The 55,724-nt window shown below is 67.2% G+C and carries 53 protein-coding genes and 1 pseudogene; 27 read left to right on the forward strand and 27 right to left on the reverse strand.

The genetic code is table 11. The features are described 5' to 3' along the window. Nucleotides 1–62 precede the first annotated feature (62 nt). Complete coding sequence (locus ACFPJ1_RS11700) at nt 63–788, reverse strand: SDR family NAD(P)-dependent oxidoreductase (protein WP_380103577.1); 726 nt, start codon at nt 786–788, stop codon at nt 63–65. Between the two features lie 152 nt (nt 789–940). On the opposite strand from ACFPJ1_RS11700, the gene ACFPJ1_RS11705 reads away from it, so the two are divergent. Further along, nucleotides 941–1,942, forward strand: a complete 1,002-nt coding sequence (locus tag ACFPJ1_RS11705) for a sigma-70 family RNA polymerase sigma factor (protein ID WP_380103578.1) — start codon at nt 941–943, stop codon at nt 1,940–1,942. Nucleotides 1,943–2,031: 89 nt separating this feature from the next. Here ACFPJ1_RS11705 and ACFPJ1_RS11710 read toward each other — a convergent pair whose 3' ends face one another. Then, nucleotides 2,032–2,604, reverse strand: a complete 573-nt coding sequence (locus tag ACFPJ1_RS11710; RefSeq protein WP_380103580.1) for a dihydrofolate reductase family protein — start codon at nt 2,602–2,604, stop codon at nt 2,032–2,034. Nucleotides 2,605–2,752: 148 nt separating this feature from the next. Here ACFPJ1_RS11710 and ACFPJ1_RS11715 point away from each other — a divergent pair, with 148 nt between their 5' ends. Beyond that, the gene (locus ACFPJ1_RS11715; protein ID WP_380103581.1) at nt 2,753–3,769 is read left to right on the forward strand and encodes a sigma-70 family RNA polymerase sigma factor; all 1,017 of its coding nucleotides are present in this window, start codon (nt 2,753–2,755) and stop codon (nt 3,767–3,769) included. Between the two features lie 21 nt (nt 3,770–3,790). On the opposite strand, the gene ACFPJ1_RS11720 is transcribed toward ACFPJ1_RS11715, so the two are convergent. Next, a complete protein-coding gene (locus ACFPJ1_RS11720) occupies nt 3,791–4,420 on the reverse strand; it encodes a CGNR zinc finger domain-containing protein (protein WP_380103583.1) in 630 nt (209 codons plus the stop codon). 115 nt (nt 4,421–4,535) lie between these two features. Here ACFPJ1_RS11720 and ACFPJ1_RS11725 point away from each other — a divergent pair, with 115 nt between their 5' ends. After that, nucleotides 4,536–5,240, forward strand: coding sequence for an SDR family oxidoreductase (locus ACFPJ1_RS11725; protein ID WP_380103585.1), 705 nt, complete (start codon nt 4,536–4,538; stop codon nt 5,238–5,240). Between the two features lie 33 nt (nt 5,241–5,273). Further along, a complete protein-coding gene (locus tag ACFPJ1_RS11730) occupies nt 5,274–5,861 on the forward strand; it encodes a TetR/AcrR family transcriptional regulator (RefSeq protein WP_380103586.1) in 588 nt (195 codons plus the stop codon). Between the two features lie 37 nt (nt 5,862–5,898). Here the strand turns inward: ACFPJ1_RS11730 and ACFPJ1_RS11735 are convergent, their stop codons facing one another. The 5 genes from ACFPJ1_RS11735 to ACFPJ1_RS11755 all read right to left on the reverse strand — a co-directional run bounded on the left by ACFPJ1_RS11735 (nt 5,899) and on the right by ACFPJ1_RS11755 (nt 10,415). Then, nucleotides 5,899–7,155, reverse strand: a complete 1,257-nt coding sequence (locus tag ACFPJ1_RS11735; protein WP_380103587.1) for an FAD-binding protein — start codon at nt 7,153–7,155, stop codon at nt 5,899–5,901. 212 nt (nt 7,156–7,367) lie between these two features. Next, nucleotides 7,368–7,988, reverse strand: a complete 621-nt coding sequence (locus tag ACFPJ1_RS11740; RefSeq protein ID WP_380103588.1) for a TetR/AcrR family transcriptional regulator — start codon at nt 7,986–7,988, stop codon at nt 7,368–7,370. 292 nt (nt 7,989–8,280) lie between these two features. Next, entirely contained in the window at nt 8,281–9,153 is an 873-nt protein-coding gene (locus ACFPJ1_RS11745) for a TolB family protein (protein WP_380103589.1), read from the reverse strand. Nucleotides 9,154–9,314: 161 nt separating this feature from the next. Next, nucleotides 9,315–9,584, reverse strand: coding sequence for a hypothetical protein (locus tag ACFPJ1_RS11750; RefSeq protein ID WP_380103590.1), 270 nt, complete (start codon nt 9,582–9,584; stop codon nt 9,315–9,317). Nucleotides 9,585–9,752: 168 nt separating this feature from the next. Then, a complete protein-coding gene (locus tag ACFPJ1_RS11755) occupies nt 9,753–10,415 on the reverse strand; it encodes a VOC family protein (RefSeq protein WP_380103591.1) in 663 nt (220 codons plus the stop codon). A gap of 625 nt (nt 10,416–11,040) precedes the next feature. On the opposite strand from ACFPJ1_RS11755, the gene ACFPJ1_RS11760 reads away from it, so the two are divergent. Further along, a complete protein-coding gene (locus ACFPJ1_RS11760) occupies nt 11,041–13,530 on the forward strand; it encodes a helix-turn-helix transcriptional regulator (RefSeq protein WP_380103592.1) in 2,490 nt (829 codons plus the stop codon). A gap of 89 nt (nt 13,531–13,619) precedes the next feature. Here the strand turns inward: ACFPJ1_RS11760 and ACFPJ1_RS11765 are convergent, their stop codons facing one another. After that, on the reverse strand, nt 13,620–14,486 hold the full coding sequence (locus ACFPJ1_RS11765) for an alpha/beta fold hydrolase (protein WP_380103593.1): 867 nt from the start codon (nt 14,484–14,486) through the stop codon (nt 13,620–13,622). 139 nt (nt 14,487–14,625) lie between these two features. Between ACFPJ1_RS11765 and ACFPJ1_RS11770 the strand changes: the two genes are divergently transcribed. Next, nucleotides 14,626–16,692: a hypothetical protein gene (locus ACFPJ1_RS11770; RefSeq protein ID WP_380103595.1), complete on the forward strand. Its 2,067-nt coding sequence runs from the start codon at nt 14,626–14,628 to the stop codon at nt 16,690–16,692. An 18-nt stretch (nt 16,693–16,710) separates the two neighbouring features. On the opposite strand, the gene ACFPJ1_RS11775 is transcribed toward ACFPJ1_RS11770, so the two are convergent. From ACFPJ1_RS11775 to ACFPJ1_RS11795, 5 genes are all read right to left on the reverse strand, one after another. Continuing rightward, the gene (locus ACFPJ1_RS11775; RefSeq protein ID WP_380103596.1) at nt 16,711–18,039 is read right to left on the reverse strand and encodes an alpha/beta fold hydrolase; all 1,329 of its coding nucleotides are present in this window, start codon (nt 18,037–18,039) and stop codon (nt 16,711–16,713) included. Between the two features lie 301 nt (nt 18,040–18,340). After that, nucleotides 18,341–18,835, reverse strand: coding sequence for a DUF7144 family membrane protein (locus ACFPJ1_RS11780; protein WP_380103597.1), 495 nt, complete (start codon nt 18,833–18,835; stop codon nt 18,341–18,343). A 135-nt stretch (nt 18,836–18,970) separates the two neighbouring features. Further along, nucleotides 18,971–19,303, reverse strand: coding sequence for a histone-like nucleoid-structuring protein Lsr2 (locus tag ACFPJ1_RS11785; RefSeq protein ID WP_380103598.1), 333 nt, complete (start codon nt 19,301–19,303; stop codon nt 18,971–18,973). A gap of 261 nt (nt 19,304–19,564) precedes the next feature. Continuing rightward, entirely contained in the window at nt 19,565–20,482 is a 918-nt protein-coding gene (locus ACFPJ1_RS11790) for an aminoglycoside phosphotransferase family protein (protein ID WP_380103599.1), read from the reverse strand. Between the two features lie 208 nt (nt 20,483–20,690). Further along, nucleotides 20,691–23,231 carry a hypothetical protein gene (locus tag ACFPJ1_RS11795; protein WP_380103600.1) on the reverse strand — a complete coding sequence of 847 codons (2,541 nt, stop codon included), beginning with the start codon at nt 23,229–23,231 and terminating at the stop codon, nt 20,691–20,693. A gap of 385 nt (nt 23,232–23,616) precedes the next feature. On the opposite strand from ACFPJ1_RS11795, the gene ACFPJ1_RS11800 reads away from it, so the two are divergent. The 4 genes from ACFPJ1_RS11800 (at nt 23,617) to ACFPJ1_RS11815 (ending at nt 27,411) form a co-directional block, all read left to right on the forward strand. Next, nucleotides 23,617–24,990 carry an alpha/beta hydrolase gene (locus ACFPJ1_RS11800; protein WP_380103601.1) on the forward strand — a complete coding sequence of 458 codons (1,374 nt, stop codon included), beginning with the start codon at nt 23,617–23,619 and terminating at the stop codon, nt 24,988–24,990. A gap of 244 nt (nt 24,991–25,234) precedes the next feature. Continuing rightward, the gene (locus tag ACFPJ1_RS11805) at nt 25,235–25,405 is read left to right on the forward strand and encodes a hypothetical protein (protein ID WP_380103602.1); all 171 of its coding nucleotides are present in this window, start codon (nt 25,235–25,237) and stop codon (nt 25,403–25,405) included. Between the two features lie 462 nt (nt 25,406–25,867). After that, complete coding sequence (locus ACFPJ1_RS11810) at nt 25,868–26,590, forward strand: hypothetical protein (protein WP_380103603.1); 723 nt, start codon at nt 25,868–25,870, stop codon at nt 26,588–26,590. A gap of 239 nt (nt 26,591–26,829) precedes the next feature. Next, the gene (locus tag ACFPJ1_RS11815) at nt 26,830–27,411 is read left to right on the forward strand and encodes a hypothetical protein (RefSeq protein ID WP_380103605.1); all 582 of its coding nucleotides are present in this window, start codon (nt 26,830–26,832) and stop codon (nt 27,409–27,411) included. Between the two features lie 306 nt (nt 27,412–27,717). On the opposite strand, the gene ACFPJ1_RS11820 is transcribed toward ACFPJ1_RS11815, so the two are convergent. Beyond that, complete coding sequence (locus ACFPJ1_RS11820; RefSeq protein ID WP_380103606.1) at nt 27,718–28,347, reverse strand: hypothetical protein; 630 nt, start codon at nt 28,345–28,347, stop codon at nt 27,718–27,720. 472 nt (nt 28,348–28,819) lie between these two features. Between ACFPJ1_RS11820 and ACFPJ1_RS11825 the strand changes: the two genes are divergently transcribed. Next, nucleotides 28,820–29,257, forward strand: coding sequence for a BON domain-containing protein (locus ACFPJ1_RS11825; RefSeq protein ID WP_380103607.1), 438 nt, complete (start codon nt 28,820–28,822; stop codon nt 29,255–29,257). A 159-nt stretch (nt 29,258–29,416) separates the two neighbouring features. Here ACFPJ1_RS11825 and ACFPJ1_RS11830 read toward each other — a convergent pair whose 3' ends face one another. The 3 genes from ACFPJ1_RS11830 to ACFPJ1_RS11840 all read right to left on the reverse strand — a co-directional run bounded on the left by ACFPJ1_RS11830 (nt 29,417) and on the right by ACFPJ1_RS11840 (nt 32,135). Further along, nucleotides 29,417–31,429 (reverse strand): DUF1906 domain-containing protein, encoded by a 2,013-nt coding sequence (locus ACFPJ1_RS11830; RefSeq protein WP_380103608.1) that lies wholly within the window; start codon nt 31,427–31,429, stop codon nt 29,417–29,419. Between the two features lie 228 nt (nt 31,430–31,657). Next, nucleotides 31,658–31,885, reverse strand: a complete 228-nt coding sequence (locus tag ACFPJ1_RS11835; protein ID WP_380103609.1) for a peptidoglycan-binding protein — start codon at nt 31,883–31,885, stop codon at nt 31,658–31,660. An 88-nt stretch (nt 31,886–31,973) separates the two neighbouring features. Further along, nucleotides 31,974–32,135 (reverse strand): hypothetical protein, encoded by a 162-nt coding sequence (locus ACFPJ1_RS11840; RefSeq protein WP_380103610.1) that lies wholly within the window; start codon nt 32,133–32,135, stop codon nt 31,974–31,976. Between the two features lie 181 nt (nt 32,136–32,316). On the opposite strand from ACFPJ1_RS11840, the gene ACFPJ1_RS11845 reads away from it, so the two are divergent. Then, nucleotides 32,317–32,988, forward strand: coding sequence for a Type 1 glutamine amidotransferase-like domain-containing protein (locus ACFPJ1_RS11845; protein WP_380103611.1), 672 nt, complete (start codon nt 32,317–32,319; stop codon nt 32,986–32,988). Between the two features lie 109 nt (nt 32,989–33,097). Here ACFPJ1_RS11845 and ACFPJ1_RS11850 read toward each other — a convergent pair whose 3' ends face one another. Then, on the reverse strand, nt 33,098–34,021 hold the full coding sequence (locus tag ACFPJ1_RS11850; RefSeq protein WP_380103612.1) for an alpha/beta fold hydrolase: 924 nt from the start codon (nt 34,019–34,021) through the stop codon (nt 33,098–33,100). A gap of 137 nt (nt 34,022–34,158) precedes the next feature. Continuing rightward, nucleotides 34,159–35,202 (reverse strand): uroporphyrinogen decarboxylase family protein, encoded by a 1,044-nt coding sequence (locus ACFPJ1_RS11855; protein ID WP_380103613.1) that lies wholly within the window; start codon nt 35,200–35,202, stop codon nt 34,159–34,161. 618 nt (nt 35,203–35,820) lie between these two features. Between ACFPJ1_RS11855 and ACFPJ1_RS11860 the strand changes: the two genes are divergently transcribed. The 3 genes from ACFPJ1_RS11860 to ACFPJ1_RS11870 are packed head-to-tail and all read left to right on the forward strand — an operon-like array spanning nt 35,821 to nt 38,586. Next, the gene (locus ACFPJ1_RS11860; RefSeq protein WP_380103614.1) at nt 35,821–36,495 is read left to right on the forward strand and encodes a hypothetical protein; all 675 of its coding nucleotides are present in this window, start codon (nt 35,821–35,823) and stop codon (nt 36,493–36,495) included. Nucleotides 36,496–36,553: 58 nt separating this feature from the next. After that, entirely contained in the window at nt 36,554–37,225 is a 672-nt protein-coding gene (locus tag ACFPJ1_RS11865) for a response regulator transcription factor (RefSeq protein ID WP_380103615.1), read from the forward strand. Then, nucleotides 37,222–38,586 (forward strand): sensor histidine kinase, encoded by a 1,365-nt coding sequence (locus ACFPJ1_RS11870; RefSeq protein WP_380103616.1) that lies wholly within the window; start codon nt 37,222–37,224, stop codon nt 38,584–38,586. Before ACFPJ1_RS11865 ends, ACFPJ1_RS11870 begins: the two co-directional genes overlap by 4 nt. Nucleotides 38,587–38,616: 30 nt before the next feature. On the opposite strand, the gene ACFPJ1_RS11875 is transcribed toward ACFPJ1_RS11870, so the two are convergent. After that, entirely contained in the window at nt 38,617–39,810 is a 1,194-nt protein-coding gene (locus ACFPJ1_RS11875) for a hypothetical protein (protein ID WP_380103617.1), read from the reverse strand. 270 nt (nt 39,811–40,080) lie between these two features. Between ACFPJ1_RS11875 and ACFPJ1_RS11880 the strand changes: the two genes are divergently transcribed. The 3 genes from ACFPJ1_RS11880 (at nt 40,081) to ACFPJ1_RS11890 (ending at nt 41,429) form a co-directional block, all read left to right on the forward strand. Continuing rightward, nucleotides 40,081–40,365: a hypothetical protein gene (locus ACFPJ1_RS11880; protein WP_380103618.1), complete on the forward strand. Its 285-nt coding sequence runs from the start codon at nt 40,081–40,083 to the stop codon at nt 40,363–40,365. A 242-nt stretch (nt 40,366–40,607) separates the two neighbouring features. Further along, nucleotides 40,608–40,826, forward strand: coding sequence for a hypothetical protein (locus ACFPJ1_RS11885; protein ID WP_380103619.1), 219 nt, complete (start codon nt 40,608–40,610; stop codon nt 40,824–40,826). A gap of 132 nt (nt 40,827–40,958) precedes the next feature. Then, nucleotides 40,959–41,429 (forward strand): hypothetical protein, encoded by a 471-nt coding sequence (locus tag ACFPJ1_RS11890; protein ID WP_380103620.1) that lies wholly within the window; start codon nt 40,959–40,961, stop codon nt 41,427–41,429. 208 nt (nt 41,430–41,637) lie between these two features. Here ACFPJ1_RS11890 and ACFPJ1_RS11895 read toward each other — a convergent pair whose 3' ends face one another. Together ACFPJ1_RS11895 and ACFPJ1_RS11900 are read right to left on the reverse strand one after the other, a co-directional pair. Continuing rightward, complete coding sequence (locus tag ACFPJ1_RS11895) at nt 41,638–42,036, reverse strand: family 1 encapsulin nanocompartment shell protein (RefSeq protein WP_380103621.1); 399 nt, start codon at nt 42,034–42,036, stop codon at nt 41,638–41,640. 7 nt (nt 42,037–42,043) lie between these two features. Continuing rightward, nucleotides 42,044–42,467 (reverse strand): annotated as a pseudogene (locus ACFPJ1_RS11900) (transposase); the annotation flags it as partial. Nucleotides 42,468–43,255: 788 nt separating this feature from the next. Here ACFPJ1_RS11900 and ACFPJ1_RS11905 point away from each other — a divergent pair. Together ACFPJ1_RS11905 and ACFPJ1_RS11910 are read left to right on the forward strand one after the other, a co-directional pair. Further along, a complete protein-coding gene (locus tag ACFPJ1_RS11905) occupies nt 43,256–43,570 on the forward strand; it encodes a TraR/DksA family transcriptional regulator (protein WP_380103622.1) in 315 nt (104 codons plus the stop codon). Between the two features lie 121 nt (nt 43,571–43,691). After that, a complete protein-coding gene (locus tag ACFPJ1_RS11910; protein WP_380103663.1) occupies nt 43,692–44,054 on the forward strand; it encodes a TraR/DksA family transcriptional regulator in 363 nt (120 codons plus the stop codon). 44 nt (nt 44,055–44,098) lie between these two features. On the opposite strand, the gene ACFPJ1_RS11915 is transcribed toward ACFPJ1_RS11910, so the two are convergent. Further along, a complete protein-coding gene (locus ACFPJ1_RS11915) occupies nt 44,099–44,365 on the reverse strand; it encodes a hypothetical protein (protein WP_380103623.1) in 267 nt (88 codons plus the stop codon). Nucleotides 44,366–44,627: 262 nt separating this feature from the next. Between ACFPJ1_RS11915 and ACFPJ1_RS11920 the strand changes: the two genes are divergently transcribed. The 3 genes from ACFPJ1_RS11920 (at nt 44,628) to ACFPJ1_RS11930 (ending at nt 46,646) form a co-directional block, all read left to right on the forward strand. Then, on the forward strand, nt 44,628–44,888 hold the full coding sequence (locus tag ACFPJ1_RS11920) for a hypothetical protein (RefSeq protein WP_380103624.1): 261 nt from the start codon (nt 44,628–44,630) through the stop codon (nt 44,886–44,888). A 104-nt stretch (nt 44,889–44,992) separates the two neighbouring features. Further along, nucleotides 44,993–45,994: a sensor histidine kinase gene (locus ACFPJ1_RS11925; RefSeq protein ID WP_380103625.1), complete on the forward strand. Its 1,002-nt coding sequence runs from the start codon at nt 44,993–44,995 to the stop codon at nt 45,992–45,994. After that, nucleotides 45,987–46,646, forward strand: a complete 660-nt coding sequence (locus tag ACFPJ1_RS11930) for a response regulator (protein ID WP_380103626.1) — start codon at nt 45,987–45,989, stop codon at nt 46,644–46,646. The genes ACFPJ1_RS11925 and ACFPJ1_RS11930 overlap by 8 nt, the downstream gene beginning before the upstream one ends. Before the next feature lie 36 nt (nt 46,647–46,682). On the opposite strand, the gene tal is transcribed toward ACFPJ1_RS11930, so the two are convergent. The 3 genes from tal to ACFPJ1_RS11945 form a co-directional block, all read right to left on the reverse strand. Then, nucleotides 46,683–47,780, reverse strand: coding sequence for a transaldolase (tal, locus tag ACFPJ1_RS11935; protein ID WP_380103627.1), 1,098 nt, complete (start codon nt 47,778–47,780; stop codon nt 46,683–46,685). Nucleotides 47,781–47,839: 59 nt separating this feature from the next. Beyond that, nucleotides 47,840–48,589 (reverse strand): hypothetical protein, encoded by a 750-nt coding sequence (locus ACFPJ1_RS11940; protein ID WP_380103628.1) that lies wholly within the window; start codon nt 48,587–48,589, stop codon nt 47,840–47,842. 309 nt (nt 48,590–48,898) lie between these two features. Next, on the reverse strand, nt 48,899–50,140 hold the full coding sequence (locus ACFPJ1_RS11945) for a PucR family transcriptional regulator (RefSeq protein ID WP_380103629.1): 1,242 nt from the start codon (nt 50,138–50,140) through the stop codon (nt 48,899–48,901). Nucleotides 50,141–50,320: 180 nt separating this feature from the next. Between ACFPJ1_RS11945 and ACFPJ1_RS11950 the strand changes: the two genes are divergently transcribed. The 4 genes from ACFPJ1_RS11950 to ACFPJ1_RS11965 all read left to right on the forward strand — a co-directional run bounded on the left by ACFPJ1_RS11950 (nt 50,321) and on the right by ACFPJ1_RS11965 (nt 55,717). Then, entirely contained in the window at nt 50,321–51,307 is a 987-nt protein-coding gene (locus tag ACFPJ1_RS11950; protein WP_380103630.1) for a universal stress protein, read from the forward strand. After that, nucleotides 51,304–54,054, forward strand: coding sequence for a pyruvate dehydrogenase (acetyl-transferring), homodimeric type (aceE, locus tag ACFPJ1_RS11955; protein WP_380103631.1), 2,751 nt, complete (start codon nt 51,304–51,306; stop codon nt 54,052–54,054). Before ACFPJ1_RS11950 ends, aceE begins: the two co-directional genes overlap by 4 nt. Before the next feature lie 48 nt (nt 54,055–54,102). Then, the gene (locus ACFPJ1_RS11960) at nt 54,103–55,047 is read left to right on the forward strand and encodes an NAD-dependent epimerase/dehydratase family protein (RefSeq protein ID WP_380103632.1); all 945 of its coding nucleotides are present in this window, start codon (nt 54,103–54,105) and stop codon (nt 55,045–55,047) included. 238 nt (nt 55,048–55,285) lie between these two features. Further along, a complete protein-coding gene (locus ACFPJ1_RS11965; protein ID WP_380103633.1) occupies nt 55,286–55,717 on the forward strand; it encodes a hypothetical protein in 432 nt (143 codons plus the stop codon). Nucleotides 55,718–55,724: the final 7 nt, after the last annotated feature.

Here is a 55,724-nt window from a genome sequence, read left to right on the forward strand (position 1 = left end):
CACAACGCCCTCCAACGCCACCTCAACCCCAACGAGCAACAGGCGGGTTGACACAGGGCTTCTCATGAGTTGACCGGCTGTGCTTGCACGAATGCCGCCATCTGGCGTTCGAGCGCCTTGGACGCGCTGTTGCGCCAGCCCTCCGCAACGGCCTCCGACAGGGGGTCGGGGAAGATCTCCTCGTCTCCGTTCTCCACGCCGTCGAGGATGGCTCGCGCGACGGACTCCACCGAGGCTTTCGGGATGTCGATCCTCGGACCCATGTCGGTGTCCACGGGGCCGGCCAGGACGGCATGGACCGCCATTCCTCGTCCGGCCAAGGCCGCGCGCAGCGACTGCGTGAGAGAGAAGGCGGCGGCCTTGGAGATCGCGTACGTCGGGTCGAGCGGCACGGCGGCCAGGGCCGCCAGCGACAGCACGTTGACGATGGTCCCCCGGGAACGAGTGAGCAGCGGCAGGAATGCCTGGGTTGTGTCATAGGTGCCGAAGAGGTTGACGGCGAGGTGCTGCTCGAGGGCGGCGCGATCGCTGAGGTCAGCGTAGAGGCCCACCCCGGCGTTGTTCACGAGGACATCGAGAGAGGCAACGCTCTCCACAGCTGCCTGGATCTGCGCGGCATCGGTCACGTCCAAGGTCAGCGGCGTCACCCGCTCATCCGGATGGGCCAATGGCCGGCGCGTGCCGGCATAGACCCGTTTCGCACCTCTCCTCAAGGCTTCCTCGACCAGCGCTTGTCCGATCCCGCGATTGGCTCCGGTCACCAGAACTGAGCTGTCTGCGATTGTCATACCTACCCCTAGCTAGTGATTCCGACCTGTCGAAGATGCAGACATCGCGGCCTCGGGAAACTGGGCGCGCAGCTTCCGCCCAGTTCTGGGCTCGGCCGGTGTCAATACTGGAAACCGGCCAGGGGCGAGAGACATGACGCGAGGGTGGAGTGGTGACAACAGACCTGATCACGAGGGCGCGGGCCGGAGACGGCAGCGCATTCCGAGAGTTGACCGAGCCGTATCACCGGGAGCTCCAGGTGCACTGCTACCGGATGCTCGGGTCCTTCCAGGACGCGGAGGACGCCCTCCAGGACACCCTGCTAGCTGCCTGGCAGGGTCTCGCAGGATTCGAGGGACGCGCCTCGATCCGCACCTGGCTGTACCGGATCGCCACCAACCGCTGCATCAACGCGCTTCGCTCCGCCAAGCGACGCCAGGCCAAGGAGTGGGACGCGCCCGAAATTGAGCCACCTGAGCCGACCGGACTCTCGGAGGTCGTCTGGCTCGAGCCCTATCCCGACGCCCTGCTCGAGGGTGCGATCGACGGACCGCCCGGACCGGAGACACGCTACGAACAGACTGAAGCGATCTCCCTGGCCTTCGTGACCGCACTGCAGGTCCTACCTGCTCGACAGCGTGCCGTGCTCATCCTGCGCGAGGTTCTCGGGTACCACGCGAGCGAGGTGGCAGACATGCTCGACTCGTCGGTCGAGTCGGTCAACAGTGCGCTCAAACGGGCCCGCGTGGGTCTGCAGCGCCGCCTGCCGCTGACGGGCGAGCAGCCTCCCGCTCCCGACTCACCCGCCGAGCAGGCGCTCGTGGAGAAGTTCGTCCGCGCGTACCAGTCCTCCAACGTCGACGAGCTGGTCGCCTTGCTCACCGAGGACGTCCGCGTCTCGATGCCCCCCGTTCCCCTCGAGTACTACGGCCGCGAAGCCGTGCACGGCTTCTACACCAGCGTCATGCGTCCGGATCGCCTGTACGACCTCGTGCCGACGCGGGCGAACGGCCAGCCGGCGTTCGGTACGTACCTGCAAACCCCCACCGATGGCGTCCGCCGCGGGACGGGCCTCCTCGTCCTCACGCTCACCGGCGACCAGGTCAGCGCTGTTACCCGCTTCGACAACAGCGCCCTCCCCTGGTTCGGCCTCCCCCGATCGCTCCCCGGCTGATCGTGAGCTCACTCGGTGCGCTCGGGACCAGCGCGACGAGTCCCCACCCTTCGCGCGTGGTGGTGCGCGAAGGATGGAGAGCGCGGTCGTCAGGCGTTCCGGACGACCTCGTAGGTGAGCAGGACGAGGGCGTCGCCGACGGCCTGGGTGTCGACGAGCCGCGTGGATTTCGTGTCACTGATCTCGCCGAAGAGGCGCTCGCCGGCCCCGAGCACAACCGGGTAGACCATCAGCCGCAGCTCGTCTACCAGGTCATGCTCCATCAGCGTGCTTGCGAGCTGCCCGCTGGCGTAGACGACGATTTCCCCGTCCAGTTCCCGCTTCAGCTTCGAGACCTCGTCCAACGTCTCGCCCTTGAGGACCGTCGAGTTGTTCCAGTCGGGATCTACGAGCGTCGACGACACGACGTACTTGGGCAGGCTCCTCAATCTGTCCGCCCACTCGCCAGTGCGAGTTGCCCACCGGCCCGCGAACCACTCGTAGCTCCGCCGACCCAGCAGCAGGGCCTCGGCGCCCAGCGCCTCGGCGTACTCGGTCTTGGCCCACTCCTCCCCGGCCCGTTCGAAGTCGAACCAGCCGCCTTGCTTGAAGCCCTCGTCACCGGACGGGTCCTGGACGACCCCATCGAGCGTGACGTTCACGCTGACCACGATCTTTCCCATCTCGATCTCCTTTGTTGGCGTTGTCGGCTACCACTGATCTAGACACCGCGACATCGGGAAAGGGGGCGCCTGCCAACCGCCCCCTTCGGCGCTCGGCCGGCGTCCATACAGGATGGAAGCGATAAGTCGAAAGAGAGAGGTGGCGAGAGTGGAGTTGGTGAGAGCCGACCTGATCAGCCGGGCGCGGGCCGGGGACGGCGAGGCGTTCCGGGCGCTGACCGAGCCGCACCGCCGCGAGCTGCAAGTGCACTGCTACCGGATGCTCGGATCGTTCCAGGATGCCGAGGATGCCCTCCAGGACACCCTGCTGGGCGCCTGGCGGGGGCTCGCAGGATTCGACGGTCGCGCGTCGCTCCGCACCTGGCTCTACCGGATCGCCACCAACCGTTGCCTCACCGCGCTGCGCTCAGCCAGCCGACGCCCGGCCAAGGAGTGGGACATCCCCGGCGTCGAACCACCCGAACCGAGCCGGCTCGGCGAAGTCGTCTGGCTCGAGCCGTACCCCGACGCTCTGCTCGAAGGTGCGATCAATCTGCCGCTCGGACCGGAGGCCCGCTATGAGCAGACCGAATCCATCTCCCTGGCCTTCGTGACCGCCCTGCAGGTCCTGCCGCCTCGCCAGCTCGCCGTACTCATCTTGCGCGACGTCCTCGGATTCCACGCGAACGAGGTGGCCGACATGTTGGACACGACCGTCGAGTCGGTCAAGAGCGCCCTCAAGCGGGCCCGCGCGGGGCTGCAGCGCCGGCGGTCGGCGGTCGCCGACCACGAACCGCCTCCCGCCGCCGACTCGTCCGCCGAGGATGCGATCCTGGCGAGGTTCGTCAGCGCGTGGGAGTCCGCCGACATCGACGCGCTGGTCGCACTTCTGACCGATGACGTTTTCATGTCCATGCCACCGCTGCCCTTCGAATACGAGGGCCGAGACGTCGTGGCCGACTTCTGCGCCACCCTCTTCGGCGCGGGCCGCAGATTCGACCTCGTGCCGACCCGAGCCAACGGCCAGCCGGCGTTCGGCGCCTACCTGCGCGCTCCCACCGGCATCCGCCACGGCACCGGCCTGTACGTCCTCACCCTCACAGGCAACCGGATCAGCGCCATGACCCGCTTCGAAAACACCGTCCTCCCAGCCTTCGGCCTACCCCGATCGCTCCCTCTCCTCTAGAGCTGCAGGTGACCAGACCCTCTACGACTCTGCCTGCGGGTTGTTGTCGGCTGTGGCATGCGTCTTCTTGCGGGAGCGGGAGGCGCGCAGGTTCGCGATGTTGCCGCAACTGCGGACGTTGTGCCAGACGCCGCTGCCGTTGCGGGAGGCATCGTAGAAAGCGGAGAGGCAGCCGGGCTCGCGGCACAGCTTGAGCCGGGACCAGGTGCCGGTTCGCTGGGCCAGCAGGATCTCCGACCAGATGGCTGAGGCGAGCCAGCCGGCGCCTGTACCGGCCGGGATCATGGCCACCCGCCCCGATTCGTCGGTAGCCAGGTAGACCTCGGCGCGCTGAGTGACGGCTGACGGTGCGCCGACCGAGTCGGCGGGCCGCTGGTCAGGCGGGATCGCGAGCATCTCCTGCACGCTCGCCCGAAGGTCGCGCAGTACCTGCAGGTCCGTCTCAGGCAGGGTCGGGTCGGCAGGTTCCAGCCCGCGGTCCTCGGCCCACTGGCGGCTGGCGTCCTGCAGCCACTGCTGAGCAGTCGCATGGCCCGCCAGCAGGTCCGCTCCGTCGCGTTCGACGGCGTGGGTGTTGACCAGTTCCTGTACCAGCGCGAGCCCGTCCGGGGCGGTACGGGCCTCGAATCTCGCAGTAGCCATCCATGACATAGACAAAGCCTACTTGACTTCGGTCGCCGAGACCAGCACTCTTGACAGAGGCGAAATGCTTTACACCTCAGTCATCCGAAGGCTGGGCGTGTGCCACCATCGAACGGAGTAGGAAATGACTACCGTCAGCGGATCCACCGTCCTGGTCACGGGCGGACAGCGAGGGCTGGGCAAGCAGATCGTGCACGAGTTGCTGCGGGCGGGGGCCGCGAAGGTGTACGTCACCTCGCGCAGGCCGGTGCCGGAGACCGACCCGAGGATCGTCCCGCTCGCGTTCGAACTGGCGGACCCGAACGCAGCCGCCGAGCTCGCGCGTGCCGCCGGTGACGTCAGCATCGTCGTCAACAACGCCGGCATCATGACGTTCGGCCCGCTCCTGCAGGACGACCAGCAGGAGGTCGAGCGCGTCTTCGGGATCGTGGCGTTCGGACCGTTGCGCGTCGCGAAGGCCTTCGCGCCCGTACTGGCGGCCAACGGCGGTGGCGCGCTGGTCAACCTGCACTCACTCACAGCGTGGATCGCCGGATTCCCCGGCTCTGGCACCCACGGCGCCGCGAAGGCCGCCCTGATCTCGATCACCAACAACCTGCGGGCGGAACTGGCTACGCAGGGCACCCAGGTCCTCGGCGTCCAACTCTCGCTGACCGACACGGAGCTGGTCACGCAGATCGACGGCGCAAAAAACGATCCGCGCGCAGTGGCCGCGGACATCGTCGCGGCTCTGCAGAAGGGCGAGTCCGAACTGATCGCGGACGACTCCAGCCGCCACTTCAAGGCCGCCCTCTCCGGCCCGGTCGGCGAGCTCAACGTTTCGCGCTGAAACCGGGCTTCACCGCATCAAGGAGCACCCGAAATGCACAGCACGACCGGAACCCGGGTGCGTGAGCGCCTACTGGCGGCTGCCGATGAACTGTTCTACAACGAGGGCGTTCAGACAGTCGGCGTCGACCGCATCGCCAAGCAAGCCGGCGCCTCCAAGAAGTCCCTCTACATGGCCTTCGGGAGCAAGGAGGCGCTCGTCGGCGCCTACCTCGAGGGGCGCCGGACCGCCATCGAGGAGGGCATCACCCAGGGACTGGCCAGCTTCGACACCCCGTGGGAGCGACTGCTCGGCGTCTTCGACATCCAGGGCGAGTTCTTCGCCGCACCGGACTACAACGGCTGTCCTTTCCTTGCCGCCAGCGCGGAGGCCGCACCCGGCAGTCTCGTCGAGCGCGCCCACGCGGACTACCGCGCGTGGGTTCGTGCTCTGTTCACCGAACTGGCCGCCGAGGCAGGCGTACCGGATCACGAGGCGGTCGGACGCGAACTGCACCTGCTGTACGACGCCGCGAGCGTCGCAGCGAATGCGGACCGCGACCCCTCGGCGGCAGTCGTGGCTCGTCAGGCAGCCGCCGCCATTTTGAACCACGGGAAGGCACCAAGGAGCTTGAACTGCTGACCAGCGTGGACAACGACACTGTCCCCAACTGCACGGGCTAGAAGATCTCGTAGCCGGGGGTGAGGATCTTGTCCGGGTCGTATTGCTGCTTCGCGACGTCCAGTTGATCGAAGGACGAGCCGAAGTGGTCGCGCCACTCGGCCTTCGACATCGGGAACGCGCTGACCGGGTACAGGGTGCCGCCGGCAGCGTTCACCCGTTCATAGGCTGCCTTGTTGGCGGCCACGAGCCGAGCCGCTTCGCTGGCGTCGTTGGTCGTCGGCATACGGACGAAGTTGAACGCGTAGCACAGGTCATCCGCCGGCATCCGCAGCAACGGGCTCGAGATCGCGGACCTGCGGATGGGAGCGAGCACGACCTGGCCGAACGGGCCCAAGTCCGTTGCGGGATTGAGCGCATCCAGTTCGGCGTTGACGACGGACTCGACCTGGGAGTCACCGATGAACGTCATGAGCCACGGGTGCGGGAAGAACCACTGCCCGTTCGCGCGCAGCGCCGCCTCGAACGCGGCGAACCGGTTGAGGTACTCGAAGTACTCGATCGTCGTGGGCTGCCGTTGGGCCGGGTCGTCGGACAGGCCGGCGAGTAGGACGTCGTCGTCCGGCTGGTCGCCGTCGAAGTTCTTCACCGCGTCCAGCCGGAAGGCGAGGCCGCCGCTCGGCGCCGCCACGATCGCACCCTGCACCACGTCGAACCTGTTGTCAGTGGCCAGCACCCGTACGTCCCTCAGCATCGTCGCCAGGTCCGCGTAGAACAGCAGGAATCGACGCACCGACTCAGGAGCGGCGAGCAGCTTGAGCGTTGCCTTGGTGATGACACCCACCTGGCCGAGCCCGGCGCGCACCGCGTTGAACAGGTCGGCGTTGTTGCTCGCCGAGCAGGTGACCTTCTTCCCCTCGCCGGTCACGATCTCCAGGTCGATCACGTTGTCGCTCTGCACGCCGTACGTCGAGGTGGTGCCACCGACTCCGCCGACGATCAGGGTGCCGCCGACCGACAGTTCGAGGTACTCAGTGAGCACGGGCGGCGTCTTGCCCTGCGCCAAGGTCGCGCGCAGCACGTCGCTCCAGACCGCGCCGGCCTCGACGACCACTCGATCGCCTTCGGCGGGTCCGACGGATCGGAGTGTCGACATATCGGCCACGATGCCGCGCGGGACCAGCGAGCGGCCGAACGTCGAGTGGCGCTGGCCCTGTGGGGCGAACTTGCCACCCCGCGACGCGGTCCACTGGATCGTCTTGGCCACGTCGTCGGCTGACCCCGGCAGCAGCACGGCCTCCGGCGTCTTGTGCACGATGTGGCCGAAGTCGTCAGCGCGCCTGTCGCACGCATCCTCGTCGAAGCGGAGCTCACCATCCAGCGACGGGGCAGCTCCTCTGGCGTGTCGGTGGCATCAGTCATCTCCTCACATCTCCATCGCAACCCGCACCCGAGGGCCGTTCGTCTGCCTGACAACAACTGTTCATCGGGGGTCGGCATCGAACCGATCATTTGTCTGACTGGTAGTCATGGCGTTCTTCTCGCCATGGCGCCAAAGCCGACGAAGACCACGCGGACAGCGGCGGTCAGCCGGGCTACGAAACCCTCCCGGGACTCCGACCGGGCGTTGGACAGATACTTCGCGCCCTGGGCCACCGTGTGCAGTGCCCCAGCAATCTGCTCCGGGGCGACACTCAACCGCCTGCGGTCGCTTTCGGACATCGAAGCTGCGATCGCCGCCGCGAGCTCGGCGTCGAACGCGGCCTTGGCCGGGTCGACCATGTCGGCGAGCCGCATCGCAGGGTTCTGGAGCAGATCCCCGATATCGGACGCCAGCATCGACCCGACGTAACGCCCCAGCCAAGCGTCCAAGGCGGCGACGACCCGCCGCTCCAGCCCGACACCTTCCTCGTTCAAGCAACGAGAAGCATCGCCGAGCGCAGTATCGAGTTCCTTGCGGACCGCGGCCCGGAACAACGCGTCCTTGTTGGCGAAGTACAGGTAAAGACCCTGCCGGGAGATGTCCGCAGACCGTGCGATCTCATCCATCGAGGCCTTGCGAAACCCGTACCGCCCGAACACCTCCAGAGCCACCGCAAGAACCCGCTCCTGCCGCGCACTGTCCGGCGCAGACACCATCGACTCCATAGCGAAACTTTACAACGCACGTCCACTCTGTCAAGCAACCCGACTGGCGACCGGTCGAACCAAGCACACACGACTGTTAGTTCGAACTGGTCTTCATCATCGATGGCGAGGATGTCGCCCAGGTGATGAGTGAGTAACTATGCCTAACTCGTTGCCTTCCGGGTCGGCGAGGGTGCAGCGGCCACGGAGCTCGTCGGTCACGATCCGTCCGCCGGCGGAGACGGCCGCGTCGATTCGGGCCTGGGCCTGGTCGTGCGGGACGAACAGGATCTGCAGTGGCGGGCTGCAAGGGTCAGCTGGCGGCACGCCAGCTGGACGGCGTACCGCTGATTCCGAGCGAGTGGCGGTGGCCGCCGGTGCTGTCCATCATCCAGATCACCGGATTGACGTACCGGCCCGGGAAATCCGGGTCGTAGACGCCAGGTCCGCGACCGTAGGTCAGCCAGCGTCCGTCCGGCGACCAGACCGGGCTCAGTTCCTGGAGGTCCGGAGTGGTCGTCAACCGCCGGATCGCCCCGGACGCGACGTCGACCAGCCACAGGTCTCCTAGTGCCTCGACCGCGAGCTGATTCTCCTTCGGGTTCCAATCGAGGCGATAGGCGCCTGCCAACGGGATGACCTTGCGAATGTGTGCGCCGTCCGCGCTGTAGATCCGGACGTCGTTGTAGGTCGAGGTCGCGAACCAGTGTCCCTTCGGCGCCCAGGACGGAACCAGGTCGCTGCTGTCACGCGCACCGGTGAGGTTCGTCCAGCCGGAGGCGTAGCCATCCTTGCTGACCGCCCAGATGTCGCCCCCGGACTCGCCGATGATCCACTGACCGTCTGGCGACCAGCGCGGGAACGCGGGCCCGAAGCCCGCTTCGACGAGCCACCGGTCGTCGGTGCCGTCGGCGGCCATCGTGCGGAAGCTGTTTCCGTCGATATAGGCGATCCGGGTGCCGTCAGGCGAGTAGTCCGGCGAGGCAAACCAGGCCACACTCCTCCCGGTGTCCTGCACACCCTGCCCTGTCGGCAGCACGCTCTTGAGGAGGCTCCCCAGCGACTCATCCCCGACATACAAGATGCGTCCGCCGGGCGCCGGTGGAGCGGCGTACGCCGAGGTGCCCGGCACCACCACCAGAACCACGGCCACCGCCGCAATGAACAGTTTGCGAGAACCACGCATGACAATCCCCCTTCGCCGACTCCGCTGAGTACACGGCTACCAGGCTCGATGCAGTCAGGACCGCGGAAGTTGCGGAACCACGAGAATGGTTGGGCTTGCGTCAGGCGAGGGCGGCTGGGGCCTCGCGGCCACTGCATCTGCCGACCAACGTCCCCACGGGACTAGTTCTGCGGGGCGTCACCTTGTCTGCGGGCCAGCTGTTCAGCGTGGTCTGCCTCCTGGATGAGCTCCGCGGCAAGTGCGCGGGCTACGTCAACGGTGAGGCGGAGCCACAGCGACTCGTCGCGGGCATCCGGGCTTGGTCGCCCCTCGATCTCCAGTGCCACCAACGGCACACCGGGGCCGGCGTTGCCGCCAAGCCCGGCGTGGCGGACTCCAGCCTCGACGTCGAACCCGGTCACATGCAACTCGTGCATGCCGTCGTCACCCATAGAGGGAGAGAATAGCCCGGCTGCCGAAGTCACCTCCTGCACAGGGAGTTTCGCACTCACGGTCTCGAGCTGGCGGTGATCGACTGGACGGCCAGGCAGCGAAGCGCTCAGACTCACCGACGAGAAGCTCGACGCCAGTCGTCCTGATGTTCCTCCGGCTATTGCGGATCAACGGGAGCGGACAGAGTGGACCCGTCTGGCCAAGCGCAGATGCACAAGCGGTTTCCGGCGCGGGTCCGCGAGGATCCAGCTGCCAGGGGCGTCGGCGTCGTCGACGATGCGGCCTCCTGCGGCAAGGGCCGCCGCCACACGCGCCTCGACCTGCTCGCGAGCGACGGACACGTCGAAGTGCATCGCGTGCCGGAGCGGCTTGTCCGCGTCGAGCTCCTGCATCCAGACCGTCGAGCCGTGGCCGAGCGGATCGACGGCATTGTCGTCATCTACCGGCGCGTACCCGAGGGCGGCGCGCCAGAAGCCGACCTCGACCGAGTCGGGCTTGGCAGCTATCGCCACCTGAACCTCTTGCGCGCTGGTGCGGTCGGCGACGGCACCATGCGCCCGCGCAGTCGCCGAGATTACCCGCGCGAAGTGGATATGCCGTTCCTCCAGCTGCCAGACCCCACGGCTCAACCGCACACTGAGACGGTCGTCGGCGATCGTCATGCGAGCCCCCGAGCCTTCGATGCCGGGGATGTGCGCGACCGCGGCGGCGAGCTGCGCCGCTTCGCCGAGCGACGGGACCCTGAACACGGCGGTCGTTCCGCCGTGTAACACCACCCAGTCGTCAACACCGTCCGCAGCGAGGAACTCCCGCCAGCCCTGCTCGCTCATGCTCGCCTCCTCCACAGAAGGTAATGCAAGGCTAGGATCTGACCGACCGGCTCGGTGTAGATCGGATCACAGGTCGGTCGGGCCGGGATGTGGCGAACCACGCCGTGAATGGCGGCAGCAAACGATCTCAAGCGGCAGCCCGGCGTGGTCCGCAGGCGAGCCTACGCCGTACCGAGCCGCCGAGCTAGCCGAGCTGACCGGTCCAAGGCCCCATCCGGCCGACGAGGTTCGCAGCTCCCGCGGCATTTCGTAGCGCTGGGCAACTGGTGACAGGTCCCCGCCGATAAATCCTGCCTCAGACCTTCTACGAGGCTCACTGGCTCTCATCGCATGGTGGGCTCGATCTGGGCCTGGCTGGGCATTCCGGGGATCGCGCCGTCTCGTAATGCCCGACATTCGGACTCAAACGCTGGTCTTGGGGGCGAATCCGTGGTGTCGTCTTAGTGCGGCTTCACCGTGGCCCCTCCCCGAAGCGATCGGTGTCGCCGCATCGCTAGGAGGGGACGTGCCAGGTGACCCGCAAGCAAGAGGAGTGGCAGCAGAACGTAGTACACCATCGGTACCGGTCGAAGAAGGTCAGCTGAGATCCGCGACCCGGATCTCGCCGATCCGACCAGGAACAGTGTTGCGGCAACGTCTTCTCGACCTTGTCAGCCAGGGGGTTCAGCGGCCGCTCACAGTGGTCAGCGCGCCGGCCGGCTTCGGCAAGACGATGCTGCTGGAGTCGTGGGAGAATCTGTCCGCGGGAACGGACATGATCAGCTGGATCGCGCTGGACGCCACCAGCGAAGAGCCTTCGGCCCTGCTGGAGTCCGTCCTCGACGGGGTCCTCGTGGTCGACTGCGGCGATCTCACGGTCACCGCTGAGTTCGGGCAGACCCTCCATCGCCTCATCCACGGCAACGCAGGGCGAGTACGCATCGTGCTGCTGACGAGATCGGACCCGCCTGTCCCCCTGCACCTCTACCGGTTGGCGGGCACGGTTGCCGAGATTCGCGCTACCGATCTGGTCTTCACGACGGAAGAGGCCACCGAGCTGATGCGTCTGCAGAACCTCGACCTGGCACCGGCGGATCTCGCGGTGCTCAGGGAGCGGACCGGCGGCTGGCCCGCAGGGCTGATGTTCGCAGCCATGAGCCTGGCCGGGAAGGCCGATCCGGCCGAGGCCATCCGGGAATTCCGCGGCGACACCGGAAACGTCGCGGCCTACCTGATGTCCGAGGTCCTCGACGCGCAGCCGCCGGCGCTGCGGGAGTTCCTGCTCCGGACCTGCATCGTGGACGAGGTCCAACCGGCGCTGGCCAGAGCGCTGACCGGGCGCCCGTGCGACCGTCGGTCGCTGGAATTCATCGCCCACGGCAACTCTTTCATCCAACCCGTTCCCGGGAGCGATGAGTCCTACACCTACCAGTCGCTGTTCCGCGAGTTCCTCCGAACTCAAGTGATGTTCGAGCGGCCCACCCTCACCCTGGCTCTGCACCGCATCGCAGCCGCCTGGTTCGCGCAGAACGGTCAGCGGCTCGAGGCGATCCAGCACGCCATCACGGCTCGCCGGTGGCGCGACGCAGCGGGCTATCTGGTGGAAGATCTCGACTTCGCGAGACTCCTCGTCGGGCGCCACCGCCGGCGGCTGACGACGGTGTTCGCCGACCTGCCCGATGACCTGGAGGGCGCCGACGCCGCGATCGTGAGAGCGACCTGCGCGCTCGCCGAGTACGACGTCGCCCGCTCGACGTCGGAGCTCCGCAGAGCACGCGACTGGCTGGACGGTGACGTCTCCACCCCGAGCCGGGCACCCGAGCTTGCGATCACCGTGCTGCAGGCGGTGTCCGCGAGCCTCGGAACGGACGTCGACACGGGGCTGGACGCCGTACTCGCCGCCGAGGCCGCGCTGCGGGCAGCATCCCGGGAACCAGCCATCGCTCGCCCGGAACTGAGGCTGCTCATGGCCGGCTGCAAAGGCCGCATCCTGCTCCAGCGCGGAGACTTCCCGGCGGCGCTGGCGGCCTTCACCGAAGGCATCGCTGTTGCCGAAAAGGCGGGGGTGCACGAGGCCCTGGCCGACTTCCTGGGGATGTCCGCCCTGGCGGAGGCGGCCTGGGGACACCTTCGACGAGCGGCCGAGCTCGCCGCGCATGCGACCGCACTGGCGGAATCAGGCGGCCAGCCCGAGGAGCCACAGTCGGCCATCGTGGCGCGGGCCTGGATCAGTACCGACCGGGGTGAGCTGACCGAGGCCAAGGATCTGGTGCACCGCGCCGCTGAGGCAGCGCCGACCCACGACGCCCATGTCCTCGCTGCCGCGCTGGCTCTGATCAGGGCCAGGCTGCTCCGGGGCGGAGGCGAAACCGAGTACGCCGGTGCTGAACTGCGGGCCGCGAGCAACAGCTACGGCACCCAGCACGGCGGCTGGCTCAACCAGTCCCTGATCATCGACGAAGCCAAGACACTGGTCGCGCAGCATCTGCCCCGCGAAGCCATCAACGTGATCGAGCACTCTCCAGGACGCGACCAGGTCGGATCGCTCCTAGTACTGCGGCGAGCTGCGATCGAGGCCGGCGAGCGGAAGCCCCATCTACCCCCAGCTGCCACGCACCGCACTGTCCCGCTCGAAACGCAAGTGGACAGTTGGCTGGTCCAAGCCGCGGAATCGCTCAGGACCGGCGACTCCGGGCGCGGCGGGCTCTGCCTGGAGCGTGCCCTACGGCTGGCTGCCCCCGAGCAATTGCGCCGTCCGTTCACAGAGGCGGCGCCGTCGGTGCAACGGATGCTCCAGCCCACTGGTGAGCTACTGACGCGGCACCCGTGGCTCCGCGCACCAAATCACCCACGCGGCCACGACCGGGCCATCGGAAGCTCAGGTCATCAGCCGGGCCATGCGCCTGCCGACTTGACTCGGGCTGTCCCCCTCACCTGTAAGGAGCACGAGGTCCTGGGGTACCTGGCCGAACTGCTGACCACCGAGGAGATCGCCACCACCATGTACGTCTCGGTCAACACGGTCCGCAGCCACGTGCGGAGCATCCTTCGCAAACTGAACGCATCACGCCGCAACGAGGCCGTCCGCCGGGCGTGGGAGCTCGGACTGCTGCCCGCACGCCAAGAGGAGGCCTGACGTTTCGAGGCAGAGGTGTACTGTCGCGCCGTTCACGACCGAACTGGCGGCTGGGTCCCGATGCTGACCGGTGACGAAGCGAGATGTCATTAGGCGAGGAACTTCATCACCAGCTGATTGAAGTCGTCTGGTCGCTCCAGCGGCACGACGTGTGATGAACCGTCGCCTGTGATGATCTCGAACCGGGCTCGCGGGATCCCGTCGGCGACCTCGCGCGCGATCCACGGCGGTGTCAGCAGATCCTGCTCACCGACGACCACCAGAGTGGGAGCCTTGATGCCGCCGAGCCGATCGAGGGCGTCGAACTGCAGGTAGGCCTGAGCCTGGCGACCGTAGGCCTCAGGCTCGACCGGGTTCGGATTGCTCGCCAGCATCGCCATCGTCTCCTGCACCGCCTGCTGATTGCGAAGGAAGGCCGAGGAGAAGAGCCAGGTGAACTGCTGACCTCCGAACACCTCTCCGCTGGAGTCGTTGGCCCTGACCCAGTTCCAGATCGAGATCGGGTCGACCGCGCTCCTTGCGGGCGCCGCATTGGGACCTGCCAGCACCAGCCGATCCAGACGATCCGCATGCCGCAGCGCGAACTCCACCCCGATCATGCTTCCCATCGACAAGCCCACCAGATGAGTGCGCTGGATAGCGAGAGCGTCGAGCACACCGGCCACGTCGTCAGCCATGTCCGCGACGGTGTACGGGTGATCGGCTCGGGCGCTGCGGCCGGCATCGCGGTTGTCGACGAGGACGACACGGAACTGGGTGGAGAGAGCGGGGACCTGTTGAAGCGTCCACAGTGACGAGTCGTATCCGATCCCCATCAGCAGGACGAGTGGTGGGCCGTCGCCATGAATCTCGTAGTACAGCTCCTGCCCGTTCGTGCGGACGGTTCCCGATCGCGGGACGTCCTGGATGTTCCCGGACATCGGCTTCTGGTTCGAAGTAGCGGTTGCGTTGGTCATGAGTCCTCCTCGTTGGCTCGGGGACCCTTGGTCCCACCCTGGATGCGTGAGCAAGACTGTTACGGCGGTAACCCTGACGGTTACGATCGGCGCCTGCTGACCCCGAACTCCGACCGGCCACGAATTCGGGAGACGTGCGATGACCGACGGCGCTGGTCCTGGTCTCATCGAACGCGCGCGTGACGCCAAAGCCGGGGGCAATTGGCAGGAAGCCTTCGACCTGCTCATGGAGGCGGACGCCGACGGCCTCCTAGCGCCCGGCGATCTTCCGGTGCTTGGCGAGGTCGCCTATGCGGCCGGCCATCTCGATGTGACCATCGAGGCGTGGGAGCGTGCCCATGCGGCGTACATGCAAGCGGATGACCGGGTCGCGGCCGCGGCTGCGGCGGTTCGCGTCGCGATGCACCTGCTCTTCGACACGGCGCTGATGGCACCGGTGCGCGGCTGGTTGGCGCGAGCGGAGCGGCTTCTCGAAGGTCACGAGGAGACGCCGGCGCACGCGTGGTACGCGGTCGTCCGCAGCTACGAGCGGATGCTGACCGGCGACCTCTCCGGCGCCCGGCAGTGGGCGCGGGACGCCATCGAGGTCGGTTCGAAGTGTGACCTGGCGGCGCTCGCCATCGCACGAGTGGCAGAGGCACGGGCGCTCATCTTGGACGGCGATGTCCAGCAAGGACTGGCGCTGCTCGACGAAGCCGGGGTGGCGACAGTCTCCGGGGACCTCGACCCGTTCTCGACAGGCGTCGTGTACTGCGAACTCGTCTGCGCGCTGCAGGGCGCGGCGCAGTACGACGTGGCCGAGGAATGGACCGAGGCGATGGAGCGGTGGTGCGAGACGAATGCCATCGGGAGCCTGCACGGTCGCTGCCGGGTCCACCGCGCCGAGATCCTCAGGTTGCGCGGGTCGTGCAACGAGGCGGAGAGTCAGGCGCTCGTGGCCTGCGAGGAACTTCGCCCCTACCTGCGGCGCGAACTGGGGTGGCCACTGAACGAGCTCGGACGGATCCGGCTTCACCGGCGGGACCTCGTCGGCGCGGAGGAAGCCCTGCTGGCCTCTCATCGCGCCGGATGGGACCCTCAACCGGATCTCGCGCTGGTGCGTCTGGCCCAAGGCGACGTGGCCACCGCGGCTGCCTCCATCCGAGACGCTCTCGAACACCCCTTGCGCGTGCCGTCGAAGGAGCGACCACCGAACACCGACCTGCAGCGCGCGCCGCTGCTCGAGGCACAGGTCGAGATCGAGATCGCAGCCGGAGACCACGAACGGGCTCGATCGGCCGCCGACGAGCTGGAACTCATAGCCGGCCGATTCGAGAGCAACGCCTTGGTCGCCGGCGCCGCCCTCGCTCGAGGAAGAGTTCGGCTCGCCGACGGCGATGCGACAGGCGCGAAGCAGTCCTGCTCCGAAGCCGTGCGGCTCTGGAACGAAGTCGGCGCCCCTTACGAGGCCGCGGTCGCACGCATCGGCCTCGCCGACGCCCACCGCGCCAGCGGGAGCGAGCACCGGGCCGTCTTGGAGCACCAAGCGGCGCGCACGATCCTCGAAGGGATCGAAGCCGCCCCCACGGTGCTCCCAGCAGATGACTTCACGCACCGCGACGCACCTGACGAGCCGGCTCAGAGCTTCAACGTCTTTCGTCGCGAAGGTGACTACTGGACGGTGGTATTCGAGGCGAAGACCGTCCGCATGCGCGACCTCAAGGGCATGCACTACCTCGCGCGGCTCCTAGCCGACCCCGGCCGGGAATACCACGTACTGGATCTGGTCGGCGCCGAGTCCGAAAGCGGTATACAGGTCGACGACAGCAAAGGCGCTCGTATGCCGCGCCCGGCACTCGGCGATGCGGGCGAGATGCTGGACGCACGAGCAAGGGACGCGTACCGCCGTCGCCTCGCCGAGATCGACGACGACATCGAGCAGGCGCGCGCCATCGGGAACGCCGAGCAGGCCGCGCAGGCTGAAGTCGAGCGCGACTTCCTCCTTCGAGAGCTCGCGCGAGCGTTTGGCTTGGGTGGTCGTGATCGACGAGCCGCATCCGCGTCCGAGCGTGCTCGATCCGGCGTGACCCGCGCGGTCCGCCAGACGATCACCCGGATCACTGAGCACCATCCCCAGCTCGGCGAGCATCTCAGCCGCACCATCCGCACCGGCACGTACTGCGGCTATCACCCGGACCCTCGCGCCCCCGCCCGGTGGAGGTCGTAGTACTGCGCCTGGCGGAGGCTAGGTGGTGCAGACAGGGGCCGGCGGGGACTGCTTGGTGAGCAGGAACTGGTCGGTCGCATTCCGCGCACAGTCCGAGGTGTAGTACGAGGTGTGTCCGTCGCCGATACGAGACAGCACGCTGCTCCCACGGATCTGGGCCGCCAGGCCGAAGGCCCACTGGTACGAGACAGACGGGTCGTGCGTCGAATGGACGATCAGTGTCGGCACGCCCTTCACATCCAGGGTGCGTTGCGGATTGGCAACCTTGAACGGATAGCCGATGCACAAGCCGCCCAGCCAGAACTCCGACCCACCCTGCAGGTGAGGCGCCAGTTGCCGGGCCATCTCGATGCGCTGCTCCATGTCGGCGAAAGTGTGGATATCGGCCACGTAGTCACCGCAGTGATTCGCGATGCGGGCGAAGAGGTTGTCGGTGGGACCCTGCGGCGGTGGGAAGGCGAAGTATGCGGCGTCCCCGGCCACAGCTCGCTTGATGACCTCGGAGAACACGGGCCAGGACAGCTCGCCCGCGATGACGTTAGGCGTCTTCGCGACGAGCCAGGTCGGGGTGTTCAACCGGATGTCGTCCCCGGTCACTAGACGCAGGGCTCCTTCGACCGGGATCGGGTTCTGGTCGGCGTCCTTGACGAGCTGGTCGTAGACCGCAGCGACATCCTGGCCTCGCAATGCGCAGTCGGCAGCAGTGCCACACCACTCGACGAAGCGATTGAATGCTTCTTCCACGGTGCTTATCCCGTCGGCGGTGATTTGCACCTCCGAGCCGCTGTGCTCGAGGGCCGCGTCCAGGACCATGGCTCGCGTGCGCTTCGGGTACAGCTGGGCATACTGCGCACCGAGCTGCGTGCCGTAGGACAGACCCAACCAGTTCACCTGTGAGACGCCCAGTGCGATCCGCAGAGCCTCATGGTCGCGGGCAACGCTGACGGTGTCCGCGTGCAACATCAGTGGCCCGGTCTGCTGCAGGCAGCTCTTCGCGACCGCGCGGTTGTGGGCCACCATCGCGTCGAACTCCTGCTGCGTTCGCGGGAAGAAGCTGTAATCGGGCGTCAGTGCCGGAACGCCGCACGTGATGGGGGTACTTGCGCCGACGCCTCTCGGATCGACGCCGACGATGTCGAAGCGAGCTCGCAGCGTGGTGGAGAAGAAGGTATCGGCCGCGATGACATAGCTGACGGCGCCATCTCCCGGGCCGCCGGGGTTGAAGAACAGGGTGCCGATGCGGTGCGCCGGGTCGTCGGCGGGACGGCGGGCCACGGCCACATTGATGTTCGGACCCTTCGGATGTGACCAGTCCGCCGGCACGCGCAGGGTGCCGCAGCGGGCCACGGTCGATCCCGGACAGGGACCGAAGTCGATGCTGTACCCCGGTGACTTGGCGGACGTGGACTCCGCGGCCGACACGAAGGCCGTCGACGCGAGCATTCCAGCACCGAGAACCGCCACGAGCAGCAATCTGCGAATGCGTCGGATCCTCATCGGGACTCCCCACGGCGCGATCAACCTCGACCAGAGCCCGGAGCTGACCTCACTCTGCCTGGGTGGACGGGTCAGCCCATCGCCAAGGTGGCGCCACTTCAACCGTCCTCGCCACCTCAAAGAGTGTCAAGACGAGCCCGCAGTACGGATCTCACTGGGACAGTGACTGCTTGTTGTAGACCTTCATCTCCCGTCCGTGCACCGTCAAGGCCCAGATGATGAGAATGCAAAGGGCGATCATGATCGTCGACCAGATCGGGAATGCGGCGAGGAACGCCACATTGACCAGCATGCTCAGCACAGCGATGATCACACCCACGATCCGGGCCCACAGTTGGCCGGCCAGAAGACACACCCCGACAACCGCGACGACAAGGCCGAGGATCAGGTGCGTCCAGCCCCAGGCGGTGTAATCGAGGTGGATGGTGAGATCGTTCTTTCCCACCTGGTAGTAGTCGTCCTGGAACAGTGCGATGAACCCCTGGAAGGCGTGGAAACACCCCAGAACGATCAGCATCACGCCCGCGAAGATGATCCAGCCAACCCAGCGGGTCGGCTCGACCCCGCCCGGCTCTACCCAGCCCTCCGACGATGAAAGCGGCGGCGAGTGCTTGGGCACCGGCGTACCTACGCCTGTCTCCGACATGACGAACCCCCTCAAATAGCTGAGACCGCCATCGTCGTCCGCCGGGCGCCGCCTCGTCCTCATCCACAGCGGATGACGATGCATGGCCCTGCGCCCGAGTGGACTAGGTCACTCGGGAAACGTGGTGGTTTCCGGCTAGTTGGCGGCGTCGAAGGCCTCGCGGATGTCGTTGGGGACGCGGCCGCGATCGTTGACCTGGTAGCCGTTGGCGCGCGCCCACTCCTTGATGGTTCTGACGTCCGCTCCGACATGGGTGCGTGTGACGCGTACGCCGCGACGTGTCCTGACCGCTCGCCCAGCTTCGATGTACGGGGACAAGACCTTGCGTAACGCGGCGCTGTGCTTGCTGGTCAGGTCGATCTCATAGGTCTTGCCGTCCAGGGCAAAGGTGACGGTCTCACCTCTGCCGGTGGGGATGTTGGTGCCGTCGAGGTCGTCGGTGAGATAGACCTGCGTCCGCTGCGCCATGAACCTCAGCCTCCAAGCCACAGTGATTGTTGCCCTCAGCATGCACCAGTACCACGCGTCGAGCCAACCGCCACACAGAGCCAGCAGATCAGCCAGTAGCCGAGACCCCACCAGTCGCCGCTGTCACCGGACATCGTCTCGAAACGCGGCAATCAGTGCGGCCGAGGCCGCAGGGCACGGACACCTGAACCTGGACGGCACGGTGAGCCGCACCGAAACGGGTGTCCATCCCGGCCCGAACGCACCTGGTGCTACCTCAGGTCACTGCTCCGCAGCGAAGTCGGCGAGGATCTCAGCGATGAAGGGCTGGGCATCGCGCACCGCGGCGGGATTGCGGGTCCGGTAGTAGGGGATCGCGATCATTTTCAGGGACAGGACCCAGCCGCGGGCGCGGGTCCAGGTGTCCTGGTTGACGTCCATCGCGTCACGAAAGGCCCGTCGCGAGTCACCCTCGAACAAGTACCACGCGGCCAAGAGATCACCTGCTGGGTCGGCGGCCCACGCAGTACCGAAGTCGATGACCGCAGCAAGCCTGCCGTCAACCACCAATACGTTGCCTGGCATGAGGTCGCCGTGGATCCACCTGGGCGGACCGTTCCATGTGTCCGCTGCCAGCGACGCCTCCCACGCGGCAAGCACGAGTCCGGTATCGAACTCGTCGCGCAACTCATCCAGCGCCTCGCGAAAGAGCGCGTCACGCGGCGCCAGCGGCGTACCCCGACTGAACGGGTCGTCCGGCGGAACCGGCGCGCCGGTCGTGTCGACCGTCTGCAGGCAGCGAACGAACTCGGCAAGCTCGCGCGCCGCGGCCATCGGGTCGGCAAGCTGATCCCGCTGGAAGGGCTCGCCCTCCAGCCACCGGTACACGCCCCAACTGAAGGGATACCCCGCTCCAGGAGCCCCGAGAGCCAGTGGCTCGGGTACGGCAAGCGGAAGCTGAGGGGACAGACGCGGCATCCAAGTCAGGTCCTTCTCCACCTGACCCTGCGTCCGCTCGGTACGAGGCAGCCGGACAGCCAGGTCAGCACCCAGCCGAAACGTCACGTTGTCCGTCCCCGACGATGCGACGACCTGAACCGGAGCACCAGCCCACTTGGGGAACTGCTCGGCCAACAGACGCGTCACCAACGACCCGTCAATGTCCACCTCGTCATCGTGCAGCTTGGCGACCTTAGACATGGCAACGGAGTTTCACACCCACCCTGCCAACGGTCAAACGACTTCCACTAGCTCGCCGATCCGGCACACTGGTCCCAGGGTCTGCGCCCAAGTTTGAACAGCGTGGGCAGCTGCTCGACCGCCCAGGCCAGCTCAAGCGCCACAGGCCCGACCAGTGCCTTTGTGAGTCCCCCTCTCGTGACTGGTGTCACCTGCGGTCTCCACACGTTCACGAGCGCAGCAGCGCCACCGCGTCGATCGAGGACGGAAGCGCCGAGACCGACGTCACGGTGACGCGGCCGGTGTACATGGCCGGCACCGGCAGGTAGAAAGTCCTGCGGGTCACGGTGGTGGCGGCCAGGTTGATCCTGCTGATTCGGCGTCCCGCGAACGTCACATCGACTATCCCCTGCCTCGGCGCGGTCAGCGCGGTCACCGCGATGCGGTTGCCGGTCTCGCCGTCCTTGTAGAGCACCGCGCCAGATCGACGGAGCTGCGTCAGGGTGCCACGGTAGGCACTCGTGTAGGAAAGCCGGGCGAAAGAGCCCGCGGCCGAGAACGCCCGGTCGTCCTGCGGGGTGACCGCGCACGTCACCAGGGACCACGCGCTGAGGTTACCCCGCGCATCCCTGGCCCGGACCATGAAGCACACATCCGTCCCCGCCGCCGGTGACACCGACACAGCGGTCGACCGCATAGCCTGCCAGGTCGTCGGATACGTCCACTTCCCGAAAACCTTCCCGGCTGCCGCCGCCTTGTAAACGACGTCGTACGACGCGACCGCCACATTGTCGGTGAACCGGTAGCTGAACCGCACCGGATTGGCCACCGACACGCGCGGCCCGGCGGTCGCCGAGGCGAGCTTCGGTGCCGTCGTGTCGAGCTGGGTGGCCGGCGGCGCCGCCAGCCAGTCGACGGTCGCGACGCGCACCCGCGACTCGGGGTCGATATACACGATCCGCGCGGTCTTGTCGTCCAGGGCGAACGACGCACCAGGCGGCCAGACGGTCCCGCGGATCGGACCGACCACCCGCTCGGTGTGGGCCGGTGAGTTCAGATCGGTGACGAGCAGTTCCGGTACGTCATGGCCGGACGCGTCCGGCGTGAACCGCATTCGGACCACGAAGCCGTCACCGACCGCGGGGTACAGCTGCTCGGCCGGGGCGTTGTCGGGCAGCCGGTAGTTAGGCACGATGCCGAGGAGATCGACGGCGTACTGCTGGTGCACCCCACAGCTGACCAGTGCCCATCGACCGGCGACGGAGAAGCTCCCGGCCGCGCAGCGTGCCGACGAGGGGACGTTCTTCGTCTGCCCGCTGACCACGTCCGCGCCGGTGATCACACCGGTCTGCGGGTCGGGCGCCTGCCAGACCCAGTTGCCGTCCATGGCGATCGGGCGCGCGGTCGGCCGAGTGGCGAGCACCGCTCCGGTCCGCGGGTTCTGGATCGAGTACGTGCTCTGGTCGTTGAACGACATGTACGAGAGCAGCGCGCCACCCCGGCCGAGATCCGCGGCGCCGTACGGGTTCAGCGCCCGCTGCCCGCCTGGCCAGCGGACCACCAGGTCACGCTGCCTGTACACCGTGTCGCCGCCCATCTGAAGGCCGTTGCCCGTGCCCTTGGTGGCCGGGATGTCCGTGCGAGACGTCCAACTGGTGCCAGTCAGCGTCGTCTCCCGCACGCTGCCGTCCTCGTAGGCGCTCAGCACTCGCCCGTTGGAGATCACGACCTCGCTCGGCGTCCTGACCGGCGCGTCGACCTTGGCGATCGTCGTACGAGCCAGCGCGGGCGTCACCGCCAGCACCGCATCGGTCCTGGCCACCAGCAGCCTGCCGTCGCTCAATGTCCGCGCCGCGGCGATGTCGTCCAGCACCGGATCTCCCGCCTGCCCGGTCGCCAGATCCAGCGGACGAAGCTCACGCCGCAGGAGAGAGCCGCTCGCCGGGTACCGCAGCATGGCGACGCCGTCGCCCAAGGTGGTGAGGTCATCGGTGGACGGCAGATCCACCGTCCCGCCTGGCGACCCGTCCCGCTGCTTCCAGGCGAGCCGGTTGGGAGCGCTGGTGGTCCAGAAGATCCGGCCCGGCGTGATCGCGACCCAGGACAGCAGATCAGGACTGTTCACCACCAGCGTCGCGGCGGCACTGACAACGTCGACGGTGTAGAGCTGCCAGTCGTTGCGCACGAGCAACAGGTCGCCGTCCCCATCGAACACGACAGCCCCGTGGGACAGCTCGGGCAATCCCGTCACCGGCCGTGCACTCCCGTCAGCAACGTGAACAACCGGTACTACGCCTCCGGATCCATCGGGTCTGGAGACCAGCACACCCTTCTCGTGCACCGCCAGAACCCGGTCCGTCGCCGGCACCGTGATCGCCCCGGCCGCCGGCGCGCCGCCGAGCCCGGTGAAGGCGAAGCGCGTGCTGTCACCGCTGACCGTCCGCGTCACGATCGACCGCCCGACGATCTCAGGCACGACGCCCGGCTCGGCCGCGAACTCGCTCACCACAGCCCCGTCGGCCGTACTCCGGACCTGCCACTTCGGCCGCCCGGGTGAAGCCGGCCCGGTCAGCAGCGGGACGTAGTGGTCAGCGGCCTCGAACTGATACCCGTGCGGTTCCGGATCCGGATCAAGCGCCAACACCTTTCCCTCCACCGTCGGCAACGCGGTAGGCGCCGCATCCGCCGGCCCCGCGAGAACGGCGACGGTGACAGCTGAAGGAATCAGCAGCAAGAACCCCACCAGCGCCGAGACACGACGAACCTTCATTGAGCCCTCCCCAGGGCCTGACCACCGCGAGTCAGGATCCGGCGGATCGTACAGCACTCGACGAGGCAACGAAGAACCCCGGCCCAGGCGGCAGCGAGGACTGCGGCCGCTGCGCGGTCGCAGTCCGCCAGGGTCACCGGCTCGGTCCGGGGCAATTGAGCGGATCAACTGGCAGGGACGGGAGTTGATGAGCCGGGAGTAGCCGGGTGCGCGACGCCCGGATCGCAGCTATGTCCGGATGGGGTCAGCGGACGCTATCTGCGGCATTCGCGTGCGTTCGAGCAAGGTCGGGCATGGCCGATCTCGGGCTATCCCTTGCCCGGCCGTCGAGCGCATGCTCGATGGCGGGGGTGCGCGTACACCAAGAAAGGCGAGGTGGCCCGTCATGAGGTTGCGAAGCAAGACTGCGCCCACGAGCGGTGACCAGGCCGCGCCCGCCGTCCCGGGGCCACGGCGCTCGCACGTTGGCGGAGTCGTGGCCGGATCGCTGGCCGCGGGCTTGGCTGCGGCGGTGATCCTCCCGTTCCTCCCGGTCGACAGGGTGGACGTGGACTTCGCCACCGCCATGGTGCTGTTCGGCTTTGCCCTCGGGTGGGCGCTGATAGCAGTTCTGTCGACTCTGTTCACCGACCAACCACAGCGCTGGGCCGTGGCGCCGGCGATCTTCATGGCGCTGTCCGGAGCGCTGGTGCTCTTGGCCTCGGACGCTGTGGTGGATGCGCTGGGGTGGGTCTGGCCGCCGGCCCTGTTGGTCTTGGTGGTTTGGGTCTGGGCCCGCGCCAGGCGTGAGCTGCACAGCCGGACCAGGGTGTGGCTGCTGAACCCAGTGTTGGTCGTCCTGGTGGTCTTCGCCCTCGGCGGAGGGTACGAGACGATCCGCCAATCGACCGCACCCACAGTCGCGATGCGCGGTCAGCTCGTCGACGTGGGACCGTACCGACTCCACCTGGAGTGCACTGGCTCACGCGGTCCGACCGTGATTCTAGAGCCCGGTGCGGGCGGCTCCGCGGCCTCGATGGGGTTGATCGCACCCGCTGTGGCCCGCGACAGCCGAGTGTGCGTCTACGACCGGGCGGGGCGCGGCTGGAGCGATCCTGCCGCGAGTCCGCCCGATGGTGCCCAGATCGCCACAGATCTCCACACGCTCCTTGAGCGTGCACATGTTCCGGGTCCGTATGTCCTGGCCGGACATTCCTTTGGCGGGCTGTACGTGCGGACGTATGCGGCGAAGTATCCCGGGGAGGTCGCCGGACTCGTCCTCGTTGACTCCACGGCCGCCAAAAACGAGCCCGTGTCCCCGCCGGAGGCGGGTTCTTACAGCGTCTTGAAGCACGTGTCTTCGTTGTTCGCGACGACCTCTCGGCTGGGCATTGGCCGGCTTCTCGCCGACACCAGTTTCTCGGATCTACCGCCGGAGTACCGGGACGATGCCCGCGCCACCGCCGCCACCGGGAAGGAAATGAGCGGGACGCTCGATGAGTACGGCGTCGCGAATCGGTCCACGGCCGAGGCGGGAAGACTCCGCAGCCTCGATGCGAAGCCACTGGTCGTCCTGACCGCCGAACGCGGAAACTCCAAGGGATGGATGGCTGACCAGAACAAGACAGTCACTCTGTCCACCAACAGCCTTCATCGCGTCGTGCCAGGCGCAACCCACGCTTCCTTGGTGGAGAACCCGGATCACGCCGCCTCGGTCACCAAGGCGATCCACGACCTGGTCGTTTCGGTGCGGACCGGGGAACCGCTGAAGGGTCCCTGACGCGGGATTCGCAGTCCGCACATCTGCTGCTTGTTCCATTGACCTAGTACCGGTGCCTGGCGAGGCTCGGTCCAGGCGCCCGGGCTGTCGCTCTCACATCGGCTGCCCACGCTGGTCGTGTGGCTCTCATTCTGGCGGCCGGCGCCGATTCCTCGGCGTCAGTTGACCGTCGTAGCCCTGCGCCGATGTACCGGATGGGCCGGCTGCGCGCAGCATTAGGTTGCGGTCGTTGTAGGTGTAGGTGTTGACGGCGTCCAGCGAGCTGGCCGTCGCCGAGCTCGGTGCTCCCTCGGAGCTCGCCCAGCCCGCCGAGCCGGCTGTTGCCGGGCGCAACGGTGGCACCGGAGTTGGGGTCATGGACTCCGGCAGGCTTCGACGGCACACCGAAGATCCTGCCACCCAGCCGGGCGAGTGAGGCTGCGGGGTGACTGGTGCTGCTGTTGCGCATCGGTGGAGCGCGGATCGACGCGGTACGGCGTACTGAGAGACGACGGTGTGCTCGTTGCCTGGTTCAGGGTCTGGCTCTCCCGCACAGGCCTGGCCCGGCACCGGCGAAGGCTCAGCTGACCTCGAGCGTGGCGCCATCAGCGCCAGCACGTCGTCCATGGCCTGACTCCGGGGATCCAGCCAGTCGTCCCAGTCCGCCTCGGCGATCGCCATCGGCACCCGGTGGGTACGGCCAACCTCATCAGCCGCGGTGGCTTGTCCCGCCAGAACTCGTAGAGGCCGGCGAGCGCCAGGCGCCGGACCGCAACTGGCGGGGCAGGGCGTCTTCAGCGCCTCATCGCGTCGCGCGAGTGCGCACAAGCCCCCTGACCCTGGGTAGGGTCTGCTTTCGGCCGGACGAGCGAGTCCGGCGGGGAGGAAGGAACACCAGATGATGCGTGCCGGTTTTGCCCTGCTTGCTGTGCCACTGCTGGTCAGCTGCGGCGGCTCCGCCGAGCTGAGTGCGCCGCCACCGACGGTATCGGCGACAACTTCGGTGACTCCCGCACCACGGGCGTCGGCTCCTGCGGCGACACCGTCACGACACGTGTCGCCGCGGCCGACCGCGCCGAGTGTCACGCCACGGCAGGACGATCTCGCGCGGCTGCTGGTCCGATCCGCCACCTTCACTCGAACGTCGTCCCGGGACTGGGATCGGCAACGGGTCGGTCCGTTCGACGTGGAGCGGTTCGTCAGCAAGTTGTCTGGGACCCCGGAGGAGGATCGGCGGCTGCTCGCCCGGACCGGATTCGTCCGCGGGTACGTCAGCATCCGCATGTCGTCCGACGACCGACGACTGGTTGTCTACCTGTACCGGTTCCGTTCTCACGAGGGCGCGGTGACGCTCCAGAACCGTTTCTGGGGACAGTACGAGCACGGCGACACGTTCACGGTCCGCGGCATCTCGCGCACCTGGACCGATTCAGGACTGAAAAAGAAGTCGTCTCCCACGCTCTTCACGGCAGGTGCGAACGTGAATTTTGTCGTCGGCAACGTCCTCGCCCAAGTGACGGTGACCGAGTCCAGCGAGACCATCGACGGCCTCCGCCCCGACACCCGGCTGGCCGCCGCCATTTCGAACCTCCAGCATGAGCTCCTCGAGGCCGCTGGCTGAGCCGTCACCACAGCGGCCAGCGCAAAGACGAGGAGTACCTGGATTCGGTGTATTGCGCCGATCTGGCTCTGTGCCACCCCGGCAGCAGCAGCCCATACCTGCGGGTCTGCAGGAATCCCTCCCCACCCCGCCGCCCGGTACGCGGCCGCCAGCTGGGCCGGTTGCAAATTCCCAGCGGCGCGCAGGACTCGCCGCTGCCTATCCAGGGCAAAGGCCATCCGGCGCCAAACAACGCTCCTGTGACTACCCGACTGACCAACGCGATCGTCCTGGACGGACTGGGCGGGCTGATCGCCCGAGCGATGACGACGAATCCGATGCCCTTCTGCCCTGGATCGCGGGTCCGGACCCCAGGCTCCGGTAGCGTGCGCCGGGTTCTGCTCCGCCTTCTTCTTCTTCTTCGAGCGAGGATTCCCGTGAACCTTGACTTCGGCCTCGAGCCGCTCTTCTCCTGGTACGTCGTGCTGCTGTGTCTCAGTGGCGTCGTAATGGTCGCGCTGGCCGCGATCAAGGCGGGCGACCGGTCGCTTGGTTCGCGTGCCCTCAGCGCGGTGGCCGGCATCGGCTTCCTGGGCTACGGGATCTACCTGGGCTTCATCTTCCAGGGCGACAGCTACCTGATGTTCTTCCAGGCGTTCATCCTGCCGGCCCTGCTGGTCGTCAACTTCGTCCGCTCCCTGTTCACCAACCACCCCGCAGAGCCGCAGCCGTACGCGGGCGACCCCACGCAGCCGTACCCGGTCCAGCCGCAGCCATACCAGGCCCAGCCGCAGGCGTATCCGGCCGGCCCGACCCAGCCGGGCCCGACGCAGTCGAGCTGAACCCACCTCGGGTAAGCTGGTTGCCTGCGGCAACCAGCATCCAGAGGGATCGGGAGGCGGTACCCCTGCCCGAACTTGGGGAGTCGCATTGGTCGTCGCGGATGTTGGCGGCCCGGTAGCTGGCCAAGAACGCCCGGGTCACCCTGCACAACACCGCGACCAACTGGCGAGCCGTCCGCCGCGACTGCGATCAACACCTACGCCTACGACCTGCTGCGGCCACCTGGCAGGGCTCTCGGTCGGCGGGGCCGTGCATCTACGGCATGTGCCCGACAATAGTGACCACATCGCTACCGCAGGGCCGGGCTAGAGACAAGGTCCTAGATACCAAGTGCCACGACCGGCCTTGGCGCGTGAGTCGACAAGGATCGGGGGAGGGCCGAAGGGAACTTGTGCGTCCTGCTTGATGAAGGCGTCAACTGTTCCCGTTGGTGCTGCAAGGATCACGCACCCCTGGGCCACAGCCAAGGTGTCCGTTCCGGTGGCGCTGACGGGATAGACGCAACTGTTCGCCCGTATCTCAATCGTCGTCGACACGGGCTCGATCAGCTTGGCATCGACCGACTCGCAGCCGAGATGAACGGCAACCGCGCCGGCAATCGCCTTCCGCAATGCCCGCAGCCTGGCCTCGCTCGGAATCGGGCCGGAGCGGTCAGTAAGGCCCCGAAGTTCTTGAACCAAATGATACTGCGACCATTGATGTAGGTAACCCACAGTGCCTTCAAGCGCGAACAGTTGGGCCTGGGCAATCTGGGGCGATGATGACGGCGTTGTGCGGCCACCCCCTTGGGCAGGGGTATTCGTGCATCCCGACAACGCGCCGATGCAGACGGCGATGGCGGCCAATATTGACGCGATCGATGCCCGATCGTCCACCACCCCGTGGGCCAGCCGCGCGGTGACGAAGCCCCCGATATCCGTCCTCACAGAAGTCATAGCAGCCTCAACAGGAACGTGAGCGGCACCACAGACAGACCGAGTGTCCATTAGCTCGGCGGTCAAGTCCACAAAGGTCGGCATGTATTGTCGCGCTTCGCATTTTCGGTGTTCCGCGATCGCCTAGCCGTAGCTGGACGCGACCAGCCGACTGTCACCAACCTGAGCCCGGGCACATCAACGCGCAGGCCTTTGTGCGCGTAGCACGGTTGGTCGTCTTGCTCGTGGTTGCCCGCTGGGCGGCCTGCTTGGCCACCTTCCGGGCGATGCCTTCCTCGCCGCGGCACGCTTGGGAGCCGTTGCCGCGACGGCAGGCTGGCTGCCGGCACTGGCTGCGGCCGCATGCCTCACCCGCGCGGGTCAGGTGATGAGCTTCCTAGCCGGGCCACGGAGGTGATTTGACTGCAACCTCGTCCGATCGCCTAGGGCCTCCCTTGCGGGGCCATTGCGGCGCAGAATGGGATCCGAGATAGTGACGAACGCGCTGAAGGCGATGATCATCATGCGCAAACTGCTCGTGACAGCCGCGGCGGCCTGTGCCGCCGTCGGAGCGAAGATCGGCATCGACAAGCTGCGACGATCCGGCCGAGCCGAGAGCACCATCGCGGACGTGCGCCGCCGAGGCCGTCATCTGGCCGGCCAGGCGAAGGGCGTGGCGTACCACGCGCTGCGGCGCCACCCGGACGCCAACGTCGACGACGCGACGCTGGCCGACCGCGTGCGCTCCAGCATCGGGCCGTTGGAGAAGCGGCTCCACGTGCCACGGGTGCACGTCACGGTCGAGAACGGCACCGTGATCCTGCACGGCGAAGTCCCCAACAACGAGGCGGAAGCCGAGATCGTCAAGGCCGTTGACGGCATCGCCGGAGTCCGCGACGTGCGGTCGCACCTCACCCGCACCCCCACCTGACACCGCCGCGAGAGACCTCAGTCGCCCAGGCCGCCGGTCACCGGGGACAACCGGAGCGGCGGCCGCCAACGCTCCGCGAGAGAAGTCAGACGTTCCACGCGCAAGAACGCCGTCGAGCCCCTCCAATGACTTGGAGGGGCTCGCGGAGGTGCAGGAGGGTCAGCTGACGGTGAGGACCTTCGAGACGGTCTGGGTGCCCTGGTGGTCGGCGTCGGCGTACCAGACGACTCGGTAGGTGAAGGTGCCGCGGGTGGTGGGCTTGATCCCGAAGGCGTATCTGCCGTTGGTGGACAGCTTGACGTTGGCGACGTTGAGCCAGCTGGTACCGGAGCGGCGCTGGAGGTAGGCGCTCATCCCCGTGTGCGGCGGGTTCAGGTATCCGTAGAACGAGGTGCTCGCGCCCAGCTTGATCGCCGCCGGGCTGAGGTAGGCCGACATCGCCGGCCGCACCTCGACCATCACCGCGGCACTGCGGGAGCCGAGCAGGTCCCCCGAGCCGTTGTAGCCCCACATGTAACTGGTGGAGACCAGGGGCTTCACCACCCGGGTCACGTCACCCGTCGCGGACGAAGTGGTCGTCCCGACCGTCGTCCAGCGGGTGGAGTTCTTCGCCTTCGAATACAGCGTCACCGGTACTCCGGCCACCGCGGCACCGGTGTCGGTCCGAGTGACCTTGGTCGACAGTGTCGCAGAGCCGGTGTAGATCAGCACCGAGGCGGTGGTCGCGATGGAGACCTTCGTGCCGGCCAGGTAGGTGTCAGCCCCGGGGCCGTACTTGCCGTAGTTGTCCTTGATCCAGGTCCGGAAGGTGTAGCCGGCGCCGTTGGCCAGGCCGGTGACGTAGGCAGTACTGGCGGTGCCGGTGTAGACCGTCGTGCCGGATGTCGGGAGCGCCGGCGGGGTCGTGCCGGTGTTGCGGCGGACCAGGATCTGGCTGACCTTCGTACCCGTGGGGACCGTCCACCGCAGTGTGGCGGTGGTGTTGCTGCCGGTGGCGTCGAAGCCGGTGACGGCCGCGGGCGGCGCGGTCAGGTTCAGCGCGTTGCCGTCGATGTTCATGGTCACGCCACCGTGGGTCTCGGTGACGTTGCCGACGTTTTGGTGCACTCGCTGGTGCATGTTCCAGTAGGTGGCCGGGATGAACCGGCTGGTGCCGGCCGGGGTGGAGCCCCAGTGAGCGAACCAGAGGTTGTCCGGCCGCGTGTACGCAGTACTGGTATAGGCGCTGGACAGGTCGGCGCCACCCGTGCCTGCCGCGACGTAGGCGCCGCCGACGTAGCCGCGGGTGTTGAGCTCTTGGGTCCAGCCGCTCAGATAGGACAGCACCGAGGCCTTGCAGGCAGCGGTGGTGGGGTAGGCCTCGATGTCACTGTAGATCGCGCTGCGCTGGGCGAAGCCGAGTGCCTGCGCCTGGGCCACCGAATTGGCGGCGGCTGCCTTGCCCTGCGCCAGGGCCGTGGCCGGGACGGTCGACATCTTGCTGCTGAAATTGGTGCACGGCGCCTGCATACCGACGTCGAGCAGCAGGAACTGCCAGCCCTTGGCATGGTTGGCCGCGACCCAGCCGGCGGTCAGGTTCGGCTGGCCGCAGGCGCGCAACCCGCCGCTGATGTAGATGCCGACGGCACGATAAGGCGATGCCGGGGAAACCCAAGCATCCATGGCCGCCTGGCTCGGCGCGGCACAGGCGTCGAAGCCGGGAGACGCGATGGTGCCGGTGGCAACGATCGACGCCGCGGCCGCCTGGGCCTGTACGGTGCCCTGACTGCCCTGGGTCTTGGCGGTCACTTGGCCACTGGCGAGCACCTTCCGAGCGGCCTGCTCACCGCCGGGACCGTAGTACGCGGTCGCCATCACCGCGGCGTCCTTGACCGCTACCTGGATCTCGCCGTCGGCCGACCGGGCGGCCGAGGTGAGGGGCTCGAGCACGAGCCCGTCACTGCGTCCGATCTGGTGCGCCGGGCAATCTGCCTGCACCGTACTGCGGCCCAGATACACCGCCGGGCGGTCGAACCGCACACAGGCCGTCGGGTCTTTGGCCAGGTCGATCACCGGCCAGCCCGCCGGCACGGTCACCTCGTAGCCGCGATACGACACGGTCTGGACGTCGGCCGCGTCGGCTGCCGCCCCGGCCGCGACGCCCCCGATCACGGCGACGACAGTAGCCAGCACAGCAGGTCCCTTTAACCTCACCAAAGCTCCTCACGAAGACGAACGGCTGCCCCAGAATGTGCCACCCGCCCACATCCCCAGCCCGGTCAATCCAAGACGAGCCTGTGGTGGTCTGTCGAATAGCCCCCAGCACTCGCCCCGATCCGCGAATGCTATCGACCGACCCCGCCCGTGAGTGCTCCGGCCCATTGCAACTTCCTGCAACTCTTCGGCAAACAACTCGCCGAACTACTCGGCCACCCAGATCAGGCCGAGGCGCTTGATCGTCTGCTTGCCCGCGATGCCGTCGGCGTCCTTGCCGCGCCAGCCCTGGGCGAGCTGGAACTTCTGCACCGCCTGCTTGGTGCCCGGCAGGTAGTCACCGGTCGGCTTGGGCGAGCGGATGCCGACGCCGTGGTTCATCAGCGCGCGCTGCAGGTTCCAGACGCTGCCGGAATCCAGCTGCCCCAGATGCATCTTCGACCTGAACAATTTGCCGCCCTGCTTGAAGGCCCTGCCGCCGGGCTGGGCGAGGCCGTGAGCGGTGATGGACCAGGCGCAGAGTTCAGTGAAGGTAGCCGTCCCACTTCGGCTCGTACCTGCTGCCGCCGGGCAGCGCAGTCGGGCCAGGGATGCCGTCAACGGCCCGGGCGAGCTCGAGGTCGACCGGCCCAACCAGATCTGCCGGTAGCCGTACCCCTGGCTCAGCCTTGCGGTCCCGGGGCATCGTCACCTCTGGGTGCAACCAAGAAACGCACTGATATGCCGGTGGGTTGGGTGCTGAGTGCGCTCAATCCTGATCTGCGGAGCGCCGGCGTGTGCAGGTAGATTCTGCCTGGTTCAGCAGCGATGAGATGTCCCAGGTGTCTACCTCGGACCGCTCCATCACCTTCGAATCGGGAGGCATCTTGAGACTTCTGCTCACGTCCGCGGGCGTCAAGAACGCCAGCATCCACCGCGCGTTGGTCGAACTCCTGGGCAAGCCGATCGCCGACTCGAGCGCCCTGTGCATCCCGACCGCGCAGTACGGGCACCCCATGGTCGGCCCCGGTGTCGGGGCCTGGCAGTTCATCAGTGGGAATTCCGAAAATCCGATGGTCGACCTGGGCTGGAAGTCCGTCGGCGTACTGGAGCTCACCGCGCTGCCCAGCATCGATGAAGAGCGCTGGGTGCCCATGGTCCGGGAAACAGACGTCCTGCTGGTGGCGGGCGGCGATGCCCTCTACCTGTGCCACTGGATGCGGCAGTCCGGACTGGCAGACCTGCTCCCGTCCCTGAGCGAGACGGTCTGGGTGGGACTGAGCGCCGGGAGCATGGTGATGACCCCCAGGATCGGCGAGGACTTCGTCCAGTGGAGACCGCCGGCAGGTGACGACACCACGTTGGGCATCGTCGACTTCTCGATCTGTCCACACCTGGCTCAGGACGGCATGCCGGGCAACTCCATGGCCGAGGCGGAACAATGGGCGGCCGGCATCTCGGGTCCGGCGTACGCGATGGACGACGAGACGGCCATCAGGGTAGTCGATGGCACCGTCGAGGTCGTGTCCGAAGGGCACTGGAAGCACTTTCCCTCCTAGCTGCCGACGCCAACCGCGAGTGGGCAGGGCGCTCATGCCACGGATAGCGAGCTCGCGGGACACCTGTTGGCGGGAAGGCGAGTGCCACTCGCTGACGGGACTGCCTGTATCAGCGGTCGGCGCCGCCGGTCACGCGGAAGAAGTCTTGTAGTCGAGCGGCGGCAAGGTCCGGCCGTTCTTCGGGCAGGAAGTGGCCGCAGCCGGTAACGAACTCGACGTCCATGTTCGGAGCGTGCTGCTCGAAACCGGAAACATAGGCGCTTGGTACGTAGAAGTCGTCGGCGCCGAAGACCAGCCGGGTCGGCACGGCCAGGTCGTCGTGGTTGTAGCGCCGGCGGATGAAGACGTCATGTGCGGTGCGCAGATAGCTGCGATACAGCAGGCAGGAGGCGCGGGCACGCGCGGGCTGGCGCAGCCGGTCCGCATAGATCTCGGAGTCCTCGACGCTGAACACGTGGCGCCGCCCACCGAGTCCTACGAACCACGGCAGAAAGCGAGGGTTGGCGACGAGATGAGGTCCGAGCGGGCTCGCGATCGCGGCCACGTACCAGGTGCGCCACAGCGAGGCGATCACACCCCAACTGAGTGGCGCCCACAACGGCGGCGCGTTGAACACCACGATGTGCGTGAATCGCTCAGGGTGTTCGACGCCAAGCAAGAAGGCAGTGAAGCCACCCCAGTCATGGCCGACCAGTCGCACGCGATCCAGCTCGAGCGCGTCGAGCAGCGCCAGTGCGTCCGCCGCGAACGTTCGCGGGTCGTAGCCGTGCCCGGGCGCACCGCTCCAGCCGAACCCGCGCAGGTCGGGCATCAGCAGCCGATACGACCGCGACAGCTCGGGTACCAGGTGCCGCCAGCAGTACCAGTGCCCCGGCCACCCATGCAGCATCAGGACCGGGTCCCCGGCGCCAGCCTCCGCGACATGGATGGAGACCGTGCCCTCGGCCCCAGCAACCTCCACGAAACGATGCGCAACACCCGGCACCGATGGCACATCGGCGTCGTCGGCCCCGGGTATCCGCGCGGTGGGCATGCCCGCACTGTCGCACACCCAGGTCAGAAAGCCCGGAGCTGCAGGGCTGCGACAGCGTCGAAGCAGGCAGTCCAACGTCCGCTTCTGCCGCGGACAGGTCGGGGTTGGGTCCTAGGCGGCGGGCTGCACGGCTCCCGTTAGAGCTCGGCGCGCAGGATCGACGCCGCGCCGGCCATGGCACGCATCTTTCCCTCTGCGCTCGTGCGAGGCAGGTACTTCATCCCGCAGTCGGTGGCGATGGTGATGCGGTCCGGTGAGGCGTAGGCGAAGGCTCGGCGTACCCGATCGGCGACCAGTTCGGCGGACTCGACCTCGTGGTCGGACAGGTCGATGACGCCCAGGATGATGGTCTTGTCGCTCAGGTCCTTCAGGACGCCGAGATCGAGACCCGATTGAGCGGTCTCGATCGAGATCTGGTCGGCCGAGCAACCGGCCAGCTCAGGCAGGAAGGAGTACCCCTCGGGCCGCTCGTGGATGATCGCGGCGTACCCGAAGCAGATGTGGACGGCGGTGGTGCCGGTGACGCCGTCGAGCGCGGCGTTCAGGGCGGCGAGGCCGTACTCGCGGGCCGCGTCGGGCCGTGCCTGCATGTACGGCTCGTCGATCTGGACCAGGTCGGCGCCGGCGGCGTGCAGGTCCTTGATCTCGGCGTTGACCGCGGCAGCGTACGCCAGAGCCGCCGACGCGAGGTCGGGGTAGTGGTCGTTCTGTGCCTGCTGCGACATCGTGAACGGGCCGGGCACGGTCATCTTGACCTTGTGATCGGTGTTCGCCTTCAGGAACTCCATGTCGCGGACGCCGACGGGGTGCGGTCGCACGATCGGGCCGGCGATCCGCGGCACCGGGTTGGGATGCCCGCTGCGATCCAAGGCCGTCCCAGGGTTGTCGATATCGACGCCCTCGAGGGCGGTGGCGAAGTGGTTGCTGTACGACTCGCGGCGCATCTCTCCGTCGGTGATGATGTCAAGTCCCGCGTCCTCCTGGGCGCGGATCGCCAGCAACGTGGCGTCGTCCTGCGCCTGCCCGAGGTACTCCGCCTTGACCCGCCACAGCTCTTTCGCCCGCACCCTCGGGGGGAAGCGGCCAGCGAGCTTGGCCCGGTCGATCAGCCAATCCGGCTGGGCGTAGCTGCCCACCAGCGAGGTCGGCAGGATCGGCAGCGGGGTCGATGTCGCAGTCACTCTCGTGACTCTAGACCTGCCGCTGCCCGTTGAGGAGGCCGTCCGCTTCCCTCGCGGGTGCTTTGGGCAATTCACTCATCTCGCATTCCGCGCGCTCATGGCCGATGTCAGCGCGCTGGATCGCCCACCGCCCCTTGGTTGATAAAACGAGGCATGGATCGTCGTCCGCAGGTGTCCAACCTGCCCTTCACTTGGGCCTTCGTCCTATCCATCGTGGAGAACCGTTTGGGCCTGCGGCATCCGAGCTCGCCGACTGCGAAGGTCGATCAGGCAAACGCCCTGACATGCCGCATTCCGCCGGCCCGACCGAGCCACAGTCCTGGGACTCACCCACCGCAGCGGGCGGCGCCCTAAACCGGAGCCTAATACTCCAGCCGTAGTTCCTGATCAGGCGAGCGGACATCGAACGGGATCCCCTCCCGTGCTGCGGTTGTTGGCTTGGCCCGGAACGACTCAGCTCGTTTCTTGGTCGCGTGAGTCTTCTCAGACATCTTGCCGGCCGGCCCCTTCTAAGGAAGCTCTAAAGCTGGCTGAAACCGCACCTGAGGCCGCGCTGTTTGTGTTGTCGCCACGGCGCCGGTTCTCGTCCGGCGCGCTCAGTGAAAGAAAGGAATCGCGATGATGAAACGCACACGGCTGATCGCGGCCACGGTAACGCTCGCCGCGCTCGCCACGACCGGTACTGCGTCGGCGGCGACGTCCGGTTCGGATCCGAATCCCGGCGCCGCAAAATCCGGTGCCGCGGTCAAGGTGGAGGGAACGTCCAAGCCGGCTGCGGATGCCGACTTCGCCGCGATCGCGGCGAAGCTCGGGGTGACGACCGACCGGCTCAACGCCGCGCTGGTCGCGGCCAAGATGTCGCTGGCCGGCTCGAACAACGTGACGCCGGAGGCATTCATCAGGGCGGTCGCGGCGAAGCTGGGGCTGCCGGCCTCGCGGGTCAAGGCCGCCGTGGAACCGTTGTTCCTCAAGCCTGGGCGCAGTCGTGCCGACGACGGCAAGCGGGCCGGCAAGGCGGAGAAGGATGGTAAGCAGGCCGGTAAGGACAAGAAGGGGGCGGACGACCCACGGAACTCGCCGTTCACGACCAACGCCGCAGCGGCACGTTTGGCCGCTGCGCTCGGCGTCAGCCAAGCCAAGGCCAAGGCCGCCCTGATCGCTGTCGTATCGGCTCCCGGCGGAATCGTTCCGACGTCCAAGGCCTTCGGTGACATCGCCCACTCGCTCGGGGTCAGCGCCGATCGGTTCAAGACCGCGTTGGGGGATCTGAAGCAGTCACTGGCCAACGGCTAGACAGCCGCCGAGTCTTACATCATCACAACTTCATGATCGACGGCGAGGATGGATGACCATGCGAATACTTGTCGTGGACGATGACCCGGCTGTTCGGCGGTCCTTGGAGCATGCGTTGGGCCGCGACGGCTACGACGTGGCATCCGCCGCTGATGGGGCGTCCGCCCTCGCGGAGCACGGGGTGTTCCGCCCGGACGCGGTGGTGCTCGACGTCCTCATGCCCGAACCGAACGGGCTTGAGGTATGCCGGACGCTGCGTTCGGGCGGGTACGACACGCCGATCCTGATGCTAACGGCCCGGGACCTGGTCACCGACCGGGTCGCCGGGCTCGACGCGGGGGCCGACGACTACCTGGCCAAGCCCTTCGCTCTGGAGGAGCTGCGGGCCCGACTTCGAGCCCTGCTGCGGCGCAGCGGCGCAAGAGCCGAGGTGCTGCACTTCACCGACGTCGAACTGGACTTGAGCGGCCGCCGGGCCGAACGCGCCGGCCGGCGCCTGGAGCTGACCAAGACCGAGCTGTCCCTGCTGGAGCTGTTCCTGCGCAATCCCCGCCGCGTGCTGAGCCGGACGCAGATCTTCGAGTCGGTCTGGGGCTACGACTTCGGCCCGGAGTCGAACGCGCTGTGGGTCTACATCAGCTACCTGCGAAGCAAGCTCGAAGCGGACGGCGGCAGCAGACTGATCCAGACGGTGCGCGGCCTGGGGTATGTCCTGCGCGAGGAGCCATGAACCTGCGCACCCGGCTGGCGATCGCCGGAGGGTCCATAGCCGCCGGCGCATTGGTGCTCGTATCGGTGGTCCTGTATCCGGCCGTGGAAGCCAGCCTCCGCGGCCAGATCGACAAGTCCCTGGTGGCGGCCGCCGGCCAGGCACCGGACGTGGCGAAAGCCATCAAGGAGAAGTTCAGGGGGACGTCCAACGAGGGGGCCTTCCCAGCCGTTCCACTGGGGATAGGGAGCACCCAGCTGCAAATCGTGCCGGACCCGGTCCGGGCCGGGCCGTCTCCGCAGTTCGTCGACCTCACCGTCCGCGACGTCGAGGTCGCGAACGGAGCCGCCGCTGCCTACTTCCGTAACGCGGTTTACAACGGCGTCGCCTACCGCATCTACACCGCCCCATTCCCAGGAGCACCCGGCACCCTCGTGCGGACAGCGATCCCGCAATCCGATCCCGCACCCACCCTCTGGAAACTCGCCTGGCTGCTCACCGCATCGACGGTGGCCGCCGGACTCCTGGCGGCACTTGCCTCGCGCCTGGCCGCACGCCGCGTCCTGCGACCCGTACGTCAGCTCACCGAGACCGTCGAAATGATCCGCACGACCGGCGACCTGGCCATCCCGATCCCCGCCGACGGCCAGGATGAGATTGGCCGGCTCGGCTCCGCGTTCGCCGGGATGACCGCCGCGCTGGACGAGTCTGTCGGCGCCCAGCGCCGCCTGGTGGCCGACGCCTCGCACGAACTGCGCACACCACTGACGAGCCTGACCGTGAACCTCGAACTGCTGGCGGAAGACCTGGCCGACACGCAGGCCCCACACCTCGCCGCCGAAGCGCTCGACCAGGCCGGCGAACTCAAAACACTGATCAACGACCTGGTCGACCTGGCCCGCTACGGCCACCCCGCTTTCCACACTGAAGACGTCCGCCTGGACCTCGTCGCCGAGCGCGTCGCGGCCCGCGCGACACGTCGGGCAGCACAGATCGGATTCGACCTGACCTGCGCGCCCACCCTCGTCCACGGAGACCCCGACGCCCTGGAACGCGCCGTTGCGAACCTGGTCGACAACGCCGTGAAATGGAGCCCGTCCGGCGGCCGCGTCCTGATCAGCGTCAAGGAGGGCATTCTCGACGTCGCGGACACCGGCCCTGGGATCCCCGACAGCGACCTCAAATTCGTCTTCGACCGCTTCTACCGCTCACCCGCTGCCCGCGCGCATCCCGGATCCGGACTGGGCCTAGCCATCGTCCGACAGGTCGCCGAGGCTCATGGCGGGACAGCCGAAGTCGTGCCATGTCATAGCGGCGCGCTACTGCGCCTGAAGCTGCCGGTGTGTAGCGAACACGCTGAGCCCTGGGCAACACCGAGTTGAAGGTCTAAACGGAGGTGTGGCTTTGCGCTCTCAGGAGAGCGCGGCGATCCAGTTGCGCAGGTTCGCGTCGGTCACTTCGCGGGCCGGCGTCACGTGTGCGAACGTTCCGTCCGAGGCGACCAGCGCGATCGTCACCTGCGTGAGATCCGGCGGGACCGTGATGTCACCCGAGAACACCCAACTGGCGGCGCCCTTGAAGTCGAGGCCGACCGGAACGGTGAACGTTCCCGCCGACTTCGAGATCGAAGCCGCCAGTCGGTCCACGTCCTCGGGGTTCAACAACGAGCCCTTCCAGTCCTCCGGAGGCATGACCAGCAAGAAGCCCACGACCGGAGGCTTACCGGCTCGCGTCATCGGCAGCAGACGGCCGAGCGCAGTCCGGATCCCATCCGCCGATCCTGCCACGATCACGAACGGCTTTCCGCGGTACGACGTACTGTCGACGAACCCACCACCGACCGCGTTGAGCCGGAAGCTGCCGATCTCGTTGGGCCCGACGTCACCGCCATCCGGCGGCACCTCAGTCGACTCGGCATCCGGCGGCACGTCGGTCGACTCGCCTTCCGGGGTCGCCACGGACGAGTTCGCGCCTGGCGGCAATTCGGTTGAGAAAGTGTCGGCCGCGATCACCGGGCCGAAGGTCACCTCGGTGATGACTTCCCCGCCGCCGTACACCATTACCAGGCCGGTCTTCTCGTCCAGCGCGATCTCTCTCGCGTCCATCTCCGGCATCTGGTCACTGGATTCCACCTTGTCGCAGTGGTAGCGGACCGCCGTCCGCCCGAACAACGTCTGCGTGCCGAGCCGCTTCGCCGCTGGACACAGCTGTTCGAACTCCTCGGTGCCCGGCCGGTAGAAGAAGGTGCTGTCCGGGAACTCGTCTTTGCCTGGATTCTCGATCCGCTGGTATTTCGGTTCCTCCTCGGGGCTGTAGATCAGCACTACCTTGCCGTCCCAGACCAGGTAGAACCCCGCTGCAGGGCCGGTGAGTATCGTCATCCGGTATCGCCTGTTTCCGTCCGCGAACAGCTCGAAGGAGTCCGAACTATCGTCGTCGTCCGTGAACGCGCCTCGAACCCTGACCAGATCAGCCGACACCGCTGCCGTTGCCGAAGGCAACGCGGACCCGCTCCGTGATTGTTGCCCGCCACAACCACCTGCTGCCGCGACGGCGAGCACGACCGCGACGATGAACATCCCTGCTTGCTTCCCCAGCACAGTCATGCCGACTGCGCTCCTCCCCTGTTGGTGATGCTCCAGGGACCGGCGGAGGCGACCGGCCGTGATCCCGTGGTGCACCCCAGACCTGTCCCAGGGGCGCACGCAGCGCTGTTTCAGTTCAGTCTGCGCGCGGAGAGCCCGGCGCGGACTGAGTAATAGTGCTCAATTCGCCGGGCGGCGAAACCACACCCGCGCCCCCGGACATGCGACCTCCGCGCGGATGGAACTGGTGCGGAAGCTGCGGCTGTGGCCTGCTCCCGCGCAGGTCAGAGCATGGGTGCGACCCTCCGCAATCTACCGGCGTTAGCCTACTCACGGCGCGTCGGCGACGTACGTTACAAGCACCGTTTGGTCGCCGGCTGCGCGGACGATCAGTTCGAAGTCGTCGACCTCCGAGGGCTGGCATCCGTGCCGCTTGACCGCGCCGAGCAGGAGGCGGTGAAGAGACTGGCCATCGCCAGGATCGGCCCGCGTCCGAAGCGTGGCGATACTGACCCCAAGCCGACCAACCTCAAGTTCGAGCGATTGTGGCCTGCCCGCCTCGCCGTCGGAGTCTGATGGTCTGAAGATGGAGGACGCCGTAGGCGTTACTCATTGACAGACCGTCTACGATCACGGGTACGTAGAGTAGTAATGCCTGGTCAAACGCTGAGCCGACGAGGGGACTCGAACCCCTAACCACCGCTTTGCCAAACCAGGTGTCTTAACGTGACGCAACGTTCGCCGAAAAATGCCCGTGACCTGCGGAAACATCGATTCTCAGTTGCCGTTGTGATCTCTCTGCGGAATCGGGCTGTGCCGTGATCTGGTCATGGACCCGGCGACCCGAGCAGTCCGCTCCTACCGGCGGCGATCAGTTCGGCCGCCTCGATTTCGGCATCTCCGGCAACATCGTCGGGACCCACCTCCGCGACATCTTCGCCAAACTCGACGTCCAGTCCCGAGTCCAGCTCACCAACACCCTCCACGCAGCGGACATCCGACCCGACCAGCCCCGAAGCCGCTGGCGATCTCCATGACACCCGACCGCAGAGTTCCTCACCCGTTGACGCGATACCCCCGTCGCCGGAGCGATCCGCAGACTGTGATCCGTGGCCGAGACGGCCCGGCTGTGGGACGGTGGCGGAAGAGTCTCCCTGGAAGGACTGCCGATGACTGAGCCGGCCGCGATGGATAGTGTCGCCAAACGGCGGGTCAAGGACGCGCTGATCGCCCACGCCGAGGCCGAGCTTCGGTCGTCGCGCGCGGGCGTCGCGGAACACGAGTCCGCGGCACAGTTGGCCCCTGACGTAGCGGACTCGGTCGGCGATCTGTCCCAGTCCGATGAGGCCGCTGACCTGGGTGGGCTGCTGAACGATGTCGAGGACCGGCAGAAAGCAACCCTGACGCGGATCGAGAATCTCGACTTCGGCGTCAAGACTGCCGTAGCGCCCGGCGCGTTCGTCGGCTTTGACGGCGCTCGCTACGTCGTCGGCGTCGTGGCGGCCGCGTTCGAGTGCGACGGCGCGACCTACGAAGGTCTGTCGTCCGATTCACTGATCTATTCCTCGCTTCAGGGACTCCAACTCGGCGACACCTTCACCTTCGCCGGCCAAGAACACCGCATCGACTTTCTCGCCTGACATCAGCCGACCAAGCGGCGGAGTCCGACGCCGGCGAGATCAACCGGCCGCAGGAGCACCGGGCAGCGATCGAAGCGCGGCGGACCATCATCGATGGCCAGCGCGACAAACTCGTGCGCTGGCGTGACGCGGCCGGCTGCCCGACTCGAGCCTGCGCCGGCTCAGGCGCGAGCTGGGCCGGGAGGAACGTGCGCTGCTGGAGCTGTGATCAGGAGATCAGTACGACACTGGACTCCGCGGTGAGGGCCAGGAATGTCAGCGACTCCTGCAGATAGAGCTCGACCCGCTCGGCGTCGTGGGACAGGTACCCGATCGACAGGTCCTTGCCGAGGTGCAGCTCGTAGTCGCCGCCCCGGGTCGACACCAGCAGGGCACCTTCCAGAGCCGGCGCCCAGATGATCTCGCCGTCGTGCAAGAACCGGGCCAGGTGGTCGCGGATCGGACAGCCGTGGTCGGTGGTCTCCGCGACGGCGGTGTACTGGTCGGCCGGGGCACTGTTGCGATGGCGGATCGCCGCGGTCAGTGCAGGGTGTGGGTCGATGAAGCACACTCCTCGTGCGCGGCCGCCCGTGACAGTGCCGTCGGAGTTCACCGGGTTCCGTTGCACACCTGAAGTGATCCTGTTGGCGGTGCGCTGGTGTATCTGCGGCCAGCGCCCACACCCGCGCGCGGGCCGCCGCCGGGCGACATTGATCGCATTCAGCACCCGCTCGACGTCGCCGGCCAGCGCTTCGAGCGTGCAGGGACACCGTCGGATCTGAGGCGACCGGGCCGAACACGCCCGGCTCGCCGCGCAGCACCGCGATGTCGGCCAGGCAGTCCCCCACCCAACCCGAGCACGATCGCCAGATCGGTGACGATCTTGGCCGGGTCGTGCCGGGCCAACGGCTTACGCCACGGCGCCAGCGCTCGCGGCAGCTCCGCGCCCAGGCCACTGACCCGCACCGCCTCAGTGAGCAACAGACCACTGGCCTGCGACACCACCCCCGAACCCGCAGCATCAACCCGAACGCACGAATACAACCCGGTAGTCTTCATCACCTGGAAGGTGCTCCTCGGCTCCGCACGACATGGTCCTAGACAAACCACATCGTCGCTGGTCAGGAGCACCTTTCAGTTCACCAACACAGCCTTAGCACCCAACGGCCGTGAAAGCGCCGGGCTAGGGTGACCCGGTCTTGGGGCTGGGTACAGCTCGGTGAGAAGCAGCCGTTCCCGGACTCGCCAGTGTTCGATCGGTTGGTCTTGAACCTGCAACGTTCCTAGGGATGGTCATGCCCCTGCTTACCCCGCACCAGGCCATTGAGATCAGGTCGTCCGAGTGCGTGCGTCGGTGCTGGGCTGGGCACACCGGCAGGCCGCGAGCGCCTCGTGTAGCGCGACGTGGACCTTGCCGTAGCCCTCTCCCGTACGGCGCCGAGCGGCTACGGGGGGCCTGCTAGCGAAGGCGCAGCAGGTAGTCGGCCTGGATCACGGAGTGCAGGCCACCGAGCAGATGCTGCTCGCCTGCGCTTGCCGGACGCACGGCCACCTGGTGCCAGCTCGTGAAATAGCACAACTAGCAGTCCTTGCGCGGTGAGAGGGTAGGCAGCACTGTGCGCGCAACCCATCTCCCTTTTCTGGGCACGCCTTCTCTGCTCGATATCCCGAGCCTTCGTACAGGTCAGCCACCTCAATAGATGGGTGTTGGCCCGGATGGACGTCTCGGTCGATGTCGACCATGGTTGGAGGTTAAACACTTTCGAGGCGAGCGGTGCGGCGAGCGAAACCCGTCGGCATCAGCGCTTCGACCTACACCCCCGCGTTCGTGAGAGGACGTGCGTCAAGTGAGCACCCAAGCGGCCCGTTCCGCGCAAATGACCGTGCATGAGGCCCGCCAGCGATTGGAACACGAACGCGGCTCGCGACTCACCCAGCTGCGCGCCATCGGTGAGCGCGCAGCGCACGGCGCAGAGGAGCTCATGTTGGCTCAGACGGCCGCCATCCACCGCGTACTGGCCGAGATCAGTGCTGCTGAAGAACGTCTGACCACGGGCTCCTACGGCTTGTGCCAGGGGTGCGACACCCGTATTCCAGTCGAGCGTCTAGAGATCCTGCCCTACGTGCGCAACTGCGTGGGCTGTCAGCAGCGCGCCCTGTGACCTGGACCGACGACTACAAGAATCAGACGGTCGTGACTGGTAACCCCGGCCGCACTTTGATGTGCGTTCGAACCAGACCGTTCCCTACGCCTTTGTAGACAGGTGTGAAGTCTTGAATTACGTGTTTGCCGCTATCGGCGAAGTCCAAATAGGCCCCAAGACGCTGGCTGCGCTGCGCGCACAGCTTCATGACGAACGGACGTTTCGACTGGAACAACTGGAGGGTATCTCCGAACTCTGGCCACTCGCCGTCGGCCGGCGAGGCGACCAGCACACAATGGCTCGAGACCAGGTGTTGGACGCGCTCGCCGCAGCCGCCCGCATGGTCCTCGCCGATGTCGAGGCGGCACTCAGCCGGATGGAGGCGGGGCACTACGGAAGCTGCCACCTGTGCGACTGGCCGATTCCGGTGCTTCGCCTCACGATCATGCCGCATGCTCGGTACTGCGAGCCGTGCCATCAACTGACGGAGGCAGCCGCGTGAAAGCGTCTCCAGGCTTGGCATCGCTGCGACGGCGCGGCATCTGGTCAGCCAGCCAGCGGTCCCCTGGGATAGCGATCGACCTGGGCAGCGCCCGCACCCGCGCATGGATGCCCGACCATGGTCTGGTCATCGACACGCCCACGATCACGTCGCCCGGCGCTCAGGGTGTCAGTTGTCCCGTGCAGCGCGGCCAGATCGTCGACCTCCCAGGCGCCGTGCGCCTGCTCGATCACCTGCTCGGCCGGCGAGCAGGGCTCGGCAAGTGCTCCATCGTCGTCTTGACCACTCCGGTGCTGTGCGTCGACGAGCACCGCGTCACGACTCTGGCCGCGCTGGAGGTCCTCGACGCCCGCACCGTGCTGACCATCGACAGCGTGAAGGCCGCTGCTCTCGGAGCAGGCGCCGACCTGAATCAGCCGCTATTGGTCGTGGACATCGGGCGCCCACCTGACAGAAGTCGGGCTGCTGGTAGATGGAGCCGTGACGCAACCTCATCGTCTCAACGCGGGAACCTCCGACCTTGGCGCTGCGACGACCGTTGCGGATCTCGTGCATTGGATCGGGACCGTGGTCATGGATCTGCTGCGTGATGACCTCGGTCCTCAGGTTGTCGACGCCTTGGAGCGCGGGCCGCTGCTCACCGGAGGCGGCGCGCTGCGTCCCGAGATCACCTACCGACTGGCAAAACGACTCTGCGCCCCGGTGCGGTCCGCTCCCGCCCCTCACCTCGCAGGCGTCCGCGGCGCCGGCCTCGCATTGGTTGCCGCCCACCGCCACCCCAGCTTCGCGGCCGAAGTTGCTACGGGCTACACATTGCCCAACGCCGGCAGTTGACCTCAAGGTCCAGGCAACAATCGCGCGAGTTGCGCTCCACCCGGTCCCACTTTCAAGCGGGTGGCATACCGGCGTCTGCGTCGAGGCCGAGCAGAGGGTGGATAGTGGGCGTACGTGCGATCGAGGAAGGCGACGTTGCCATGGCCTTGTTCTGGCGGATATTCGGACTCAACGCGGTGGTGCTGGGCGGGGCTACGGCGTTGCTGCTCTGGGCGCCGGTGACCGTGTCTGTGCCGGTGCTCCTCACGGAAGCGGTCGTGCTGGTCGGCGGCCTGGTGGTCATGCTGGTGGCCAACGCCGTCCTGCTACACGTCGGTCTGGCACCGTTGGAGCGAGTGACCCGCCGAATGGCCACCGTCGATCTACTCCGCCCTGGGCAACGCGTGTCGGTAGCCGGCCACGGGGGCGTCCCTGACCTGGTTCGCGCCTTCAACGACATGCTGGGCCGACTGGAGCACGAGCGCGCAACCAGCAGCGCGCGTGCATTGTCCGCCCAAGAGTCCGAGAGGCGCCGAATCGCTCAGGAACTGCACGACGAAGTCGGCCAGAGCATGACCGCGGTACTGCTCGAACTGAAGCGGGCAGCCGACCATGCCCACGACCCAGGTCTGCGAACCGACCTGCAACATGCGCAGGAGACCACCCGTGCAAGCCTCGATGAGGTGCGTCGTCTCGCGCGAAGACTCCGGCCCGGTGTTCTAGAGGACCTCGGTCTCGTCAGCGCATTGACCACCCTGACCACCGACCTGTCCACCCACACCGGGCTGGCGATCCATCGCCGGTTCGAACCCGACCTGCCCAAGTTGGATCAGCAGACGGAACTGGTGCTCTACAGGGTGGCTCAGGAGAGCCTCACGAACGTGGCCCGTCACGCCGACGCCACTCAGGTCGGAGTGCAGCTGTACCGCGACGGTGATCGCATCCGGCTGCTGATCTGTGATGACGGCCGCGGTTTTGGGCTCGCCCAGGAGGGCGCGGGACTACGCGGCATGCGTGAGCGTGCCTTGCTGATCGGCGCCATTCTGGACCTCGAGGCAACTCCCGGAGGCGGCGTACAGATTGGCATGTCCGTGCCGCTCCACGCGGATGCCAGTGATCATGTCTGAACAGACCCCTACCCGCATCCTGCTCGCCGACGACCACGCGCTGGTCCGTCGCGGAGTACGTCTCATCCTCGAGGGCGAACCGGATCTGACCGTCGTAGCCGAAGCAGGCGACGGCGCAGAGGCGGTCGCCCTGGCCGCGCGACAGCCCATCGACCTGGCCATTCTCGACGTCGCGATGCCCCGGATGACCGGCCTCCAGGCAGCCCGCGAGCTGTCTGCCCACCAACCGGACCTGCGGATCTTGATGCTGTCGATGTACGACGATGTGCAGTACTTCTTTCAAGCCCTCAGAGCCGGAGCTTGTGGCTACGTCCTCAAATCCGTCGCTGACCGCGACCTGCTGGACGCATGCCGCGCGGCCATGCGTGGCGAGCCTTTCCTCTACCCAGGTGCGGCCACCGCGCTCATACGCGACTACCTGGACCGTGCTCGACGGGGCGAAGGTGTACCGGCGCAGATCCTCACAGTCCGCGAAGAAGAAGTGCTCAAGCTGGTAGCGGAGGGGCACTCGTCCAAGGAGATCGCAGAGAAGCTGGTCATCAGCGCCAAGACCGTGGAGCGACACCGTTCCAACATGCTGCACAAGCTCGGCCTGCGCGATCGTCTGGACCTCACGCGCTACGCCATCCGAGCCGGTCTGATCGAACCGTGACACCCGCTCGGGTACTCGATCCGAGGGCCCGCGTGCCTACGGGGCAGCAGCCAGGTTCGTAAGGTTCGCCAATACGTCTTGGTATGCCTTGTCGAAGCTGGCGATGCCGTTGTCCTCCAAGGCGCGACCTACGGCGGTCATGTCGATGCCGACGGCCGCCAGGCGCAGCATTAGCTCGGCGGCCTGCGGCACACCGGTGTCGACGGTGCGAGCCATCGTGCCGTGATCCTCGAAGGCGGCGATGGTTGCTTCGGGCAAGGTCGCGACGGTGTCGGGCCCGATGAGTTCCTCGACGTAACGGGTGTCGCGGTCCTTGGGGTTCTTGGTGGACATCGATGCCCACAATGGACGCTGGATATCCGCGCCCAGGCCGGCGAGGCGGTGCCAGCGACCGGTAGCGAACTGTTCGGTGAATAACCGATAGGCCAGCTTGGCCTGCGCGATCGCGGCTTGGCCGCGCAGTGCGAGCGCCTCGTCGGTCCCGAGCGCCTCGAGTCGATGGTCGACCTCAGTGTCGACCCGGCTGACGAAGAACGATGCGACGCTGCTGACCGTCGAGGGATCGCCACCGTTCGCGGTGAACTTCTCAAGTCCTGACAGATAGGCTTCGATGATCTCGGCGTAGCGGGACAGGGAGAACAGCAGCGTGACGTTGACGCTGCTGCCTTCCCCGGTCAGCGTTTCGACGGCGGTGACGCCTTCGGCAGTTGCCGGAATCTTCACGAGCAGATTGGGCTGGTCAATCCGCCGGCGCAGCCACCGTGCGGCGGCGATCGTGGCCGGAGTGTCGTGGGCCAGCTCGGGAGACACTTCCACCGATACGAATCCGTCGATGCAGTCACCCCCGTCGAACACCGGGCGAAGGACAGTAAGCGCCTCGCTGGCGTCGGAGATGACCATCTCCCAGTAAGCCTCGTCCACCGACTTGCCGGCCGCCATCAGCGCCGAGAACTGTTCCTCGTAGTCGTGGGAGCCGGTGATGCTTCTAGCGAAGATCGTCGGGTTCGCAGTGACACCGCGGATCCCGTCGGCGACCATGCGCGCCAGGGTCCCGTCACGCAGCGAGGCGCGGGTGAGGTTATCCAGCCACGGGCTCTGCCCGCAGTAGCCATAGAGGCGTTCGATCTTGGTCATCGCGGTCTCAGTTCCCTGGCATCTGCCAGTTGCGGCTTTGGGTGGTCATGGGGCGGGCCTCAGTTGTCAGTGCCGTGGATGAGGCTGTCCCAATCGATCGGGGGGTGTCCTGGAACGCTGTCTCCCAGGACGAACCTGCTGGGATCTCCTGCCGCTCTGGCTCCTGATGCGAGCCACGCCGCGACGCCCCGGGCGTTGCGTTTCTCGAGCTCTTCGAGATACGCCCGGCGCTCATCGACGATCCATAGCCGTTGCGCCGGCGAGCCAGCCCTCTGCAGAGCTGAGAAGCTGGCTCGCCACGCCAGGCAAAGGGCGTCGTCGCTCAGTGAAGCCGGCGCGACGTGAGGCTTGGCTTCCTCGGCCGGTTGGATCCACGAGGTCGGCGCCGACGCGGACCCTGACGAGCGCTCGGCAGGGTCCGTCGGGCCTGGCTGCGGTGAAGGACTGGGCAGGTGGCCGTGTTCCCTGAGCCAGCGAAGGCAGTAGACGATCGCGTAGGGCGACCCCGCGGCCGTGATCGCCAGCAGCAGGACCGCCGTCGGAGCACCGACCAACGTCCCGACGCCGATGAACGCCACTGTCCCCGCCCCGGCCAGGATCGAGCTCCTGGCGACTATTCGTCGGCTGTCGCGCGGGAGCCGGGTTTCGTCGTCAGGGTTCAACGCGACCATCGCGACGACGCCGCCTGTCGAGGATGCGCAGATGAACAGCAAAATGACTATCGACAGGGACCAGGTGAAGGCGGCGACGGTGCCCAGGGCGCTGACCACACCACAGAAGAACAGCCAGCCGACTCGATAGGCCCTCATGGTGTCTTCTCCTGCACCGCAGTGTCGGGCGCGTCGAGGCGGGCGGCGAGTGTTTGGTCCACGACAAACCTCCTTACGGCGGCGGCCGAATCCCGAAAGACCAGCCCGTGACTCGGCGATACACACGTGGGACAGTCCGCCTGGGTTCGCGCTGGGTGAGCCGGAACTCCGGGGTCCCCGTTCGTGCAGCTATTACTTTGCCGCTGCGGGGCGGTGACAGGTACGGCAACGATCGGCGAACCTGAGGCGGGCCTGTTGTCCGGCGCTCGGCAACGATGGCCCCTTGCGGGGGACGCAGCGTCGCGTCGGCTAGGCGTGGGCCTCCGCGCCCGAGGGAAGATCACGCGCAGGCCATTCGAGGAGGCGTGCGCCGAGGACGGCGATGTGGAGAGTGAACCGCTGCGCTGGATCGCCCGGGTCATGGCCCGTCAGAGTCTTCACCTTGTCCAGCCGGTACGTGACGGTGCGGACCGACATGTGCAGGCGCCGCGCGGCCTCGGTGGCGACCTCGCCGGTCGCGAAGTATGCCTCGAGGGTTTGTACCAACGGCTCAGCACCCCCACGCGCCTGGGTCAGCGGGACGAGCACGGCCTGGATGAGGTCGACGATGGCTGCCTGGTCGCGGACCAGGACCCGGTAGACGAGCATGTCGCGGGCATCGACGACGGCCGCGTCGAGCTGCAACCGGTCGGCGAGCATCAGCGCTTCACGTGATTCCTCGTACGAGCGCGCGATGCCGTAGGAGCCGGGGTAGGCGCGGCCCGTCGAGACACGCCAGGTACGGCCCGCCCGATGCCGGACCAACGCGTCGTGGATGAGTTCCCCGATGTCCTTGGTGCTTGTGCGCGGTGCCGCGGACGGGGCAGTTGCCGGGATCAGGACCACCAGGAGGCCATCCTTGGTGGCGACGAGAACCTCGCGGTCGCCGAAGCGGTCGAGAATGAAGCGTTCCAGCATGCCTGCGGTCGTGTCGCCGTCAGACAGACCGTCGGCAGGCGCGGCCAGAACCACCTGGTGGGGTCGGCCGAGGTCGAGCCCGAACGGTTCGGCGCGCTCAACCATCCGGGACACGTCGGCGTCGCCGCGGAGCAGGTCGTCGACCAGCTCGCGGCGCAGCGATTCCTCTTGCCGGATCAGTTGCTGGGTGGCGGCCTGGTAGCTGTCGACGAGTACTGCGATCGCTTCACCGACAGCGCGCAGTACCGCCTGCGCAGAGGCACGGACCGTGTCGCGGTCGCGGTATGGCACGACGTCGGGCAGGTCTCGCCACATCCGCCAGGCCGCGGACAGGTACAGGTCGACGACCCGTCCGGCCGGGATGCCCTGCTCGGCGGCCCGACGCCCGAGTTCACGTACGATCGCCAACTCATGCTCGCGGGGTCGCCGCCCAGAAATCGCCGCGTCGGCGAGCAGGGTGAGGTATTCGACCAGCAACTCCAGTGGCGCCTGGGTATCCCCTGCGGCCGCCTGCGCGATCGCCGTCAGCCAGGCTTCATCCGCGCTGTTCGCGGGACCGGCACCCGGCCGCGACAACCCACCGGATTCGCTCATCTCACTCCCCCTCGCGCGGGATCGATGCAGGTGTGCGGCGCGGATTCCAGTAGACCATCGTTGCCGGGCGTCGGCCATCAGGCCGGTCACAGGTTCGCCGATCGTGGCAGTACCTGTTGTGCCGCCGGAACGGCACAGTCGAAACCGCAGAGCATCCAGAGCTGGAGCGGAGCGGTCCACATGACGAAAACCTATGCGCTAGACAACTGCGGCCGACCGCCGGTCGTGGTCGGCGTCGACGGGTCGGTCTCTGCGCAGGCCGCCCTTACCTGGGCCGCCGCAGAGGCGTGGTCTCGGCGTTGCCCACTCCGCATCATTCACACCTTCAGTTGGCCGACGATCTGCAACGCACTCGACCTGACCTGGGAGAAGAACAACGGGCTCCAGTCAGCGGCTGAGTCGGTGCTGGCCGAAGCGGAGGCGCATGCGCGCCATGTCGCCCCCGGTCTCAGAGTCAGCGGCGAGCTGTTCGTCGCTGGGGCTGCGCCGACATTACTGAGCCAAGGTCAAAGGGCCGCGCTGGTGGTCGTGGGCAGCCGGGGGCTCGGCGGCTTCCGCGGTCTCCTGGTGGGTTCGGTGAGCGCAGCCGTGGCCGCGCATGCTCCGTGCCCGGTCATCGTCGTCCATCCGCACCGTGACGGCACGGCGTTCCCGACCGTTCCGACCGGCCGGGTCGTGGTCGGCGTCGACGGGTCGGAGGTCTCGACCGCGGCGGTCCGGTTCGCCTTTGAGGAGGCGGCCCGTCGCCGCATCGGAGTTACCGCCGTCCATGCCGCCACGGCAACCCGGCAGCGCCCATCGCTCACCGTCCCCTCGGACATCGTCGAGCAGGTCGAACAGCAGCTGTTCGCCGAGTCGATGGAGAGCAAGCGGGTGCTCCTCCCCGGCATCGATCTGGAGGTGAAGCTCGTGCACTCTCATCCGGTCCAAGCGCTGATCGATGAATCCGACGGCGCCGAACTGGTCGTGGTCGGTTCGCATGGGCGCGGTGGCTTCACCGGCATGCTGCTGGGCTCAGTCAGCCAGGCCGTGCTGCACCACGCCGCCTGCCCCGTGGCCGTCGTCCACCCCCACCGGACCAAGTCCTTCAAACCGCTGCCTGCGCGCCGGCCCAGCCTCCAGATCACACCACCGAGCCGCCTCGCAGAGCTGAAGGAGCGGTCATGACGTCCGCGTCGCAAGGTCTGCCGGAGAGCCTTGGGTTGAACAGCCAGCTCCTCGACCTGGACCCCTCAGAGACCCAGGAGTGGCTGGAATCGCTCGACCAGGTGGTCGACCACGCCGGACGGAATCGGGCGCGGTACCTGATGCTCAGCGTGCTGCAGCGAGCCCGCGACCGGCGCGTCGGTGTGTCGAACCTGCGCAGCACCGACTACCTCAACACGATCGCCCCCGACGCCGAGCCCGACTTCCCCGGCGACGAGCATGTCGAGCGGCGGATCCGGGCCTACAACCGCTGGAACGCGGCCGTCATGGTCCATCGGGCACAACGGCCCGGCATCGGCGTCGGCGGCCACATCTCCACCTACGCCTCTGCCGCAGCCCTGTACGAGGTCGGGTTCAACCACTTCTTCCGCGGCCATGACGCGCCCGGCGGCGGCGACCAGATCTACTTCCAAGGCCACGCCTCCCCCGGCATCTACGCGCGGGCGTTCCTGGAAGGGCGGCTCACTGGCGAGCAGCTCGACGGGTTCCGCCAGGAGCTGTCCCACGCCGGACTCGGCGGCGGGTTGTCGTCGTATCCGCACCCGCGGCTGATGCCGGACTTCTGGGAGTTCCCGACCGTCTCGATGGGGCTGGGGGCAATCAACGCGATCTACCAGGCCCGCTTCAACCGCTACCTGCACGACCGCGGCCTCAAGGACACCAGTGGCCAGCGGGTGTGGGCGTTCCTCGGTGACGGCGAGATGGACGAGCCGGAGTCCCTCGGCGCGATCGGTGTCGCGGCGCGCGAGGAGCTGGACAATCTCACCTTCGTCGTCAACTGCAACCTGCAACGTCTCGACGGCCCGGTCCGCGGCAACGGCAAGATCATCCAGGAACTGGAGTCGTACTTCCGCGGCGCCGGCTGGAACGTCATCAAGGTGATCTGGGGACGGGAGTGGGATCCACTGCTGGCCGCCGACACCGACGGCGCACTGCTGAACCTGATGAACACCACCCCGGACGGAGATTTCCAGACCTTCAAGGCCGAGTCCGGTGCGTTCGTCCGCGAGCACTTCTTCGGCCGCGACCCGCGCGCCGCGGCTATGGTCGAGCACCTGTCAGACACCGAGATCTGGAACCTCAAACGCGGCGGCCACGACTACCGAAAGCTCTACGCCGCGTACCGGGCGGCCACCGAACACACCGGGCAGCCGACGGTGATCTTGGCCAAGACCATCAAGGGATGGTCCCTCGGGTCCCACTTCGAGGGCCGCAACTCCACACACCAGATGAAGAAATTGACCTTTGAGGACCTCAAGGGATTCCGGGACCGGCTGTTCCTGAAGATCCCCGACTCCGCACTCGACGAGGTGAGGCCGCCGTACTACCGGCCACCGGCGGACTCACTCGAGCTGCAGTATCTGCATGAGCGGCGTCAAACCCTCGGCGGCTACCTGCCGGCCCGCAGGGTCCCCAGCAAGCCTCTTCGGCTACCCGGTGAGGCTGCGTACGACGTAGCTCGGCGCGGCTCTGGCCGGCAGGAGGTCGCCACCACGATGGCGTTCGTCCGCCTGCTCAAGGACCTGATGAAGGATTCACAGATGGGTCACCGGTTCGTGCCTGTCATCCCCGACGAGGCCCGCACCTTCGGGCTTGATTCGCTGTTCCCATCAAAGAAGATCTACTCCCCACACGGGCAGAACTACCTGTCGGTGGACCGGGAACAGATGCTGAGCTACCAAGAAGACACCCACGGAGTTCTGCTGCACGAGGGCATCACCGAGGCGGGCTCAGCGGCGTCCTGGACCGCGGCCGGCACCTCGTACGCCACCCACGGCGAGCCGATGATCCCGCTCTACATCTTCTACTCGATGTTCGGGTTCCAGCGCACCGGCGACCAGCTGTGGGCCGCAGCAGACCAGATGACCCGAGGATTCCTGCTCGGCGCCACCGCAGGCCGCACCACCCTCAACGGCGAAGGCCTCCAGCACCAGGACGGCCACTCGCTGCTGCTGGCCTCCACCAACCCGGCCTGCGTGGCCTACGACGCCGCCTACGCGTTCGAACTCGGCCACATCACCGCCGACGCACTGCGGCGAATGTACGGCGATCCGCGACCCGGCGAGGACCAGAACGTCTTCTACTACCTGACTCTCTACAACGAGCCGATCCCGCAACCGGCCGAGCCCACCGACGTCGATGTCGACGGAATCCTGGCCGGGATGCACCGCTACTCCCCCGCCGCAGACGGCAATGGCCCGAGAGCGCAAATCCTTGCCTCAGGCATCGCCATGCCGTGGGCGCTGGAGGCCCAACGCCTCTTGCAGTCCGACTGGGGTGTCCAGGCCGACGTGTGGTCGGTGACGTCTTGGACCGAGCTGCGTCGTGACGCTCTCGCCGTCGACGAATGGAACCAGTCGCACCCTGACCAGCCAGCACGGATCGCCTATGTCACTAGGCGCCTGAGCGAATCGCCCGGCCCGGTCGTCGCGGTGTCGGACTGGATGCGGGCAGTGCCCGATCAGATCGCACCTTTCGTCCCGGGAGCGTGGGCCTCGCTGGGCACCGACGGATTCGGTCGGTCCGATACCCGGGCCGCTCTCCGCCGCCACTTCAGAGTCGACCCGCCGTCCATCGCTCTACGGGTGCTGAAGCAACTCGCCGGCTGCGGCGAACTTGACTCCTCCGTGCCGGGCGCTGCACAGAGGACCTATGGCCTGGGCGCCCACATCAACCGTCCTGGCACCGGCGATGGACCGGCACAGTGAGCGCCGCGCGAGGGTGTCCGTCCGGTGCTCGACTCTTCAGGAGGAATTATGCGTGTCTTCATAGCCGGGACAACCGGCGTCATCGGTAGGCGCTTGGTGCCACTGCTCATCTCGACCGGCCATGAGGTCATCGGGTTGGCACGGTCGTACGGCGCTGGCGTCGCCATCGAGGCGCTGGGCGCCGACGTGGTGCAAGCCGATGCACTGGATCATGCTGCGATGCGCCGTGCCGTACGGGTAGCCGAGCCCGACGCCGTCGTCCATCTGCTCACGGCGATCCCGGCCAGGATCAATCCGAGGCGGATGTCCCGCGAGTTCGCCCAGACCAACCGGTTGCGGACCCAGGGCACCCTCAACCTGGTGGACGCAGCACAACAGGCCGGAGCCAAGCGCATCATCACCCAGGGACTCGCCTACGCCTACGACCCGGATGCACAGGGCCTGGCCACCGAGGACGTCCCCTTCTGGCAGCACCCGCCGAAGCAGTTCGGTCCGGTGCTCGATGCCCTGCGGGAGCTGGAAGATCTCACCGAGGAAGCAAGGGGACTCGTCGTGCGCCTCGGTCATCTGTATGGCCCCGGCACGATCTATGCGCCGGGCGGATCATTCGTCCGCCAGGTGCGGGCCGGCAAGGTGCCGATCGTCGGCTCCGGTGACGGCACCTTCTCTTTCACCCACGTCGACGACGCCGCCTCGGCCATCGCCGCAGCGCTGCACAGCCATGTGCGCGGCGCTCTCAACATCGTCGATGACGAGCCGGCACCGGTCCGCGAGTGGCTGCCCATCCTGGCCGAACTGCTAAACGCTCCCCCACCGCAACACATGCCCGTGGCCCTTGCCAGATTAGCCACCGGAGGCTGGGGAGTCGCCTTCATGACCCAGCTGCGGGGCGCCGACAACACTCTCGCCCGGCGCGTCCTTGACTGGGCTCCGCGGTACAGCTCATGGCGACAGGGATTCCCCGCGGAGTTGACCCACGCCGCCCGGCCCTGAGCCGAGCGGCACCGAACCAGTAACAGCCTCGAGACCGATCATCTCGGCCCCAGAGCCGCCCTCGTCGCCCCGACCCGAGCAGCCAGGACGACGCTGACTCGACCGACGAATCGGCGTATCCAGGGCTTGCCGATCATCGGCAACGAACTGCAGACGAAGTCAGCCGATGAGGGGCGGTGCCAGTTCGTGGCCGCCAGACAAGCATAGAAGGACATCGACGCTCTAGAAGGAGCAAGTTATGAGCACTGAGGGGCGCACCGCCCGCACAACTGGCCGGGAGTCGCTGTCCGACCCGGCGTACCAGGCATTCCTCGCCCTGCGAACAATCTTCACGGTGGCGCCGATCGTGTTCGGTCTGGACAAGTTCGCGAACCTGCTCACCGACTGGCCGGGCTACCTGGCCCCGTGGATCAACGACATCGTCCCAGGTTCCGGGCAGGACGCGATGTACGTCATCGGGCTCATCGAGATCGTCGCCGGTGTGGCCGTCGCCCTGATCCCACGCTACGGCGCATTGATCGTCGCGGCCTGGCTCGCGGGCATCATCCTCAACCTGCTGACGATCCCGGACTTCTACGACGTCGCGCTGCGCGACTTCGGCCTCCTGGTCGCCGCTCTTGCGCTGGCCCGGCTCGCCACCAAGTACGCGCCGGCACGACACGGCTCCTGACCAGAAC

It is taken from the genome of Kribbella qitaiheensis (assembly GCF_042657745.1).
GTDB classification, from domain to species: domain Bacteria; phylum Actinomycetota; class Actinomycetes; order Propionibacteriales; family Kribbellaceae; genus Kribbella; species Kribbella qitaiheensis.

What these genes read in the sequence shown, in the direction of transcription:
- ACFPJ1_RS11875 (WP_380103617.1), bottom strand. Translation starts at nt 39,810, where the DNA reads ATGACTGTGCTGGGGAAGCAAGCAGGGATGTTCATCGTCGCGGTCGTG.
- ACFPJ1_RS11965 (WP_380103633.1), top strand. Translation starts at nt 55,286, where the DNA reads ATGAGCACTGAGGGGCGCACCGCCCGCACAACTGGCCGGGAGTCGCTG.
- ACFPJ1_RS11950 (WP_380103630.1), top strand. Translation starts at nt 50,321, where the DNA reads ATGACGAAAACCTATGCGCTAGACAACTGCGGCCGACCGCCGGTCGTG.
- ACFPJ1_RS11785 (WP_380103598.1), bottom strand. Translation starts at nt 19,303, where the DNA reads ATGGCGCAGCGGACGCAGGTCTATCTCACCGACGACCTCGACGGCACC.
- ACFPJ1_RS11930 (WP_380103626.1), top strand. Translation starts at nt 45,987, where the DNA reads ATGTCTGAACAGACCCCTACCCGCATCCTGCTCGCCGACGACCACGCG.
- ACFPJ1_RS11740 (WP_380103588.1), bottom strand. Translation starts at nt 7,988, where the DNA reads ATGGAGTCGATGGTGTCTGCGCCGGACAGTGCGCGGCAGGAGCGGGTT.
- ACFPJ1_RS11800 (WP_380103601.1), top strand. Translation starts at nt 23,617, where the DNA reads ATGAGGTTGCGAAGCAAGACTGCGCCCACGAGCGGTGACCAGGCCGCG.
- ACFPJ1_RS11770 (WP_380103595.1), top strand. Translation starts at nt 14,626, where the DNA reads ATGACCGACGGCGCTGGTCCTGGTCTCATCGAACGCGCGCGTGACGCC.
- ACFPJ1_RS11835 (WP_380103609.1), bottom strand. Translation starts at nt 31,885, where the DNA reads ATGCATCTGGGGCAGCTGGATTCCGGCAGCGTCTGGAACCTGCAGCGC.
- ACFPJ1_RS11850 (WP_380103612.1), bottom strand. Translation starts at nt 34,021, where the DNA reads ATGCCCACCGCGCGGATACCCGGGGCCGACGACGCCGATGTGCCATCG.
- ACFPJ1_RS11780 (WP_380103597.1), bottom strand. Translation starts at nt 18,835, where the DNA reads ATGTCGGAGACAGGCGTAGGTACGCCGGTGCCCAAGCACTCGCCGCCG.
- ACFPJ1_RS11960 (WP_380103632.1), top strand. Translation starts at nt 54,103, where the DNA reads ATGCGTGTCTTCATAGCCGGGACAACCGGCGTCATCGGTAGGCGCTTG.
- ACFPJ1_RS11755 (WP_380103591.1), bottom strand. Translation starts at nt 10,415, where the DNA reads ATGAGCGAGCAGGGCTGGCGGGAGTTCCTCGCTGCGGACGGTGTTGAC.
- ACFPJ1_RS11795 (WP_380103600.1), bottom strand. Translation starts at nt 23,231, where the DNA reads ATGAAGGTTCGTCGTGTCTCGGCGCTGGTGGGGTTCTTGCTGCTGATT.
- ACFPJ1_RS11920 (WP_380103624.1), top strand. Translation starts at nt 44,628, where the DNA reads ATGGATCTGCTGCGTGATGACCTCGGTCCTCAGGTTGTCGACGCCTTG.
- ACFPJ1_RS11940 (WP_380103628.1), bottom strand. Translation starts at nt 48,589, where the DNA reads ATGAGGGCCTATCGAGTCGGCTGGCTGTTCTTCTGTGGTGTGGTCAGC.
- ACFPJ1_RS11860 (WP_380103614.1), top strand. Translation starts at nt 35,821, where the DNA reads ATGATGAAACGCACACGGCTGATCGCGGCCACGGTAACGCTCGCCGCG.
- ACFPJ1_RS11840 (WP_380103610.1), bottom strand. Translation starts at nt 32,135, where the DNA reads ATGCCCCGGGACCGCAAGGCTGAGCCAGGGGTACGGCTACCGGCAGAT.
- ACFPJ1_RS11810 (WP_380103603.1), top strand. Translation starts at nt 25,868, where the DNA reads ATGATGCGTGCCGGTTTTGCCCTGCTTGCTGTGCCACTGCTGGTCAGC.
- ACFPJ1_RS11745 (WP_380103589.1), bottom strand. Translation starts at nt 9,153, where the DNA reads ATGCGTGGTTCTCGCAAACTGTTCATTGCGGCGGTGGCCGTGGTTCTG.
- ACFPJ1_RS11730 (WP_380103586.1), top strand. Translation starts at nt 5,274, where the DNA reads ATGCACAGCACGACCGGAACCCGGGTGCGTGAGCGCCTACTGGCGGCT.
- ACFPJ1_RS11720 (WP_380103583.1), bottom strand. Translation starts at nt 4,420, where the DNA reads ATGTCATGGATGGCTACTGCGAGATTCGAGGCCCGTACCGCCCCGGAC.
- ACFPJ1_RS11865 (WP_380103615.1), top strand. Translation starts at nt 36,554, where the DNA reads ATGCGAATACTTGTCGTGGACGATGACCCGGCTGTTCGGCGGTCCTTG.
- ACFPJ1_RS11880 (WP_380103618.1), top strand. Translation starts at nt 40,081, where the DNA reads ATGGGTGCGACCCTCCGCAATCTACCGGCGTTAGCCTACTCACGGCGC.
- ACFPJ1_RS11790 (WP_380103599.1), bottom strand. Translation starts at nt 20,482, where the DNA reads ATGTCTAAGGTCGCCAAGCTGCACGATGACGAGGTGGACATTGACGGG.
- ACFPJ1_RS11890 (WP_380103620.1), top strand. Translation starts at nt 40,959, where the DNA reads ATGACTGAGCCGGCCGCGATGGATAGTGTCGCCAAACGGCGGGTCAAG.
- ACFPJ1_RS11765 (WP_380103593.1), bottom strand. Translation starts at nt 14,486, where the DNA reads ATGACCAACGCAACCGCTACTTCGAACCAGAAGCCGATGTCCGGGAAC.
- ACFPJ1_RS11710 (WP_380103580.1), bottom strand. Translation starts at nt 2,604, where the DNA reads ATGGGAAAGATCGTGGTCAGCGTGAACGTCACGCTCGATGGGGTCGTC.
- ACFPJ1_RS11870 (WP_380103616.1), top strand. Translation starts at nt 37,222, where the DNA reads ATGAACCTGCGCACCCGGCTGGCGATCGCCGGAGGGTCCATAGCCGCC.
- ACFPJ1_RS11820 (WP_380103606.1), bottom strand. Translation starts at nt 28,347, where the DNA reads ATGACTTCTGTGAGGACGGATATCGGGGGCTTCGTCACCGCGCGGCTG.
- ACFPJ1_RS11725 (WP_380103585.1), top strand. Translation starts at nt 4,536, where the DNA reads ATGACTACCGTCAGCGGATCCACCGTCCTGGTCACGGGCGGACAGCGA.
- tal (WP_380103627.1), bottom strand. Translation starts at nt 47,780, where the DNA reads ATGACCAAGATCGAACGCCTCTATGGCTACTGCGGGCAGAGCCCGTGG.
- ACFPJ1_RS11700 (WP_380103577.1), bottom strand. Translation starts at nt 788, where the DNA reads ATGACAATCGCAGACAGCTCAGTTCTGGTGACCGGAGCCAATCGCGGG.
- ACFPJ1_RS11945 (WP_380103629.1), bottom strand. Translation starts at nt 50,140, where the DNA reads ATGAGCGAATCCGGTGGGTTGTCGCGGCCGGGTGCCGGTCCCGCGAAC.
- aceE (WP_380103631.1), top strand. Translation starts at nt 51,304, where the DNA reads ATGACGTCCGCGTCGCAAGGTCTGCCGGAGAGCCTTGGGTTGAACAGC.
- ACFPJ1_RS11750 (WP_380103590.1), bottom strand. Translation starts at nt 9,584, where the DNA reads ATGGGTGACGACGGCATGCACGAGTTGCATGTGACCGGGTTCGACGTC.